We start from the raw sequence: 50,390 nt of genomic DNA on the forward strand, positions 1-50,390 counted from the left end.
GTCCTGACGTGGGAGCCGCACCTCCCACATCAGGACGACCGGTGCCGGAACCGCGGGTCGTCCTCCCACCAGGGACGGTCCGACACCGGTTCGCGGTCGAGACGGGAGCCCACGGCGACAGCCTCCGCGCGGTCGGCCCGCACCCAGGCGGCCACCGTCGCAGCGAGGAGCCGCAGCGGGGTAGCCGGTGGACAGCACCACAGCAGCCAGAACCCGACGGCCGACACGACCCATCCGGTGAGGAGGTCACCCGGTGCGAAGCTGCGCCCCCCGGAGCCTCACTGCCCGGGTTGCGAGGGCGCCGAGGAAGCCGGCGCGCGGTGGTGTCAGCGCAGGGACGCGAGCAGGTCGCCGACCTCGACGCGGCGACCGGTGTGGAACGGCACCTCCTCGCGGACGTGCAGCCGGGCGCGGGAGGCCCGCAGCTCGCGCATGAGGTCGACGATCCGGTGCAGCTCGTCGGCCTCGAAGGCCAGCACCCACTCGTAGTCGTTCAGCGCGAACGAGGCGATGGTGTTGGCCCGCACGTCGGGGAAGTCGCGCGCCATCTGCCCGTGCTCGCGCAGCATGTCGCGGCGCTCCTTGTCATCGAGCAGGTACCACTCGTAGGACCGCACGAACGGGTAGACGCAGATGAAGTCCTTGGGCGTCTCGTCGGCGAGGAACGCCGGGATGTGGCTCTTGTTGAACTCGGCCGGCCGGTGCAGCGCGGCAGCCGACCAGGTCGGCTCCAGCAGGTGCCCGAAGTCGGTGCGCAGGAACGCGCGGTAGGCAGCCTGCACGTCCTCGATCTTCTCGGCGTGCCACCACACCATGAAGTCGGCCTCGGCCCGCATGCCCCCGAGGTCGTAGAGGCCGCGGGTGACCACGCCCTGCTCCTCGAGGTCGCCGAGCAGCGCCTCGACCTCCTTGGCCAACCGCTCACGGTCGTCGCCGAGCGGTGCCGTCACGCTGAAGACGGACCACATGGCATACCTGATCGAGGCGTTGATCTCGCGGATCCGGGACGGGGTGGGCTTGCTGGTCATGCCGTCATTCTCCGCCTTCTCGATCGGCGGCGGACAGGTGGGTCACCACCGCCCTGGCGGCGGTCCGTCCGGTGCCGATGCAGGCCGGGATCCCGACCCCCTCGTACGCAGCGCCGGCCAGGGCCAGCCCGGGCAGCTCGGCCGCGGCGGCGCGGACCCGGGCGACCCGGTCCACGTGCCCGACCGTGTACTGCGGCAGCGCCCCGCCCCAGCGCTGCACGTGCGCGTCGAGCAGGCGCGGCAGCTGGTGGCCCAGCGCCTCGCTCACCTCGGCCACCGCCACCGCCACGAGCTCCTCGTCGGGACGCTGCAGGTCGGACGTCTCACCGAACCGCCCCACCGAGGCCCGTAGGAAGGACAGGTCGTCGGCGACCTCGGAGGTCCACGCCCACTTGGTCGAGGAGAACGTGCTCGCCTTGATGGTCCGGCCGTCCACGGCCGGCACGAGGAACCCCGAGCCCGGCAGCGGCGCGCGCCCGGGACCGCCGTCGACGGCCAGCGTCACGATCGCCATCGAGGCGTACTCCACCTCACGCAGGGCCGCGCTCGCGTCCGGTGCGTGCGGCTCGAGGAGCCGGGCCGTCGCCGCCGCTGGGGTGGCGACGACGACCGCGTCGGCCGCGAAGCGCTGCGGGTCGGGCCGCGGGCCGGCCACCACGGACCACCCGGCACCGTCGCGCACGAGCTCCCGGGCGATCGTGCTGCTGCGGATCACCACGCCCTGCGAGCGCAGCGACTCGGTGAGGACCTCGGCGAGCCGCCCCACTCCCCCGTGCAGCCCGGCGAAGACCGGTGCCGACGACCCTGCCGACGACAGGGCGGAGGCCTCGGCGGCTGTGCGTGCCGCCTCGGTGAGGCTCGTGCCCTGCGCCACCGAGGCGTAGACCTGCGGCAGGCAGGCACGCAGCGAGAGGCGCCGCGCCCGGCCGGCGTAGACGCCGGCGAGCAGGGGTTCGACGAGCCGGTCGACGACAGCGTCACCGAGGCGGCCTGCGACGTAGTCACCGACCGAGACGTCGTCGCCGTCCTCGGGTGACCACGCCTGCTCGTGCTCGGCCCGGGCGACCTCGTCCGGCGTCAGCACCCCGAGCGCCGACGATGCCGGGGACGGGATGCCCATGAGGGTCCTTCGCGGCATCGGGTGCAGCTGGCCGCGCGACCAGATGCTCGCCGACGTGGTCGCCGGGTGCACCACGGCGTCCTCGAGCCCGAGCTCGGCCATGAGGCCCACCGCCTCGGGCCGACGGGCGAGGACCGACTCGGCGCCGACGTCGATGGGAACCCCGGCAACGGGTTCGCGCCGCAGCTTGCCGCCGGGCCGGTCCGCGGCGTCGAGGATCGTGACCTCGGTGCCGGGAGCCGCACGCACCAGCTCCCAAGCGGCAGCAAGCCCACTGATCCCGCCACCGATGATGACGACTCGTGATCCGACCATGGCCACACCCTTTCAAGATCGTGACGGTTTCGACACCACCGGGTGGGAACGTCGGGCCCCCGGGCGCAGTCGCACCGTCATCACTGCTCGCCCACCGACGTTGACCTCGGGAGTCGCCATGTTCCGTGATCGTCCGCCCCACACCGTCGCCGGTCTCGCGGCCGTCCTCCTCGCCTCCGCCGCCCTCGCGGCGTGCAGCAGCGGCTCCGACAGCAGCGCGTCGTCAGTCGCCGGGCGTGCAGCCGTCGCCCCGTCCCCTGCCGACGGCGGCGCCAAGGCCTCGAACGGCGGCTCCGGGAGCGATGCCGCCGGCAGCTCCGCCGGAGCACCCGAGAGCGGGACCGGGAAGCCGGGAGCCGGGTCCGGCACCACCGTGAGCCAGGCCTCGCTGCAGGCGGCGCAGGAGTCGCTGGCGCGTCGGGCGTCGGTGGCGTTGCAGGTCAAGGACATCGGGCAGGCAGTCGCCAGGGTGCGCGCCGTCTCTGCGGCCGCAGACGGGATCGTGCTCTCGGAGAACATCGGCACGGTGGCCGGCGACACGCCGGTCCAGCCCTCGGCCCGGGTCACCGCCACCACGTACGGCGAGATCACCATCTCGGTGCCGTCGACGAAGCTGGATGCAGTGGTCGCCGACCTCGCACAGGTCGGCACGGTGATCCGCTCGACGAGCTCCAGCGAGGACGTCGGCTCGCAGATCGTCGACACCCAGTCGCGGCTCGAGACCATGCGCATCAGCGTCGACCGGGTGCGTGGCTACCTCGCCGATGCGAAGGACCTGACGCAGACGGTCGCCATGGAGGCCGAGCTGACCCGTCGCGAGGCTGACCTCGAGGCGCTGGAGGCGCAGCTGGCCTCGCTCAAGGGCAGTGTGGCGCGGTCGCCGGTCCAGGTCAGCCTCACGACGCAACCTGACGTGATCGTCCCGAAGAAGGCCGACGACACCGGCTTCCTCGCCGGCCTGCGCAGCGGCTGGCACGCGTTCGCCGGCTCGGTCACCGTGGTCCTCACCGTGGTCGGTGCGGTGGTTCCCTTCGCGGTGCTCTTCGCCCTCGTGGGGCTGCCCCTGTGGTGGGTCGTACGGCGTCGCCGCCCGGCTCCCGTCGCCCCGGCGACGCTGCCGCAGTAGGGAGTCCGCTCAGCGGGCGCCGACCTCGTGCACCAGCTCGACGACGCGGGTGAGCACGTCGGGGTCGGTCGAGGGCAGCACGCCGTGGCCGAGGTTGAAGATGTGGCCGGGAGCTGCCCGGCCCTCCTCGACGATGGCGCGCACCTTGGCCTCGAGCGCCTCCCACGGCGCGAACAGCAGGGCGGGGTCGAGGTTGCCCTGCACCGCGTACCGGCCGTCGAGGCGCGCCAGGGCGTCGGTGAGCGAGACGCGGTAGTCGACGCCGACGACGTCGGCCCCGGCCGAGCCCATGGAGGCGAGCAGCTCGCCGGTGCCGACGCCGAAGTGGATCGTCGGCACGTCGCGACCGGAGACCGCCGCGAGCGCGGTGCGCGAGTGCGGGAGGACGTACTGCTCGTAGTCGGCCCGCGGCAGGGCGCCGACCCAGGAGTCGAAGAGCTGGACGGCCGAGGCACCCGCGGCGGCCTGCACGTCGAGGAACGCCCCCGAGACCTGCGCCAGCCGGGAGCACAGGTCGTGCCACAGCTGCGGGTCGCCGTACATCAGGGCCTTGGTGTGCTCGTGGTTCTTGCTCGGGCCGCCCTCGACGAGGTAGCTCGCGAGCGTGAACGGCGCCCCCGCGAACCCGATGAGCGGCGTCGCGCCGAGCTCGGCCACGAGCAGGCGCACCGAGTCGGTGATGTAGGGCACGTGCTCGGGCGTGAGCTCGGGCAGGCGGTCGAGGTCGGCGCGGGTCCGGAACGGCTCGGCGACGACGGGCCCGACCCCGGCGACGATGTCGAGGTCGACCCCGACGGCAGCGAGCGGCACGACGATGTCGGAGAAGAAGATCGCGGCGTCGACGCCGTGCCGGCGGACGGGCTGCAGCGTGATCTCGGTGACCAGGTCGGGGCGACGGCAGGACTCGAGCATGCCGACGCCCTCACGGACCTTCCGGTACTCCGGCAGCGAGCGCCCGGCCTGGCGCATGAACCAGACCGGGGTGTGCGTCACGGGCTGCTTGCGGGCAGCCCGGACGAGGGCGGAGTCACGGGGGGAGGTCACGCGGGCAATCCTAGGCGGCGCCCGCCGTACCCCTCACAGGGCGATGACGGCGGCGCCGGCGAGGGACAGCAGGGCACCCACCTGCTGGATGGGGCGCAGCCGTTCGGCGAGGACGAGCCGGGCCAGCAGGATCGTCATCACGGGGTACAGCGAACCCAGGACGCTGGCGACGCTCACCTCACCCCGTGAGGAGGCGAAGGCGAACAGCCCGTTGGCCACGAGGTCACCACAGCCGATCACCAGCAGGGTGGGCACCTCCCGGGACACGACGCCGCCGACGGAACGCGTGACCAGGGCCACCACCGCGAACACGACGACGGACGTGCACCGCATGCCCCACAACGTCATCAGGGTCGAGGTGCGCGCCCCGCGGTCGAGGCAGAACAGCGCGAGGCCGAAACCGACGGCGGCGACCGCGGCCAGCACCACCGGCCTGGTGGAGACGTCACCGCTCAGCTCGGGCCCGGACGCCAGGGTGACGCCGACGACCGCGACGAGGATGCCGACCCAGGTCCAGGCCGACGGCTCGTCACCGGTGGCGACGCCGAGAAGGACCGGCACCGCGACGCCGAGGGCGGCGATGGGCGCGACGACCCCCATCGTCCCCGTGGACAGGGCCGTGTAGAAGCAGAGCAGCCCCGTGAGCCCGGACAGCCCGGCCGCGACGGACCACAGCGGCCACCCGGTCCAGACGGCGTGGTCGAGCTGGGTGAGCACGACGACGCACAGCACCACGAACGCCAGTCCCTGCGTCCAGCCGACCACCGCGACGGCGGGCCGCCGGCGGGAGAACAGGCCGGCGAAGAAGTCCGAGGTGCCCCAGCAGACGCTGCTGGCGAGCGCGAGGAGGGAGACCACGGCCGCACGCTACCCGGCCCCCGCGACACGGCGCGGACTCAGCCTCCCTGTGATACCGCACCCCGCGACATACGCTCTGACGGTGGGCAGCAGAACGGTCCCTGGCGACCAGTCACCGGAGTTCACGCAGGCGCTGAGCGACCTGCGGGGCGCGCGGTTGCGTCCCGAGATCAGGCTCACCGAGGTGCCGGCGCCGCAGCGCATCGCGCCGTACGCGGTGGCGCTCACCGCCGAGGTCGTCGGAGCCGCCGCCGACGAGGACGAGCTGGCCTCCGGGCGCTTCGTCCTCCTGCACGACCCGTCGGTTCCCGACCCGTGGGACGGCGCCTGGCGCGCGGTCACCTTCGCCCGGGCCGAGCTCGAGCCCGAGCTCGCCAATGACCCGATGCTCGGGGCCGTCGGCTGGTCGTGGCTCACCGACGCGCTCGAGAGCCACCACCTCGGCTACACCGCCGAGGCCGGCACCGTCACGCGCGTGGTCTCCGAGAGCTTCGCCGGACTGTCCGACCGCCCCGCGAGCGTGGAGATGGAGGTGCGCGCGTCGTGGACCCCGACCACCGGCAACGTCGGCGCCCACCTCGTCGCCTGGTCCGACCTGCTGTGCACCATCGCCGGACTGCCGCCCCTGCCCGAGGGAGTCGTCGCGCTGCCTGGTCCGCGGCGCTGACGACCGCTGCCGGTAGGTTGGGGCGGTGACCGACACCGACGCCGAGGCATCCGCCGTGGACCCGGCGGCCCCCGAGGCCTCGCTGCTCCTGCCACCCGACTCCCCTGACGGAACCGTCGTCGACTCCTCCGAGGTCTCGCAGGACGGCGCACCCGCCGACGCACCCGTGGCCCTGGACATGCCGGCCGACGGCGTCCCGCCGGTGGTGCAGACCGAGCGCGGCCTCCTGGAGGCGGCTGCGGCGATCGCCGCGGGTGAGGGCCCGGTCGCCCTCGACGCCGAGCGTGCCAGCGGCTACCGCTACGGCCAGCGCGCCTACCTCGTGCAGCTGCGCCGTGAGGGTTCGGGCACCTGGCTCATCGACCCCATCGCCTGCCCCGACCTCTCCCCCGTCAACGAGGCCATCGGCAACGCCGAGTGGATCCTGCACGCCGCGACCCAGGACCTGGCCTGCCTCGCCGAGGTGGGCCTGCGCCCGCGCCAGCTCTTCGACACCGAGCTGGCGGGCCGCCTGCTCGGCCTGCCCCGGGTGGGCCTCGCCGCGGTCGTCGAGCACTACCTCGGCCTGTCGCTGGCCAAGGAGCACTCGGCGGTCGACTGGTCCACGCGGCCACTGCCCGAGCCGTGGCTGCGCTATGCAGCGCTCGACGTCGAGGTGCTCGTCGAGGTCCGCAACCTCATGGGTGTCGACCTCGCGCGGCAGGCCAAGGACGGCTGGGCCCGTGAGGAGTTCGAGGCGCTGCTGGACTTCACCGGCCCGGCGCCGCGCGTCGACCCGTGGCGCCGGACGTCGGGGATGCACAAGGTCCGCCAACGGCGCACCGCGGCCGTCGTGCGCGAGCTCTGGGAGGCGCGTGACGCCATCGCCCAGGAGCGCGACGTCTCCCCCGGCCGGGTCCTGCCCGACGCCGTCCTCGTCGAGATCGCCATGGCCGCACCGACATCCGTCGACACCGTGCCCTCCGGCCACCGGTCGGTGCGCCGCTACCAGCGCCAGTGGCTGGACGCCGTCAACCGGGCCAACGCCATCCCCGAGGCCGACCTGCCGCCGATGACCCTGCGGTCCGACGGCCCGCCCCCGCAACGCGCCTGGCCCGAGCGTGACCCGGTGGCCGCCGCCCGGCTGGCTGACACCCGGGAGGCGCTCACCGCGTTCGCGACCGAGCGCGCCATACCCGTCGAGAACGTGCTGTCCCCGGAGCCGCTGCGCCGCGTGATCTGGTCGCCGCCGCACGACCGCAGTGCTGCTGGGTTCGCCCAGGCCCTGCAGGGCCTCGGCGCCCGCCGTTGGCAGACCGACATCGTGGCGCCCATGGTCGCCGCGGCGTTCGCCGCCCACCCGGACGAGTAGCCGCGCCCTCCCGCACGGGGCGCTGCGGACGGGTTCGGCCCCGGCGGGGTGACGGCTCTCACTCGAGGGTCGGGTGACCGCCTTGTTACCGGGAAGTAGCATCGGGGCAGGAGCACGGGCGACCGCGCTCCCCCGCCGGCCGCCACGGCCCGCGACCCCACCCGCTACACCGACCAGGAGGCCACCCGTGCCCCGCACCCTTCGTGAGGTCGTCTTCGTCGACGGCGTCCGGACGCCGTTCGGCAAGGCCGGGGAGAAGGGCATCTACGCCCAGACCCGCGCCGACGACCTCGTCATCCGCTGCATCCGCGAGCTCATGCGCCGCCACCCCGAGCTGCCGCCCGAGCGGGTCGAGGAGGTCGCCATCGCCGCGACCACCCAGATCGGCGACCAGGGCCTGACCCTCGGCCGGATGGCCGCGCTGCTGTCCGGGCTGCCGAAGACCACCCCCGGCTACTCCATCGACCGCATGTGCGCAGGCGCCATGACCGCCGTGACCACCACCGCGTCCTCCATCGCGTTCGGCTCGATCGACGTCGCCATCGCCGGCGGCGTCGAGCACATGGGCCACCACCCGATGGGCGAGGGCGTCGACCCCAACCCCCGCATCGTCGCCGAGAAGCTCGTCGACCCCAGCGCCCTGGTCATGGGCTCGACCGCGGAGAACCTCCACGACCGCTTCCCGACGCTGACCAAGGAGCGCAGCGACGCCTACGCCGTGGGCTCGCAGGACAAGCTCGCGAAGGCCTACGCCAACAACCAGGTCCAGCCCGACCTCGTGCCGGTGGCCACCCGCCACCAGGAGCTCGGCTACGGCCTCGCCACCCAGGACGAGCCGCCGCGCCCCGGCACCACGGTCGAGGACCTGGCCGCGCTGAAGACCCCCTTCCGCCCGCACGGCAACGTCACCGCCGGCAACTCCGCCGGCCTCAACGACGGTGCCACCGCGTGCATCCTCGCCTCGCAGGCGGCGGCCGAGGAGCTCGGCCTGCCGATCCGCATGCGCCTCGTGGACTTCGCGTTCGTGGGTGTCGAGCCCGAGGTCATGGGTATCGGGCCCGTGCCGGCTGCCGAGAAGGCGCTCGGCAAGGCGGGCCTCTCGATCGAGGACATCGGCCTCTTCGAGCTCAACGAGGCGTTCGCCGTGCAGGTGCTCGCCTTCCTCGAGCACTTCGGCATCGCCGACGACGACCCGCGCGTCAACCAGTACGGCGGCGCCATCGCCACCGGGCACCCGCTCGCCTCCTCCGGCGTGCGCCTGATGACCCAGCTCGCGCGCCAGTTCGAGGAGCACCCCGAGGTCCGCTACGGCATGACCGCCATGTGCATCGGCATCGGCATGGGTGGAGCGGTCGTCTGGGAGAACCCCCACCACGCTGACTACGGCAAGGAGGTCGCCGCATGAGCGACACCACCACTGCTCCCCGCTCGACCCCCGCGGGCTCCGAGGAGGTCGTGACGCGCACGCCCGTCCGCGACATCACCCTTCCTGGAGGCGCGGGCGTGCTCGCGCTCGTCACCCTCGACAACGGGTTCGACCACACCAAGCCCAACACCTTCGGCCCGCAGACCATCGCCGGACTGCTCGAGGTCGTCCGCCGCCTGAGGGCCCGCGCCGAGGCCGGCGAGATCCAGGCCGTCGCCATCACCGGCAAGCCGTTCATCTTCGCTGTCGGCGCCGACCTCAAGGCCGTCGCCCAGGCGACCAGCCGCGACCAGGCCCTCGAGGTGGCCCGCGCCGGCCACGCGGCCTTCGCGGCGATCATGGACCTGCCGGTGCCGTCCTTCGCGTTCGTCAACGGCGCCGCGATGGGTGGTGGCGTGGAGATCGCGCTGTCGGCCGACTACCGCACCATCTCCGCAGGCGTCCCGGCGATCGCGCTCCCCGAGACGTTCCTCGGGCTCGTGCCCGGCTGGGGTGGCTGCTACCTGCTGCCCAACCTCGTCGGACCGGCGAACGCGCTCAAGGTCATCATCGAGAACCCCATGAACACCAACCGGATGCTCAAGGGTCCGCAGGCGTTCGAGCTCGGCATGGCCGACGCGATGTTCGCCCCTGCCGACTTCCTCGAGGAGTCACTGCTGTGGGCGGCGAAGGTCCTCACCGGCGAGACGAAGGTCGAGCGCCCCGAGGTGTCGCGCGACGAGGCCGAGTGGGCCGGTGCCGTCAAGGCCGCCAAGGGCCTGGTCGACCTCAAGACCGGCGGCAAGTCGCCGGCGCCGTACCGGGCCCTGCAGCTCGTTGCAGAGGCTCGCACCGCGACCCGTGACGAGGCGTTCGCCGCCGAGGACGAGGCGCTCGCCGACCTCGTCATGGGCGACGAGCTGCGCGCCGGGCTCTACTCGTTCGACCTCGTGCAGCGCCGCGCCAAGCGGCCGGCCGGTGCGCCCGACAAGGCCCTGGCGCGCAAGGTCACCAAGGTCGGCATCGTCGGCGCAGGTCTGATGGCCAGCCAGCTCGCCCTGCTGTTCGCGCAGCGCCTCGAGGTGCCGGTCGTCATGACCGACCTGGACGAGGAGCGTGTCGGCAAGGGGGTCGGCTACGTCCACGGCGAGGTCGACAAGCTGCTCGGCAAGCGTCGTGTCAGCCCCGACAAGGCCAACCGCATCAAGGGCCTGGTCACCGGGTCCACGAGCAAGGACGGGTTCGCCGACGCGGACTTCGTCATCGAGGCCGTCTTCGAGGAGATGTCCGTCAAGAAGCAGGTGTGGGCGGAGGTCGAGGCCGTCGTCTCGGCCGAGTGCGTCCTCGCGACCAACACCAGCTCGCTGTCGATCACCGAGATGGCCTCGGAGCTGCAGCACCCGGAGCGGGTCGTGGGCTTCCACTTCTTCAACCCCGTCGCCGTGATGCCGCTGCTCGAGATCATCAAGGGCGAGCAGACCGACGACGCCACCCTCGCCACGGCTTTCGCCACCGGCAAGACGCTGAAGAAGACCACGATCCTGGTCAAGGACTCGCCGTCGTTCATCGTCAACCGGCTCCTCGGCCGCTTCATGGGCGAGGTCGCGAAGGTGGTCGACGAGGGCACCCCGATCGAGGTGGCAGACCGGGCGTTCGCCGGCCTCGCGCCGATGCCGCCGTTCATCCTGCTCGGGCTCGTCGGGCCCGCGATCGCGTTGCACAACAACGAGACCCTGGCCAAGGCGTTCCCTGACCGCTTCTACGTCTCGGATAACCTGCGCAAGGTCGTCGCGGCCAAGAAGCCGGCCATCTACACCTGGCCGGAGGGCAAGCCGGTCGTCGACCCTGAGGTCGAGGCGCTGTTCGACAAGCCCTCCGACCCCGTGGTGCTGACCACCGAGCAGGTGCGCGAGCGCGTCCTGGGCGTCCTGGCCGACGAAGCCAGGCGGATGCTCGACGAGGGCGTCGCCCAGGCCCCGATGGACCTGGACCTGGCGATGATCACCGGTGCCGGCTTCCAGTTCTGGAACGGCGGCCTCACGCCGCTGCTCGACCGCGAAGGTGTCTCGGAGAAGGTCACGGGGAAGCGGTTCCTGCCCGCCGGTGCGGCGAGCGTCCCGACCCGGTAGTCCGCCCGCCGCAGCCGCGCCGTACGGCGGCGTTCAGCGGCGTCCAGCGGCTCGTGGCTCCGCCGTGGCCGGCGCACCGTCGTGGTGTGCCGGCCACCGGCATGTCCGGACTCGCCACACACCTTCAGGCACAACTGTGGTCGGCCACCACATGCTCGGCCCCCGCCCGCCAGACCTAGTCTCGCGGTCATGCCGACGACGCCTGGAACCCTCGACCTGACCGGACGCACCGCCCTGGTGACCGGCGCCGCGAGTGGTATCGGGGCCGCCTGCGTCGAGCGGCTCGCCGGCGCGGGCGCGCGCGTCTGGGCGGTCGACCGCGACGCGGACGGGCTCGGCCGCTTCGCCGGGCTCGATGGCGTCGACCTCCTTCCCACCGACCTCAGCGACCTCGACGCGGTGGACGAGCTGCCCGGCGACGTCGACGTGCTGGTCAACAACGCCGGCATCCAGCACGTCAGCCCGATCCACGAGTTCCCCGTCGAGACGTGGGACCTCATCATCCGGCTCATGCTCACGTCCCCGTTCCGGCTGACCCGCCGGGTGCTGCCCCACATGTACGAGCAGGGGTTCGGGCGCATCGTCAACGTGTCGAGCGTGCACGGGCTGCGCGCGAGCCCGTTCAAGGCGGCCTACGTCTCGGCGAAGCACGGCCTCGAGGGGCTGTCCAAGGTGACCGCGCTCGAGGGCGCCGAGCACGGGGTGACGAGCAACTGCGTCAACCCCGCCTACGTGCGCACCCCGCTGGTCGAGAAGCAGATCGCCGATCAGGCCCGGTCGCACGGCATCAGCGAGGAGGAGGTCGTCAGCAAGGTCATGCTGGAGCCCGTGGCGGTCAAGCGGCTGGTCGAGGCCGGCGAGGTGGCCGAGCTCGTCGCGTTCCTGTGTGGCACCTCCGCCGCGTCGGTGTCCGGTTCGTCCTTTGCGATGGACGGCGGCTGGACCGCCCACTGAGCCCGCCGCCCGCCTAGGATCCGACTCGATGGACGCCCCCGACTCCCCTGACCCGCACGACTCCCAGGAGTCGCACGACTCCCCCGCGATGACGCTGCTGCGGCTCCTCGCCGGGGGAGCGCCCGCGTCCGAGCTCGGGGCCGTCCCCGACCCCGGTGGCGAGGCCCGGGAGCTGGCCCTGCGGGTCCGCGCGGCGTTCGACTCCCGGCGACGGCGTGAGGCCGAGCTCACCGCGCTCGTGGAGACCGCGCGCGACCTGGCCGCCCTGCGCGACCCCAGTGGCATCCTCGAGGCCATCGTCCGCCGCGCCCGGACCCTGCTCGGCACCGACGTCTCCTACCTGACGCTCTACGACCCCGCAGCCGGCGACACGTTCATGCGCGCCACCGACGGGTCGGTCAGCGTCGAGTTCCAGACCGTCCGGCTGTCCCTCGGCGACGGACTCGGCGGCCTGGTCGCCTCGACGCACAAGCCCTACTGGAGCGCCGACTACCTGCACGACCAGAGGTTCCAGCACACCGGCACCATCGACAGCGCCGTCGGCGACGAGGGCCTGGTGTCGATCTGCGGGACGCCGCTGGTGGTCGAGGACGAGTTCGTCGGGGTGCTCTTCGCCGCCAACCGCTCGCCGCGGCCCTTCTCCCCCGACCAGGTCGCGCTGCTCGGGTCGCTGGCCGCGCTGGCCGCCGTCTCGATCGTCCAGACCCGCACCGCCGAGGAGGTGCGCCGCCACACCGCAGGCGTCGAGCGGGCGGCCGCGGCGCACGACCGCTTCGCCGAGCTCGTGCTGGCCGGCGGTGGCGTCGACGACATCACCAAGGCCCTCGGCGACCTCCTCGGAGGCTGGGTGGTGCTCCTTGGCTCCGAGGGCGAGTGCCTGAGCACCCACGGCGACGCACCCGTCGACGACCCCCGCGCCGGTGGCGTGGCCACCTCGCCGGCCGTCTCCATGACGTTGTCCTCCGGCCGCCTCGCCCACGACCCCCGGGGCGACCAGTGGGCCATCGGTGTCAAGGCGCCGCAGACCCCGCTGGGCGCGTTGGTCCTCGGCGGCGTGGGCGTGCTCGACGACGCAGACCGCCGCACCGTCGAACGCGCAGCAGTCGTCACGGCCCTCGTCCTGCTCTTCGAGCGCACGGCGGCAGAGGCCGAGCAGCGCGTGCGCACCGACCTCGTGGCCGATCTCGTCAGCGGCCGCGGCGACCCGCAGAGCCTCGCGGCCCGGGCCCGCACCGAGGGCGTCGACCCCGCCGCCCGGCACGCGGTGCTGGTCGCGGACGCCGACGCTGACGTGCCCCGCCGGACCCTCCTGCTTGCAGCCCACGCGGCAGCCGGCCCGGGGTCCGTCGTCGGCGAGCACGACGGCCGCGTGGTCGCCCTCGTGCCCTCCCTCGACGTCCAGCAGGCCGCCGTCGAGCTCGCGCGCCGCCTCACCCGGCTGGGCCGCGTCAGCGTCGGCGCCGCGGGGCCGGTGGCCCTCACCGGCGACGTGCCTCCCGTGTGGGCCGAGGCCGTGCGCACCGTGCAGGCCCTGGGGTCCCTCGGCCTCGCGGGGCAGGGTGCCAGCGCTGCGCACCTCGGCTTCGCGGGCCTCGTCGTGGGGTCCGCTCCGGACGTCGACGGCTACGTCCATGCCCACCTCGGCCCGCTGCTGGACTACGACGCCCGCCGCGGGTCCGAGCTCGTCAAGACCCTGCAGGCCTACTTCGACGCCGGCGGGAGCCCCCGGCACGCTGCGACCGAGCTGCACGTGCACGTCAATACGGTGAGCCAGCGGCTGGAGCGCATCTCGGCGCTGCTCGGGCCGCGCTGGCAGCACCCGGACACCGCCCTGGAGCTCCAGCTGGCACTGCGCCTCCGGCGGCTCAGTGCAGGTGCGTCGCCAGCGACGTCGCGACCGCGTCCGCAGTGAGCCCGAGCTCGTCCAGGATCTGACCGCGCGAGGCGTGGTCCAGGAACGCCTTCGGTATGCCGTGCAGGTGCACCGGCACCTCGACGCCCGCCTCGCGCAGGGCGACGGTCACTGCCGTCCCCACCCCCGACGTCACGAGGTTGTCCTCGACGACGGCGACCGCCCCGGCCGACCGGGCCAGCTCGACCAGGCCGTCGCTGACGGGCAGCACCCAGCGGGGGTCGACGGCGGTGACGCGCAGTCCCTGCGCCTCGAGCTTGCCGGCGACGTCGACGGACAGCGCGGCGAAGGCACCCACCCCGACGACCAGCAGGTCACAGCCGTCGCGTGACGTCTCGTGGAGCACGTCGAGCGAACCCTGCTGTCGCAGGGCGGGCACCGGCGCGCCGACGTCGCCCTTGGGGAAGCGGATCACCGTCGGCGCGTCGCCGACCTCGACGGCCTCGCGCAGCTGCAGCCGCACCTGCTGGCCGTCGCGCGGGGCCGCGAGCCGCAGGCCGGGCACGATCGACGCGATCGCCATGTCCCACATGCCGTTGTGCGACGGCCCGTCGCTGCCGGTGATGCCGGCTCGGTCGAGCACGAAGGTGATCCCGGCGTGGTGCAGCGCCGCGTCCATGAGGAGCTGGTCGAACGCACGGTTGAGGAACGTCGCGTACACGGCCACCACGGGGTGCAGCCCCGCGAACGCGAGCCCGCTCGCCATGGTCACCGCGTGCTGCTCGGCGATCCCGACGTCGAAGACACGGTCGGGGTAGGCGGCGGCGAACCCGTCGAGGCCCACCGGGATGAGCATGGCGGCGGTCAGCGCCACGAGGTCCGGGCGCTCGGCTCCGAGGGCGACCATCTCGTCGTTGAACTCGTCGGTCCAGATGCGCCCACTGACCTCAAACGGCAGGCCCGTCTCGGGGTTGATCTTGCCGACGCTGTGGAACTGGTCGGCGTCGTCGTTGATGGCCGGCTGGTAGCCGCGGCCCTTCTGCGTGATGACGTGCACGAGGACCGGCCCGCCGAAGGCTCGTGCCCTGCGCAGGGCCGACTCCAGGGCCGCCTCGTCGTGACCGTCCACCGGGCCCAGGTACTTCAGGCCGAGGTCCTCGAACATCCCCTGCGGGGCGACGATGTCCTTGATGCCCTTCTTCATGCCGTGCAACGTCTCGTACATCGCGCCGCCGACGACGGGGGTGCGGTGCAGGGTGTTCTTGCCCCAGTCGAGGAAGCGCTCGTAGCCGCGCGTGGTGCGCAGCGTCGCGAGGTGCTCGGCGAGGCCGCCGATGGTCGGGGCGTAGGAGCGCTCGTTGTCGTTGACGATGATCGTCAGCGGCAGGTCCTTGTCGGCGGCGATGTTGTTGATCGCCTCCCACGCCATCCCGCCGGTCAGCGCGCCGTCACCGATCACGGCGACGGTGTGGCGTCCGCGCTCGCCCTTCAGGCGCCGGGCCTTGGCGATGCCGTCAGCCCAGGACAGGGCGGTGGACGCGTGGGAGTTCTCCACCACGTCGTGCGGCGACTCGGCGCGGCTCGGGTAGCCCGACAGGCCACCCTGCTTCTTGAGCTTGCTGAAGTCGTGGCGCCCGGTGAGCAGCTTGTGGACGTAGGACTGGTGCCCGGTGTCGAAGACGATCGTGTCGCGGGGGCTGTCGAAGACGCGGTGCAGCGCGATGGTGAGCTCGACGACGCCGAGGTTGGGCCCGAGGTGGCCGCCGGTCCGGGAGACCGACTCCACGAGGAACGTGCGGATCTCCTCGGCGAGGGGTGCCATCGAGGTGGCGGGCAGCGCCTTGAGGTCGGCAGGGCTCTTGATGGTCTCGAGCAGTCCCACGCAGGGCCGTCCTTTCACTCTGTCGGTCGCCCGTCCCTGACGTCGGGCAGTACGTCGGGCATGACATCGGGCTCGACATCGGGCAAGCGACTGAGTCTAAGCGCTGGTGCCGCCCAGCCTGACCTCGACGCCCTCCGGGGCCCCGGTCACCTCGGCGTGTCCGTCCCGGTCAACGCTCACGGTCACCGTGGCGTCCCCGAGCCGCAGGCCCTCCACGCGCAGGGCCCCGAACGGCGGGGGCACGACCGGGTCGACCTCCAGGACCCCGGCGGGCAGGTCCGCGCGGAGCCCCAGCGCGACCGTGACGAGGGCGCCGGCGGAGGCCGCCGACCATGCCTGCGGGCGGCACGAGGCGGGGTACGGCGAGGGCCTGCCCATCATGGGCAGCCCGGAGTAGAGCTCGGGCCAGCGGTAGTCGAACGCCTCGGCCGACGCGACGAGTGCCGTCGCGACGGCTGCACTCTCGGCACGGTGCCCCTCGCGGGCCAGGCCCAGCGCCACGATGGCGGTGTCATGGGTCCAGATGGACCCCGTGTGGTAGCCGATGGGGTTGAACCCGCCGTTCCCGGAGCCGAGGGTGCGGACCCCGAACTCGTCGAGCAGCTCGTCGCCGGTGAGCTGGGCTGCGACCGAGTCGGACTCGGCCGGGGTCAGCACACCGGTGCCGAGGACGTGCCCCATGTTGGAGGCGAGCCCGTCGACGGCGGCGCCGCGCCCGTCGAGGGCGATGGCCAGGTGGCGGCCGGCGTCGGTCTGCACCCAGTACCGCTCGGAGAGGCGGGTGCGCAGCCCCTCGGCCTCCTTCTCCGCCTCGTCCGCGCCCTCCTCGCCCAGGGCTCGCAGGAGGCGCGCCGCGCCGTTGAGCGCCTCGACGGCGTACGCCTGCGCCTCCACGAGCGCGATGGGGCCGTCGGCGACGTGCCCGTCGCGCCAGCGGATCGAGTCGCCGGAGTCCTTCCAGCCCTGGTTGGCCAGTCCGGTGCCCGAGGTGTCGAGGTACTTGAGCAGGCCGTCCTCGTCCGGCTGGCCGGTGGTGGTGAGCCACTGCACGGCGGCGCGCAGGTTCGGCAGCAGCGCGCGGACCTCGTCCTGCGGCATACCCCACTGCCACGCCTCGACGAGCAGCGTGACCCAGAGCGCGGTGGCGTCGACCGTGCCGTAGTAGACCGGCGGGAGCGCCAGCCCGCTCTCCGGGTCGAGGTATGCCGTGCGGCGCAGCTCGTGGGGGATCTTGCCGGGCGCCTCGGCGCTGCGCGGGTCGTCCCTGGTGCCCTGGCGACGGGCCAGGACGCGCAGGGTGCCGGCGGCGAGGTCGGTGCCGAAGGGCAGCATCATCCGGGCGGCCCAGATCGAGTCACGGCCGAAGAGCGTGAGGTACCACGGGGTTCCGGCGGCAGCGAAGACGTCGGCCCGGTCGTCGGGGTCGCGCAGGAGCAGGTGGCGCAGGTCGTCCATGGAGTGGTCGACGACGGGGGCGAGCCGGGGGTCGTCCGCGACCACGCGCACTCCGTCCCACGCCACGGCGGCACGACCGGGGTCGGCGTCGAGCACCGAGGCCGAGGTCCTCGTGGTCTCCACGCGCATCGTGGTGGCGGCGCTCTCCCCCGGCTCCACGACCAGGTCGACCTCGACGACGGCGCGGTCACCCCTGACCAGCAGCGCGGCCGGCGCCGGGTCGAAGGTCGTCCGGGTGGCGTGGCGCTCGAAGGTGGTGACCAGGGCGTCGCCGTCGGGCGCCGTGACGACCTGCGGGGCCACCTCGGGGTGCACGACGTGCCCGGCCTTCACCGAGCCGATGGCCGCTCCGTCGCCTGCGAGCTCGAGCACCAGCCGGGCACGGACGGTGTCGGCGGCCCGCGAGGTGAGGACGACCCGCTCGACCATGGCGCCGTCCTCCAGCAGCCGGGTGCGGTGGACCTCGACCGTGGGGTCGGGGCCCGGGTTGCCGAGGTTTCGGGCCGACAGGACGAACTCCGCGCGGGGACCGCTCGCGCCCTCGGCCACGAAGGCAGGCGCCTCGCCCTCGAGGCGCACGGTGGCCTCGCTGAGGACCCGGACGTCGTCGACGTAGAGCCCCTGGGCCGTGCCCGGCTCGATGTCGCCGCCGGTCGAGGAGAGCGCTGTCGCGTTGCCGTTGACGCAGACGTTGAGCTGGTGGAGCCACGGCTGCCTCGGGGGCGGGCCGGCCGTCGCGCTGTCGGTCGTCGTAGCCGTCGTGTCGGCGTCTGCCGCCTCGTGGTCGGACACCTGTGGGCCTTCTCTCCGTGGACGTCTGGGCAGGTCAGCGGGCTGTCGGCGCCCCGGTCACGTGGACGCTGCCGCTCGGTCGGTTCCCGGCGTGCCGTCCCATCATGCCCTTGACGACGCCGGGTGCGTAGAGCATGCTCCCATTTTGTTGGAACGTTCAAACGCGCATCGGTTTGAACGATCACATCGCGAGGGAGCGATCGATGGCGGACCTGACGAGGGCGACGGCGGACACCCCGCCGGGTCGCGCCACCATCGTCGACGTCGCCCGCGCCGCGCAGGTCTCCCGCCAGACGGTCAGCAACGCGCTCAACCGCCCCGACAAGGTCGCCGCCCCCACCCTCGAGCGGGTCCTGCGCGAGATCGACCGCCTCGGCTTCACCCCGCACATCACCGCCCAGCAGCTGCGCCGGCGCAAGGCCGCGGCCTACGGCTTCGAGGTCAACCCCTCCGGCCACGGCCGCCTGGGCCACATCCTCGACGAGTTCCTCGTGCAGCTCACGGTGGCGGCGCCGGCTCACGGCTCCCACCTCATGACGTTCGCCCCCGACCCCGAGGACGTCATCGAGGGCTACCGCCAGACCCTGGCCACCGGCCTCGTCGACGGCTTCGTCCTCGCCGACACCCGGCACGGCGACCCGCGCCCTCAGTGGCTCCTCGACCACCACGTCCCGTTCGTGGCGTTCGGCCGCGTGTGGGACCTGCCCGAGCTGCGCCAGTGGGTGGACGTCGACGGCGGCGCGGGCGTCCGAGAAGCGGTCGCCCACCTCGTGGCCGCCGGGTACGACCGCATCGGGTTCCTCGGTTGGCCGACCGGCTCCCCCGTCGGTGACGACCGCCGCCACGGCTGGCTCGCCGGCCTCGCCGACGCCGGCCGCACCGCGAGCGGGCAGCTCGAGGCCGAGGAGTCGGTGCAGGACCTCGACCAGGCCACCGCTGCCGCCGAGCGGCTGCTGCGGCGCCTCGGCCTCGGCAGCGCCGTCGTCTGCGCCTCGGACATGCTCGCGCTCGGTGCGGTCCGCGCCGTGCGCAACACCGGTCTGGCCCTCGGCGCCGACATCGGGGTGGTCGGCTTCGACGACACCGACGTCGCCGACGCGCTGTCGGTCACGAGCATCCGGCAGCCGATCGCCGAAGCAGCCCGGACCGCCTGGCAGATGCTCACCTCCCCCGAGAGCCCCCGACCCGTGCTGCTCGCCCCCGCGCTCACGGTTCGTTCCAGCACCACCCGCACCCCCACGTCGTCGGCCACCCGGCCCCGCGACACACCCATCACCGAGGAGCAGCCATGAGGCGCACCACCACACTGGGACTGGTCTTCGTGACCACGTCCGCACTCGCTCTCTCCGCCTGCGGCGGAGGCGGATTCGACAAGGGCAGCTCGAGCCCCAAGCAGTCCTCCGGGCCTGCCAAGCTGCAGATCCTCATCGGCACGTCCGGTGACGCCGAGACCGCCGCGGTCAAGGCGGCGGCCGACGCCTGGAGCAAGAAGTCCGGCAACACCGCCGAGGTCGTCGTGGCCTCCGACCTCAACCAGCAGCTCGGGCAGGGCTTCGCCGGCGGGACCCCGCCGGACGTGTTCTACGCCGACGCCGGCCGCATCGGCGACTTCGCCAAGGCGGGGAACCTCTACGCCTACGGCGACCAGGTCAAGGACGCGGGCTTCCTCGACAGCCTGGTCAAGACCTACACCTACGACGGCAAGCTGCAGTGCGCGCCGAAGGACTTCTCCACCCTGGCCCTCGTCATCAACACCGACCTGTGGACCAAGGCCGGCCTGACCGACGCCGACATCCCCAAGGACTGGGCCGGTCTGGAGACCGTCGCCAAGAAGCTCACCTCCGGCAAGGTGACCGGGCTCGTCGTCAGCGGCGAGTGGGCCCGCCTGGGCGTCTTCATGCGCCAGGCCGGTGGCTGGGTCGTCAGCGAGGACGGCAAGTCGGTCACCGCCGACACGAGCCAGAACGCGGCGGGCCTCACCGAGGCGCAGAAGCTCCTCAAGTCCGGCTCGATGAAGTACGCCAAGCAGGTCGACGCAGGGTGGGGCGGCGAGGCGCTCGGCAAGGGTAAGGCCGCCATGACCATCGAGGGCAACTGGATCCGCGGCGCCCTGAAGAACGACTTCCCAGACATCAAGGCCAAGGTCGTCGAGCTCCCCGCGGGCCCGGCCGGCAAGGGCACGCTGCTGTTCAGCAACTGCTGGGGCATCGCGGCCAAGTCCAAGAACCAGGCGGCCGCCGTCGACCTGGTGAAGTCCCTCACGTCGGTCGAGCAGCAGATGGCCTTCGCCAAGGCGTTCGGCGTGATGCCGTCGACCACCGAGGGCGCCAAGCAGTACGCCGCCGCCTTCCCGGACGACGCAGCCTTCGCCGCCGGTGGCGACTACGGCACCGGCCCGGTCAACCTGCCCGGTTTCGACCCGGTCATGGCTGCCTTCAACACCGACCTCGAGCAGCTGGCCTCCAAGGACCCGAAGTCCATCCTCGCCACCCTGCAGAAGAACGGTGACGCGGCCCTCAAGGGCCAGTGACCGTGACCACCACCACCGGGTCCCGCCGCCGCCTGCGTGGCGGCGGCGGGATCCACGGTCGCGAAGGCGTGGCGGGCTGGGTCTTCACCGCGCCGATGATCGTCGTGCTCGGGCTGTTCCTGTTCATCCCCGTGCTCATGGCCCTCTACGTGAGCTTCACCAACTGGAACGGCAACGGCTCGCCGTTCCAGGGAGGCCAGAACGCCCAGTGGGTCGGGGCCAGCAACTACACCTCGCTGTTCACCGAGGACGGCCTCAAGCGGTCCACCTTCATGCAGTCCCTCGCCAACAACTTCTGGTACGTCCTCCTCGTGGTGCCGCTGCAGACCGCCATCTCGTTCTTCCTCGCGCTGATCGTCAGCAACCGGTTCCTCAAGGGCAAGGGCTTCTTCCGGACCGCGTTCTACTTCCCCTCGGTGACCAGCTCGATCGCCATCAGCGTCGTCTTCCTGTTCCTGTTCGCCAACTCGGGCGCCGTCAACGCCGTGCTCGAGACGTTCGGGGTGAAGGGGCCGGCCTGGTTCAGCGACTCGCGCGGCCTGCTGCACCTCCTGCTCCAGGCCTTGGGCGTCGGTGACAGCCCCTCGTGGGCGCAGGGCGAGGTGCTCGGGCGCTCGGTCTGGGACTGGCTGTCCGGTCCGTCGGTCGCCATGTGCGTCATCATCATCCTGGCCATCTGGACCACGACCGGCACGTTCATGCTGATGTTCCTCGCGGCCCTGCAGGACCTGCCCGGCGAGGTCGACGAGGCGGCCATGCTCGACGGGGTCTCACCGTGGCAGAAGCTGCGCTACGTGACGCTGCCCATGCTCAAGCCGACGATCTTCCTGGTCACCACGCTCGGGCTCATCGGCACCTGGCAGGTCTTCGACCAGATCTATGTCATGGGCAAGGGCGCACCGGGCAACACCACGCTGACGCCGGCGTTCCTGTCCTACAAGCAGTCGTTCACCAGCCTCCAGTACGGCAGCGGCGCGGCGATGTCGTTCGTCGTGTTCCTGCTCATCGTCGCCCTGACCGCCTTCCAGCGGTGGGTGATGCGCGACAAGGACGCCCCCCGTCGGCGGCGACGCACCCCCGGCGGCGCGACCGCTGCAGCCGTCGCCAACGACCAGGTCGCCCGCGTGCCGGCCGGGAGGACACGATGACCAGACGCACCACCGGGTGGAAGCTCATCCTCTTCTACGTCGTGCTCGTCCTGTTCTCGGTCATCTACCTCTACCCGTTCCTCATCCAGATCGCGACGTCGTTCAAGACGGACTCGTCAGCGACCGACAGCCCGCTCAGCCTCATCCCCCACCCGTTCGACCCCTCCGCGTGGAAGCGCATCTTCGGCATCGGCGGCGACACCTCGGTGCCGATCATGCGGTGGCTCGGCAACTCGGTGGTCATCACGCTGGTGGTGACGGCGGCCCGGGTCTTCTTCGACAGCCTCGCGGGCTACGCCTTGTCGCGGCTGCGGTTCCGGGGGCGCAGGTTCCTGTTCGGGACGGTGCTGGCGGTGATGAGCGTGCCGGGCGTCGCCCTGCTCATCCCCAAGTTCCTCATGGTGAGCTACCTGGGCATCTACGACACCTACTCGGCCATGGTGCTGCCACTGCTGGTCGACGCGGCCGGCGTCTTCATCATGAAGCAGTTCTTCGACTCGATCCCCGTGTCGGTCGAGGAGGCCGCGCGGATCGACGGCGCTGGGGTCTTCCGCACCTTCTGGTCGGTGGTCCTGCCGATGGCGCGCCCCGCGCTGATCACACTGACGATCCTGTCGTTCCAGGGGTCGTGGAACGAGTTCACACACTTCCTGGTGACCACGCAGAGCCCCGAGCTCAAGACCCTGGTCACCGGGCTCGCGAGCCTCGCCAGCGGCGACCTCGGCGCCGGCTCGCAGTACCCCCTCAAGCTCGGGGCGGCGCTGCTCACGACCATCCCGGTCGCGCTGCTGTTCTTCGCCTTCCAGCGACAGTTCGTCCGCGGGGCGAATGAGGGCGGCGACAAGGGGTAGGAGGTCACTGCTCGCACGTGCGAGCCACAGGCTGCGGGTGGGCCGGCGGGGACGTACCCGGCCCACCCGCGCTCCTGTCCTCGACCGCTCAGAGGCGGGGTACGTAGCGCCGGCCCTGCAGCGCGTCGTACACCAGGCCCGCGCTGCGCCGGGCGGCGAGCAGGCGCACGCCCTCGGCCTCGAGGTCGGCGAGGACCTGGCTGAGGCCCTCGCTGGTGAGGTGGTCGCCGAGCTCGACCCTGACCTCGCGGTAGGCCTGCCGCATGGCCACGAGCTGGGCGTCGATGTGGCGGGTCGTGACCCAGGCCAGGGCCACCGGTTGCCGACGCCACCCGGCGTAGGACCGGTAGTCGGCCGGGCAGTGGTCGAGCAGCCACGACACCGCGGGCACCTGCCACCCCGGGCTCTCCGGCGGCGGGACGAGCGGCGGCCACCCCGGGGGCACCGCGCCGACGACCTCAGCCCGGCGGGCGTGGGTCGGCACAGCAGCCTCCGGATGCCGGCACAGTCCGCCTCGCGACCAGACCGGCGTGTTCGAACATGTGTTCGATTCTAGGCCATGGCGAGGCGCCGCACACCCCGATCAGCCGAGCGACTCCCCCGTCGCCTCGACGACGAAGTCCCAGAACCGCTGCCGCTGGTCCTTGGTCTCCACCCCGACCGGTGCGTAGTGGGTCGGGCGCCGCCTGCGGTCGTGCCAGAACCCGCCAGTGCCAAGCCGGTCGTCGGTGGCAACCAGCCAGGTCACCGTGTCGGCGCCCTCGGCAGGGGAGCGCAGCAGCGGACCCATGACGGTCGCGAACCCCGGCAGCGAGTCGGTGACGCCGGGGGTGTCCGCCCATCCAGGGTGCATCGAGTGGACCGAGACGTCGCGGGAGCGCAGGTGGTCCGCCCACAGCTCGGCGAGCACGATCTGCATGCGCTTGGTCCGGGCGTAGGCGGTGGCGCCGCTGTAGTCCCCCCCGAGGTACTCGGGGTCGTCGACGGCGAGCTTCTGGCTGTAGGCACCGCCGGAGGTCACCACGACGACGCGCCCTCCCCCGAGCGTGTCCGCCAGCAGCCCGGTCATGAGGTGCGGACCCAGCACGTGGGTGGCGAGGGTGAGCTCGTGCCCCTGGGGAGAGGTCCGGCGCTCCGGCGGCAGGACGCCCGCGTTGTGCACCACTGCGTGCAGCTTCGGCACCCGGGCGGCGAAGGACGTCGCGAACTCGCGCACGGCGTCGAGGTCGCTCACGTCGCACACCACGGTCTCCACCCGCGCGGACGGCATCCCCTCCAGCAGCGTCTGTTCCGCCTGCGCGAGGCGGTCGGCGCTGCGACCGAGCAGGTGCACCGTGGCTCCCAGTGGAGCCAGGCCGGCAGCGGTCGCAAGCCCCAGCCCCCCGCTCGCGCCAGTGACCAGCACGTGCCGACCGGCCAGGCAGCCCGGACGCGGGTCCGACGGCCACCACGACCGTCTCAGCCGAGGACCCAGACGGGTGTAGCCCAGCACGAGCGACTTGTCCATCGCCCAGTCCACGGCAGCGGTCAACGAGGTCGCCATGGCGGCCACGCTACGGGGCCCCTGACGGCAGGCTGCCGCCGGGGCGGGGTGGGACGACGTCCACGGCACTGCCGTGGCGAGGTACGGCGCATGGTCGGGCGAGGTGCCGGGACGGAGCGGGCGTCGTGGGGGTGCTGCCAACGCCCGCCCCGCCCCGGCGCGGGTTCACCCCCGGGCGGCGAACTGCCTGGAGACGACCCGCAGCCGCAGTCCTGCCAGGAGCAGGAGCACGGCGATCCCCAGCAGCGGAAGGGGATCGCTCCCCGTCATCGCCAGGGAACCCTGAACGGCCTGTGCTGCCAGGGCCGGCACGGCCGACGCAGCCTGGGAGCCCAGCTCGGCGGCCGGCAGCGAGTCCGCCCCGCCGGACGGCACGGTGCCGGCGTCGCCGGTACCGGGACCGGTTCCGTCACCGGGGTCGGTGCCCGTACCGGGATCGGTCCCGTCGCCCGGGCCGGTGCCGGGGTCGTTCCCGTCACCGGGGTCGGTGGCGGAGGTATCCGCGCCTGTGGTGGTCGAGTCGCCGATGACGAAGACGGCGTTGCCTCCGATACCGACGGGCACCGTGACGGGCAGGGTGACCTGGTTGCCACCGCCAGCCGAGTCCTCACCGGAGGTCGAACCACCAGTCGCAGCACCACTTTCCTGCGTTCCCGAGCCCGTGCCCGTGCTGTCGGCGCCGGTCGAGGTCGAGTCACCGATCACCGACACCGCGTTGCCACCAGCCACGACCGGAGCCGTCACCGGGGCCGTCGCCTGGTTGCCACCAGCGGCCGAGTCCTCACCGGAGGTCGAACCACCAGTCGCAGCACCACTTCCCTGAGTCCCCGTGGTCGAGCTGTCGGCGCCGGTCGAGGTCGAGTCACCGATCACCGACACCGCGTTGCCACCAGCGACAACCGGAGCCGTCACCGGGGCCGTCGCCTGGTTGCCACCAGCGGCCGAGTCCTCACCGGAGGTCGAACCACCAGTCGCGGTGGCGCCACCCGAGGTCGAGCCGCCCGACCCCGAGGCTGTGCTGTCTGCACCGGTGGACGAGGAGTCCCCGATCACCGAGATGCTGTTGCCACTGAGGTCGACGGGGAGCGCGACGGCGAGGTCCCCCTGGTTGCCGCCGGCGACCGAGCTCGACCCGTCCGTGGTGGACGACGACGAGCCCGCTGGGGTGCTCTGCGCGGAGCTGTCGGCCCCTGACGAGCTCGAGTCACCGATGAGGCTGATCGAGTTGCCCGACACCGTCACCGGCACCGAGGCGGCCACGGCCACCTGGTTGCCGCCCAGGGCGCTGTCGGCGCCCGTCGTGTTCTCTTCCGCGGAAGCGTGCCCTGCAAAGAACAGGATCCCGCCCCCGACCATGAGGGCTGTCTGCAGCCCTCGACGCACGTAGGTGTGCATGGTTCTTCCTTCCTGACGTCTGCTGTGGTCGCCCGCGTCGTGCAGGCACTGCTCTCACGCCGCGCTAGGAGGCGCCGGAGCCGCATCAGTCAGGTCGGAGGCCGGGTCGGGTGTTCAGGGCGCCGGGCGCCCGGTCGTCGCTGGAGGGGAGGGCGCCTGCTGCGGCGCCGCTCGTCGATGGCTTGGAGGGCAGGACGGCCGGGACGTCGGCACCCTGCAGCTGGCTGGTGGACCCGGCGCTCGCGGGAGCCGGGGCCGGGGACGCCGGAGTGGGCTGGGACGGCCACGGCTGCGGCTGACGAGGCGCAGTCGCACCGGTCGGACCAGCGCCATCCGCGGCGCCCGGATGAGTGTTGCCGCCGGCCATCGCCTCCGAGATCGGCCCAGCCGGGGCCGCTTCCGCGGTGACATCGACGACCGGTCGCAGACCCGACACCCGCCTTGTCGCCGGCGCCGCTGAGTCGTCCGCACGCACGTCCCCGGACACCGAGACGGTCGAGACGCCGGCGCCCGCAGGCACCACCGGCGACGAGGTGGAGGGTCCTGAGCCTGACGGCACCGCGGGAAGCGGGAGCTCGACCACGGGCGAGGAGCCGATGACGGGCAGCGCGTCGGCCACCTGGCCGACGAGGCCCGTGATCTCCCTCACCGACGGGGCGAGGACCGGCACCGACTCGGTCGTGGCATCCACCGTCGCCACGGTGCTGTCGACGACGGCCCTCACGGAGTGCGCGGTGGTGGCCACGACCGGGTCCAGGGCGCTGGAGGTGGTCGCGACCGGAGCGAGCACGGGCTCGATCACCGACTTCATCACCTTGACCCGCGAGTCACGAAAGTCCTTCTGCGGCAACGCCTTTGACACATCGCGGACGGCGCCGGTCAGCGAAGTCGTCGAACGCACGACGTCCTGGACGGGGTGCTCGCTGGCGCTCGCCTTGCCCGGGCTGAACAGGATCCACGCCACCGCCAGGAGCGCGCCCCACATGACCAGCCTCACCAGGCTGTCAGTGCGCGCGATCCCCCGCATGTCATCTCCTGAGTTCCCCAGCTCCGAGAAGTACTTCACTCAGTGAAACATCAGGAATCGACCCTCGCAACCCCGAACGAAGGCAAACACACGCGAGACCTCCCCCATCCGACGTACGCGCCCTACGGCGAGGGGCCCGCCCACCAGTGGTGGACGGGCCCTCGTGACCGGGCGCCGGCTTCGGCGCGCGGCGGCGTCAGCTGTTGACGAGCGAGCGCAGGACGTACTGCAGGATGCCGCCGTTGCGGTAGTAGTCGGCCTCCCCGGGGGTGTCGATGCGGACGACCGCGTCGAACTCCACCGGGTCCACGCCCTCACGCTCTGCGACGACCTTGACCGTCTTCGGCGTCGAGCCCTCGTTGAGCGCCGTGATGCCGGTGATCGAGAAGGTCTCGGTGCCGTCGAGGCCGAGCGACTCGGCGTTCTGCCCGGCCGGGTACTGGAGCGGAATCACGCCCATGCCAATGAGATTCGAGCGGTGGATGCGCTCGTAGCTCTCGGCGATGACGGCCTTGACCCCGAGCAGGCGGGTGCCCTTCGCAGCCCAGTCGCGCGAGGAGCCCGAGCCGTACTCCTTGCCCGCCAGGATGACGAGCGGGACGCCGGCCTCCTGGTAGGCGGACGAGGCGTCGAAGATCGTCGTCTGCTCGCCACCCGCCAGGAAGTTGCGGGTGAAGCCGCCCTCGACACCGTCGAGGAGCAGGTTCTTGAGCCTGATGTTGGCAAACGTGCCGCGGATCATCACCTCGTGGTTGCCGCGGCGCGAGCCGTAGGAGTTGAAGTCCTTGCGCTCGATACCGCGCTCTGCGAGGTACTTGCCGGCCGGGCTGTCGGCCTTGATCGAGCCGGCCGGGCTGATGTGGTCGGTCGTGACCGAGTCACCGAGCTTGGCCAGGACCCGCGCACCCGAGATGTCCTCGACCGGCGTCGTCTCCATCTGCATGCCGTCGAAGTACGGGGGCTTGCGGACGTAGGTGGAGTCGTCGGCCCAGTCGAAGGTCTTGCCCTCGGGCGTCGGCAGGGACTGCCAGCGCTCGTCACCCGCGAAGACGTCGGCGTAGTCCTTGGTGAACATCTCCTTGTTGATGCTCTCGGCGATGGTCTGCTCGACGTCGGCCGGGCTCGGCCACAGGTCCTTGAGGAACACGTCCTTGCCGTCGGTGTCCTGGCCCAGGGGCTCGGCGTCGAAGTCGAAGTCCATGGTGCCGGCGAGGGCGTAGGCGATGACCAGGGGCGGCGACGCGAGGTAGTTCATCTTCACGTCGGGGTTGATGCGGCCCTCGAAGTTGCGGTTGCCCGACAGCACCGACACGACGGCGAGGTCGTTGTCGTTGATGGCCTTGGAGATCTCGTCCGACAGGGGGCCGGAGTTGCCGATGCAGGTGGTGCAGCCGTAGCCGACGAGGTGGAAGCCGAGCTTCTCGAGGTAGGGCCACATGCCGGCCTTCTCGTAGTAGTCGGAGACCACCTTGGAGCCGGGTGCCATCGACGTCTTCACCCACGGGGCCACGGTGAGCCCGCGGTCCACCGCGTTCTTGGCCAGCATGGCCGCGGCCATCATCACCGACGGGTTGGAGGTGTTGGTGCAGGAGGTGATCGAGGCGATCGACACGATGCCGTGGTCGATCTCGAACGTCGCGCCCTCCGCGGTGGTGACGCTCACCTTGCGGGTCGGGCGGCCGACGCCGTCACCCTCGTCGGCCGGCTTGGAGCCGCCGTTGGTGCCGTCCGTCGCACCCTGCGGCGAGGGGTCACTCGCCGGGAAGCTGGTCGCCATACCGGCGTCGCCCTCGTGGTGCGAGACGTAGGTGGGGAGCACCTTGCGGAAGGCGTCCTTGGCGTCGGTGAGGGCGATGCGGTCCTGGGGGCGCTTGGGGCCGGCGATGGAGGGGACGACCGTGGACAGGTCGAGCTCGAGGTACTCGGAGAAGCGCGACTCGGGCTGGTCCGGGCCGGCCTGCAGCCACATGCCCTGCTCCTTGGCGTAGGCCTCCACGAGGGCGACCGACTCGTCGGAGCGACCGGTGAGGCGCAGGTACTCCAGGGTCACGTCGTCGATCGGGAAGATCGCGCAGGTCGAGCCGAACTCGGGGCTCATGTTGCCGATCGTGGCGCGGTTGGCCAGCGGCACGGCGCCGACGCCCTCGCCGTAGAACTCGACGAACTTGCCGACGACGCCGTGCTTGCGCAGCATCTCGGTGATCGTGAGGACGACGTCGGTGGCGGTGGCGCCCGGCGGGATCGAGCCGGACAGCTTGAAGCCGACCACGCGCGGGATGAGCATCGACACGGGCTGGCCGAGCATGGCCGCCTCGGCCTCGATGCCGCCGACGCCCCAGCCGAGCACGCCGAGGCCGTTGACCATGGTGGTGTGCGAGTCGGTGCCGACGCAGGTGTCGGGGTAGGCCACGCCGTCGCGGACCATGACGGTGCGGGCGAGGTGCTCGATGTTGACCTGGTGGACGATGCCGGTGCCCGGGGGAACGACCTTGAAGTCGTCGAACGCGGTCTGGCCCCAGCGCAGGAACTGGTAGCGCTCACGGTTGCGCTCGTACTCGATCTCGACGTTCTTCTCGAAGGCGTCGGCGCGGCCGAACACGTCGATGATCACGGAGTGGTCGATGACCATCTCGGCGGGGCTGAGCGGGTTGATCTTGGCGGGGTCGCCACCGAGCTCGGCGACGGCCTCGCGCATCGTGGCCAGGTCGACGACGCACGGCACGCCGGTGAAGTCCTGCATGATCACGCGGGCGGGCGTGAACTGGATCTCGGTGTCGGGGTCGGCGTTCTCGTCCCAGGAGCCCAGGGCCCGGATGTGGTCGGCGGTGATGTTGGCGCCGTCCTCGGTGCGCAGGAGGTTCTCCAGCAGCACCTTGAGGCTGTACGGGAGGGACTCGGCACCCTCGACCGCGGACAGCCGGTAGATCTCGTAGGACTGGTCGCCGACCGTGAGTTCACCGTGGGCGTTGAAGCTGTTCGTGCTGGCCACTGCCTGCTCCTTCGATGCTCAGTTGTGCGTCGCTGCACTCTGCTGGTCGATCTCGATTTATCTTGACGTCAAGATATCACGTCGGTCGTGCGTGGTCAGGTCCGGTCTCGATCCTCGTCCAATGCCGTACGGAGCGAAAGTGGCAGCTCACGTTTGGTGCGCTCCCCCAGCCCAGCCGCCACGTAGGTGATGGTGAGCACGGCGCACAGCAGGCCGTCGCTCGCGCGGTGGATCTCGTGGCGCAGCGTGAAGCTCGTGGACCCGACGCGGACCGGCCGCACGACGATGTCGGCGCGGTCCCCGGCCGACAGGCTCGCCAGCCACTCGATGTCGGCGTGCCGGACCAGCGGGAGCGCGTCGGCCGCCTTGGCCTCCTCGAGGCCGTAGCCCCGCGCGGCGAGGCAGGCGAGGCGGGCGTCGTCGCACCACGCGAGGTACCAGGCGTTGAAGACGACTCCCACCTGGTCGACCTCGTAGAAGTGGACCTCGACGTGGTGGGTGAACGGGACCTGCGCGGGGGCTTCGGGCACGACGCAGGAGCCTAGGCAACCTCGTCCGCAGCACCGCCCGCGGCCCGTCCCCGGGCGGGGACGCACAGCGGGAGCGCGGACACGCACACGACGGCGAGCGCGAGAAACCCTGCCCCGAAGCCGGACGCCGTCGCGATCGCGCCCATGGCCACGGCGCCGGCCGCGGTGCCGCCGTCGAAGCCGATGTTCCAGCCGGCGCTCGCGACGGGGATGTGGCCGCGGTCCACCTGGTGGAAGGCCACCACGAGGGTGAGGTTCTGCAGGCCGCCGTACGCGACCCCGGCCAACGCCGCCCCTGCGAGCAGGAGCCGGAGGCCATCCCCGCGCTGCGCCGCCCAGGCACACAGGCACAGACCGGCGGCGCCGACGAGCAGCAGCGGCGCGAGGAACCGCTCGGCGCCGTACCGGTCCGAGAGGTGGCCGGCACCCCAGCGGCACGCGGCGGTGCCCACCCCGAGCACGAGCAGCACCCAGGACGCGGACGCGGAGTCCACGACCTGCGGCGCGAAGGTGAGCAGCCCTCCCCCGGCCATCGTCACGGCGAAGAGGACGGCGGTCGGCCGCGCGACGGCCCACGCCGTGCGCCGGTCCAGGCGCGGCGACGCACCGGTCACGCGGTCGGCCTCCCCAAGTGCCCGCCCCACCGCGAAGGCGAAGGGTGAGGCGACGACCGGCAGCGCGCCCACGGCGAAGACCCAGCCGAAGCCCCAGCGGTCGGCGACCGCCACCGAGGCCGGGAGCAGGACGAGGTTGGGGACGGCCACGGCGAGGCCGTAGGCGCCCACCGCGGCGCCCCGCCTGGCGGCCGGTACGAGGTGGGCGACCACCGCGGAGCCGGTGACCGTGATGATGCCGAACCCGATGCCCCGGACCGCGGACAGGAGCAGGACCGGCCCCAGCGCGTCGGACAGCAGGTAGGCGGGCGAGGCGACGCCCATGAGGAGGACGCCGGCGGCGATGACGGGTCCGTGGCCCAGGCGGCGCAGCAGGGCCGGCACCCCGAGCTGGGTCAGCACCGTGGCCGCCAACAGCACCCCGTTGACGAGTCCGGAGCCGACCGCGTCGGCGCCACCCCGGGCCGCCCACAGCGGCGCGACCGAGAGCAGGGCGGCGTACCCGCTGAACCCGAACACGCACACCAGACCGAGCGCCGGCATACCCGGGTACCGCCACACCGACCCCGACGTCGGGGCCGACGGCGCGGGGTGGGTCACCGGCCGAACACGGCGACGCACTCGACGTGGTGCGTCATCGGGAAGGCGTCGAAGGCCCGCAGCCCGAGCAGCTCGTACCCGGCCTCCGCCAACCACGCGGTGTCCCGGGCCAGGGCCGCGGGGTCGCACGCGACGTAGGCGATGGCTCGTGGCTCCAGCGCGGCGACCTGCGCGACGACGTCCTTGCCCGCCCCCGTCCGCGGCGGGTCGAGGACCACGAGGTCGGCGCGCAGCGGCAGCAGGGGGTGGCGACGCAGCTTGCGGGAGCGCTGCCCGCGCGAACCGGGTCCTGAGCGCTTCGGCCGCGCCACCCCGAATGCGTCGTCGACGCGAGCGCGCAGGGCGAGGACGGAGGGGTACGCGGCGAGGTTGGCCGCGGCGGAGGCCACCGCGTCGGCGTCGGACTCCACCGCGACGACCTTGCCGCCGGGCCCGACCGCCTCGGCGAGGGCCGCGGCGAACAGGCCGACACCGGAGTAGAGGTCGAGCGCCGTCTCCCCCTCGCGAGGCGCGAGAACCTCCAGGACGGTGTCGACGAAGGTGGCTGCGGCGCCGGGGTGCACCTGCCAGAACCCCCGGGCCGAGACCTGGAAGTCGCCGGCGAAGCGCTGCGCCGCGACGTGCTCGACGACGGTCGGGACGTCCTGCTCCCCCGACGGGACCGGCACGACGACGGCCTCGCCCGTGGACGGGGCGACGACGTCGACCGCCTGCTCGCCGTCCCAGTGGCCATGCAGGACACCGGTGGCGAGGACCCCCTCGTCGGCGATGAGGCACGTGTCGACGGGCACCACGTCGTGCGACCGGTGCTGGCGCAGTCCCGCCCGGCCGGCCTCGTCGACGGCGAACTCGACCCGTGTCCGCCAGCCGAGGCCGTCGTGGTCGCCGGGCACCGGCTCCACCGCGACCGCGACCTCGAGGTGGGCGAGGCGCGAGAACTGCTCGCGCACGACGGCGGCCTTGAGCTCGCGCTGGTGCCCCACCTCGACGTGCTGGAAGTCGCACCCGCCGCAGAGCCCCGGCCCGGCATACGGGCAGGGTGCGGTGACCCGGTGCTCGCTCGCCTCGACGACCTCGACCGCATCGGCGCGGACGAAGCGCTGGCCCGGCTTCGCCTCGGTGACACGGGCACGGACCCGCTCCCCCGGCAGGGCGTGGCGCAGGAAGACGACGCGCCCCTCGTACCGGGCGATGCAGAAGCCGCCGTGCGCGACGGGTCCGACCTCGACCTCGACGACGTCACCGACGGACAGCTCACCGACCGAGCGCTCGCCGACACGGTCTCCGGTGCCGTCGGTCCCGCGGTGGGAGCCGGCCCCGGGCGGGGAGCCGGTCACTGGCCGAGGCGGACCGAGCCCGCGGTGGGCCCGTCGAAACGCTCTTCCTGGCCCTCGGAGGAGGCGAGCTGCCACGGGACGCTGGCGACCATGACGCCCGGGGTGAACAGCAGCCGCCCCTTGAGGCGCAGCGCGCTCTGGTTGTGCAGGACCTGCTCGTACCACTTGCCCAGGACGTACTCCGGGATGTAGACGACCACGACGTCGCGCGGGTGGCCGGAGCGCAGCGACTTCACGTAGTCGACCACGGGCCTGGTGATCTCACGGTAGGGCGAGTCGAGGGCTTTGAGGGGCACCGGGATGTCGCGGCGGTCCCATTCGTCCTGCAGCGCCTTGGTCTCGTCGGGCTCGACGTTGACCGTGATCGCCTCGAGCTTGGACGGCCGGGTGGCCCGGGCGTAGGCGAGGGCGCGCAGTGTCGGCTTGTGGATCTTGGAGACCAGGACGATCGCGTGCACCCGGCTCGGCAGCATCTGCGCGTCGAGGTCGTCGTCGAGGACCCTCAGCTCGGCGCGGACGCGCTCGTAGTGCTTGTGGATCCCGAGCATGAGGAAGAACAGCACCACCATGGCCGCGATCGCGTACCCGGCGCCGTGCACGAACTTGGTGAGCAGCACCACCACGAGCACGATCCCGGACATCGTGGCGCCGATGGCGTTGATGACCCGGCTGCGCTGCATACGGGTGCGCTCGGCGCGGTCGCGCTCGAGGCGCAGGTGCCGGTTCCAGTGCCGGATCATGCCGGTCTGGCTCAGCGTGAACGACACGAAGACGCCGACGATGTAGAGCTGGATCAGCTTGGTGACCTCGGCGTCGTAGAGCACGATGAGGAAGGCCGCCGCGCCGGCGAGGATGAGGATGCCGTTGGAGAACGCGAGCCGGTCACCACGGGTGTGCAGCTGACGGGGCAGGTAGCCGTCCTTGGCGAGGATCGAGCCGAGGACCGGGAACCCGTTGAACGCGGTGTTCGCCGCGAGGATGAGGATGAGCCCCGCGACGATCGACACGATGATGACGCCCGGGTGGAAGCCCGAGAACACGGCCTTGGAGACCTGGCCCATGATCGTGTCCTGGACGTACCCGTCCCCGACCGGCTTGCCGTCGCGCAGGAGCTGGGTCGCCGGGTTCTCCGCGTACTTCACGCCGGTCCACCTGGCCAGCGTCAGCATCGACATGAGCATGGTGATGGCGATGACACCCATGAGCAGCAGGGTGGTCGCGGCGTTGCGGCTCTTGGGCTTCTTGAAGGCCGGCACCCCGTTGGAGATGGCCTCGACACCGGTCAGCGCCGCACAGCCGGAGGAGAACGCCCGCAGCAGCAGGAACAGCATCGCGAAGCTGCCCAGGCTCTGGTAGCCCGTCTCCGGCGCCAGGGTCAGCCGGGCGCTCTCCGCGTCGGGGAGGCTGCCGGTCGCCTCACGGATGACACCGACGATGCCCATGCCGATCACGCTCAACATGAACAGGTACACCGGCAACGCGAACGCCTGCCCGGACTCGCGCACGCCGCGCAGGTTCATCGCCGTCAGCAGCACCACGAGCGCCACCGCCACGACGACCTCGTGGCCGCGGATGAACGGCAGCGCAGCGGCGGCGTTCTGCACGCCCGAGGAGATCGACACCGCCACGGTGAGGACGTAGTCGACCAGCAGCGCCGAGGCGACGGTGAGGCCGGCCTTGGGCCCGAGGTTGGTGTTGGCCACCTCGTAGTCACCGCCGCCGGAGGGGTAGGCGTGCACGTTCTGCCGGTAGGACGCGACGACCACGAGCATGACGGCGACGACGCACAGGCCGATCTGCCACGAGTGGGTCAGGGCCAGCACACCACCCGCGAGGCCCAGGGTCAGGAAGATCTCGTCCGGCGCGTAGGCGACCGACGACAGGGCGTCGCTCGCGAAGATCGGGAGCGCGAGCTTCTTGGGGAGCAGGGTCTCGCCGAGCCGGTCGCTGCGCATCGCGCGACCGACGAGCACCCGTTTGAGGACGCGTCCTGAGGTTGCCACGGCGAACACTCTAGGCGTCACCAGGGAGTGGTGCGTGCCCGCGGCACACCGCGGCAGGGTGCGCGGACGTGGTACGCCGCGGTGTAGCGTCGGCGCCGTGCACTTCGTGATCATGGGCTGCGGCCGCGTCGGGTCCTCCCTCGCCCTGAGCCTCGAGAACCAGGGCCACGACGTGGCGGTGATCGACCAGGAGGAGTCCGCGTTCCGGCGCCTCGGGTCCGCGTTCGAGGGGAGCCGGGTCACCGGTGTCGGCTTCGACCGCGACACCCTCATCGAGGCCGGTATCTCCGACGCCTACGCGTTCGCCGCCGTCTCCAGCGGTGACAACTCCAACATCCTCGCCGCCCGGGTGGCCCGCGAGACCTTCGGCGTCGAGCACGTCGTCGCGCGCATCTACGACCCCGGCCGCGCCGAGGTCTACCAGCGCCTCGGCATCCCCACCGTCGCCACGGTGAAGTGGACCTCCGACCAGATGCTGCGTCGCCTGCTCCCCCAGGGCCACGTGCCCGAGCTGGTCGACCCGTCGGGCAAGGTGGTCGTCGCCGAGGTCACGGTCAACCCCGGGTGGGTCGGCCGGCTCGTCAGCGAGCTCGAGTCCGCCACCGGCACGCGTGCCGCCTACCTCACCCGCCTGGGGTCGGGCATCCTGCCCACGGCCGACACCGTGTTCCAGGAGGGCGACCTCATCCACCTCGCCACCCTCGCGGCCGAGCTGCCTGCCGTCGAGCGCACCCTCGACGCCCCTCCCGTCCCGTCCGGGCACTGAGCCACAAAGGAATCCCGAATGCGCGTCGTCATCGCCGGAGCAGGGAGCGTCGGCCGCTCCATCGCCCGCGAGCTGCTGCACAACGGCCACCAGGTCCTGCTCATGGACAAGGAGCGCAAGGACATCCAGTCCAGCCGCGTCCCTGAGGCCAACTGGCTGCTCGCCGACGCGTGCGAGATCACCGCCCTGCACGAGGCCGGCCTGGCCGAGTGCGACGTGGTCGTCGCCTCGACCGGTGACGACAAGGTCAACCTCGTGGTGTCCCTGCTGGCCAAGACCGAGTTCGGGGTGCCCCGCACCGTGGCCCGCGTCAACAACCCCAAGAACGAGTGGATGTTCGACGAGGCCTGGGGCGTCGACGTCGCCGTCTCGACGCCGCGCCTGATGACGGCGCTGGTCGAGGAGGCCGTGAGCGTCGGCGACCTCGTGCGGATCTTCCAGTTCCAGCAGGGCAAGGCGACCATGGTCGAGCTGACCCTGCCCGCCGACAGCCCCTACGCGGGCAAGCGGGTCGGCGACGTCGACTTCCCCGGCGAGACCGTGCTGGTGGGCATCATCCGCGAGGACCACCCCATCGCCCCGAGCCGGGACGACTCCCTCGAGCCGCACGACGAGCTGCTGTTCATCTCGACGCCGGAGTTCGAGGACGAGCTCGAGGCCATGCTGAGCCCGGGACAGCGCAACCCGCGCGGCGAGGCCTGACCGACCCCGCAAAGGCCGTCACCGTGAGGGCGACCTCACGGCTCGAGCGGCTCCCAGGTCGAGCGGGCTCACGGCTCGAGCGGTTCGCCTTCCGGCAGGCCGTGCCGGTGGTGCTCGACGTGGTGTCCGTCGGGAGCCGGCACCTCCTGGGCCGTCTCCCCGCGCACGAGCATCAGGCCCATGACGGCCAGGCCGACCAGCCACAGCGGCCAGCCGAGCGCCACCTTGCAGACGCCGAGCCAGCCCACCTCGCCGGCGAACCAGAGCGGCAGCATGATGGAGACGCGCACGGCGTACATCACCACGAGCACCATGGTGAGCCGCTGGCACACGCGCACGAGCCCGCGGTCGCGGTGCCAGGCGAAGGGGTCCTCGGTGGCCCGCGGGTCACCCGCCCCGACCATGAAGCCCACGAGCGGCCAGCGCGCCACCACGGACACGAGGGCACCCACGCCCCAGGCTGCGCTGGTCAGGATGCCCGGGAGGAACGCGTCCTGGGCGCGGCCGCTGCGCAGGGCGAAGAACGCGGCGATGCCGGTCGCGACGGCTGCAGAGCCGACGAACTGCAGGCTCTGGCGCTGCACGAGGCGCACCAGCGCCAGGACGACGATGCCCACGCCGGCCGCGACGACGGCAGTTCGCACGTCATGGGTCCACGTCCAGATCGCGACGAACAGGACCGTGGGCAGAGCGGTCTCCGCGGAGCCGCGCCAGCCGCCGAGGGCCCGGGACAGGCGCTGTCGGATGACCTCCTCGACGGTGGCCTGCACCTCGTGGTCAGTGTGCACGCAGCGGCACGATCTCGTAGGCGGGGTTGAAGATGGTCGGGATGCCCCGGTAGTAGGTGACGCGGCCGTTGGCCCGCAGGTAGGTGCCGGGCTGGATCCCCGCGATGGAGCGCCGGCCGAGCCAGACCAGGTTGATGGTGCGGCTGCCGTCGTAGAGGTCGATCACCAGGGCCGGGACGTTGACGCGCGGCCGCAGGGTGACGGCCCGGACGGTGCCGGAGACGGTCGCCTCCTGGCGGTCGCGAAGGTCGCACATCGGGGTGCACCCGAGGCGGGCCGCGTCCTCCTGCAGCTCGTCGGCCTCCATCTGGGTGACCGACTTGGTCAGCCGCTCCCCCAGCCGGGCCAGGGCCGACTTGTGGTCCTTCCCGGCGGCGTCGCGAGCGGTGGGGGTGACGGTGGTCTTGCCAGCCATGGCTGCCTACCTGACCTCGGTGATCTCGGGTCCGCGCTCGAACGGCTTGAGGTCGTCGGCCCGGACCCCGGTGCCGCCCTCGTCGTCCGCGTGCTCGTGGTCGTGCTGGTCGTCGTGGTCGGCCGCGGCTCCCGGCTGGGCGGGCAGCGTGAGCGGGAGCATCTCGCGCGGCGCCATGGCGCTGTCGCCGCGGACGACGACGGCGTCGCGCACCACGTCGAGCAGTGGCGCGGCAGCCTCGTCGTCGATCGCGGCGCGGCCGGAGAACACGGCCCGCAGGAACCAGCGTGGCCCGTCGACCCCGGCGAACCGAGCGGGGGCGAAGACCGTGCGGCCGTCGGGGCCGGCGGAAGGCATACGGGTGCGCAGCTCGGTGCCGAGCGGGCCCCTCACCTCGTCGGCGGTGCCGCCCTGGTCGAGGATGGACTCGGCGATCTCGGCGCGGATCTCGTCCCAGATGCCCAGGGTGCGGGGGGCGGCGAAGGCCTGGATCTGCACGGCGGAGTCGCCGAGGACCGCGGTGGCGCCGACGACCTGGTCAGCAGCCTCGTCGACCTCCAGGCGCAGCTCCATGCCGGCGACCCCGCGGATGCGCAGGGCCCCGAGGTCGAGGCGACCGTCGTCGGCGGCGTCGACCTCACTGCTGTCGAACGGGCCGCGGCCGTCGGCGGCGCCCCCGCCTGCAGCCTCGTCGCCAGCCGGGGTCGTCGCCGGTGAGCCCTGCTCGGCGGACTCGAGCACGCCGGCGGCCTCTGCGGCGTCAGCGCCGTCGACACCTTCCGCAGCCGACCCGGTGTCGGCCACCTGTCCCGTCCCGTCGGCCGGTTCGGTCTTCTTGCCTCGTCGGAAAAGCGCCACTGGTCAGTCAGTCCTTCGTCGTCTGGTTGTGGGTGCCGAAGCCGCCACTGGACCCGTGTCCAGTGTCCCCCCGGGAGGTGTCTTCGAGCGAATCCACCTCGATGAACTCGGCGCGGGCCACCTCTTGCACCACGAGCTGGGCGATGCGGTCACCGCGTCGCACGGTGAACGGCTCGCGCGGGTCGAGGTTGACCAGGTTGACCAGCACCTCGCCGCGGTAGCCGGCGTCGACGGTGCCCGGCGCGTTGACGATGGTGACCCCGTGGCGGGCCGCGAGGCCGGAGCGGGGGTGCACCAGGCCGACGTACCCGTCCGGGATGGCCAGCGCCAGTCCCGTGGGGACCAGCGTGCGCTCGCCGGGGGCGATGGTCACGTCGGTGGCGGCGTGCAGGTCGGCGCCGGCGTCACCGTCGTGTGCGTAGGTGGGCACCGGGAGGTCGGGGTCGAGCCGCCGAAGGGGCACCGATACGCGGATAGGGCCAGTCACGTGGACTGACCCTATCCCGCTCTGCCCACGTCAGGCTGCGCACTCCCGGCACACCATCTGCCCGTTGACCTCCTTGGCCAGCTGGCTGCGGTGGTGCACCAGGAAGCACCGCGAGCAGGTGAACTCGTCGTACTGCCGCGGGATGACCCGGACGGAGAGCTCCTCCCCGGACAGGTCGGCGCCGGGGAGCTCGAAGCCCTCGGCCTGCTCGGTCTCGTCGACGTCGACGCTGGAGGCGCTCTTGTCGACCCGGCGGGACTTCAGCTCCTCGATCGAGTCCTCGGACAGCTCGTCATCGGTCTTGCGCGGCGCGTCGTAGTCAGTCGCCATAGTCGCTGTCGCTCTCTCTCTTCTGTCGCATCAGTCGTCCTCCCGGTGATCGGGAAGTCGAGTCGCCGGTGTCAACGCTGACCGTCATGGTTTTGTGCCCACCTGCGGCGGGGATTGTGCCCTATCCGCGAGATGGCGTCATCCCTGGGTCCACGGACCGTCGCCCGGGGGCACGACGGGAGCGCGCCGATCATCTCCCGAGCCCGCCGACGACCTCCTCTCGGCCGTGCTGGCGACGTCTCGGGGCGGTCTCGGTTCACCCAAGATTCACCCAGGGCGGGCAACCCGGACTGGGTCGAAACGCGTCTGTGCGTCTAGAGTCCTGACCTCACGTCAGCGAACTGCCCGCCCGAACCGACTCGTCGAACGACTCAGAGAGGGGTGCACCATGACCGAGTTCCACACCGAGATCACCCGCCGCGCCAGCCGCGCGGTGCAGAACCTGCGAACCGCGCAGGAGACCGGCGACGACTACCTCGCCACCGTCCAGGAGGCCGAGCTGGAGAACCTCGCCCGGCTCGCCCAGGAGCACGGTCTGCGCATCCCCGCGCTCTCCGACTACCACGCCGCCTGAGCACACCGGCCGAGACATCGACCGGCGCGAGCCCCTGGCCGCGCGCCGGTCGTCACCTCTGTCCCGTCCCCGCTCCGGTCGTCGCCGTCCCTACTCGGCGCCGGCGGCCTCGACCGCCCGGCGCACCAGCTCCGAGAGCTCACCGTGCAGCGGCGCCGCGGCCCCCACGACCAGTGAGGGGTCGGGCGCCCCACCCTCGAGACCGGTGAACAGCCCTCCGGCCTCGGTCAGCACCAGCCACGCGGCCGCGAGGTCCCACGGGTTGAGACCCCGCTCGAAGTAGCAGTCGAGCGTGCCGAGGGCCACCGAGCAGATGTCGAGGGCCGCGCTCCCGATGCGCCGGATGTCACGGACGTGCGGGAGCACCTCGGTCAGCACGCGCGCCTGCCACAGGCGACGTCCCGCGTCGTAGCCGAACCCGGTGCCTGCGAGCGCCTGCCCGAGCTCGGGCGGCTCGCCGATCGCCAGCCGTCGTGCCGGGCCGCCGTCGACGATGCGCAGGTGGGCGCCCCCGCCGAGGCGGGCGTGGAAGAGCTGTCCGCTGACGGGGTTGACCACCGCGCCGACCACCGGCCGCCAGGCCCCCGGGGTCGTGGGGTCCCCGACGACGGCGGCGACGGACACGGCGTACGCGGGGATCGCGTAGAGGTAGTTGACCGTCCCGTCGATGGGGTCCACGACCCAGGTGACCCGCGAGCGGCCGGTGGTCCCGGGCGCCTCCTCGCCGAGGAAGCCGTCCTGCGTCCTCGCCTCGTGCAGCCGCGTGCGGATGAGGGCCTGGGCACGCTCGTCCATCACGGTGACGACGTCGGTCGCGGAGGACTTCGTGCTGGCCACGCCGAGGTCGGCCGGACGCTCGTCGACGATGAGGCGACCTGCCTCGAGGGCGACACGGACCGCCAGCTCCTCGAACTCCCGGAGCTCACCCTCGTCAGGCACCTGCAGGTCCCAGGGCTCCGCGCCGTCCCCCGTGCCGGCCACCCCCGAACCTGCCCCCACCCCGGCCACCCTCAGTCCTGGCCGCAGAGGGCCGGCTTGGCCGTGCGCAGGTTGGGGCAGCAGCCCGGGGCGCAGGTCGAGCGCAGCGGCGTGGTCCCGGGCCAGGAGGGCTGGGCCGGCTGCTCGCCCCGGGCCACGGCCGCCCGCTCCTCGACGAGGTCGACCAACCCGGACACGAACTCCGGGTCGATCCCCACGGTGGGTACCCGCACCAGCTGGAGCCCGAGCTTCTCGGCCGTCGCCGCAGCCTCGGTGTCGAGGTCGTAGACGACCTCCATGTGGTCGGACACGAAGCCGATCGGGGCCACGACCACCACGGTCGCCCCCTCGGCCGCCAGCTCCTCGAGCCGGTCGTTGACGTCGGGCTCGAGCCACGGCTGGCTCGGCGGCCCCGAGCGGGAGCAGAACACCAGCTCGCCGCTGAGGTCGGTGTCCAGGGTCGCGTTGACCTCCTCGGTGATCGCCGCCCCGAGCGCCACGTGCTGGCGCGAGTACGCGCTGCCCACCTCGTCGCCGGGGCCCGAGGTCTCGTCCATGGCCGTCGGGATGGAGTGCGTCACGAACAGCAGGCGTATGTCGCCCGCCTCGGTGCCGCCGCGCAGCACCTCGCGGACGGCCTCGGTGACCAGGCGGCTGTTGGTGCGCGAGAAGCCGGGGTGGTTGGCGTAGGTGCGGATCTTGTCGACGGCGACGTCGATGCCCTCGGAGGCCACCTTCTCGGTCGCGGCGGCGAGGTCCTCGCGGTACTGCCGGCACGACGAGTAGCAGGAGTAGGCGCTGGTCATGACGGTGACGAGCCGGTTCAGGCCCTGGTCATGGGCCTCGCGCAGCGCCTCGTCGACGAACGGCGTGAAGTTGCGGTTGCCCCAGATGACCGGCGTCGAGATCTCCCGCCGGTCGAGCTCGGCGCGCAGGGCGGCGATGAGGGCGCGGTTCTGGTCGTTGATCGGGCTGCGGCCACCGAAGCCGTAGTAGTGCTCACCGACCTCCTCGAGCCGCTCGTCGGGGATGTTCTTGCCCGCTGTGACGGTGCGCAGGAACGGCAGGACGTCCTCGGGCTTCTCCGGACCGCCGAAGGACAGCAGGAGGATCCCGTCGTAGGGGTCGAGCGGGTTGGGGTCAGGGCTCACGTGAGTTCTCCGGTTCGCAGGGGCTTGGGCGCGTGGACGTCGAGCACGACCGCCACCATCCGCACGGCGAAGACCAGGGCGACACAGCCCCAGATCACCAGCGGGTTGACGAGGTCGAAGTGGTGGGCGGTCACGATCAGGGCCGACCCCAGCAGGGCCGGCAGGGCGTACATCTCTCGGCGCAGGACCTCGGGGACCTGCCCGGCCAGGACGTCACGGACGATGCCGCCGCCGACGGCGGTGATCCCGCCCACGATCACGGCGGTCAGCGGGTCCATTCCCGCCCCCAGCGCCTTGAGAGACCCGCCGATGGCGAAGACCGCCAGGCCCGCGGCGTCCAGGACCCGGACGAAGCGCGAGATGCGCTCGACCCCCGGGTGGTAGAGGAAGGTCACCAGCCCCGCGACCAGGGCGCTGGTCAGCAGCCGCCAGTCGGAGATGCCCACCGGCGGCAGGTCGCCGATGAGCAGGTCGCGCAGCACCCCGCCGCCGAGCGCCGCCGCGCCCGCGAGGACGAGCACCCCGAAGAGGTCCAGCCGCTTCTTCACCGCCACCAGACCGCCCGACAGGGCGAACGCGAACACCCCGACGAGGTCGAGGGCCAGCTGGAGGTGGGTGTCGAGGGTGAGCATCGCGAGTCAAAAGTACCCTCGCGGCGTGGGCGCTTCCTCGGCGAGGTCGGGGGTGGCAGAGTCCACCCTGATGTGGCGATACGGGAGAAGGCAATGCGCGACCTGCGGCTGATCGGTGTCCATGAGGACGGCCAGCGGCTGCTGCTGTCCGACGCGGAGGGCGAGCAGTACGGCGTTCCCCTCGACGAACCCCTGCGGGCGGCCGTGCGCCGTGACCGGCCACGGCTCGGTCAGCTGCAGATCGAGATCGACGGCGGCCTGCGCCCGCGTGACGTCCAGGCGATGATCCGGGCCGGCCTCAGCGCCGAGGAGGTCGCCGACCGCTCGGGCTGGGCGGTGGAGAAGGTGCGCCGCTACGAGGGGCCCATCCTCGCCGAGCGCGAGTACGTCGCCGGGCTGGCCCGCGCGGTCCGGCTCCGTGGACGCGCAGGCGCCGGGTCCACGACCCCGACCCTGGCTGCCCGGGTCAGCACCCGCCTGTCCGGCCGCGGCGTCGACCCGGCCCTGGCCGAGTGGGACTCCGCCCGCAGCGAGAGCGGCGAGTGGACCGTCGTCGTCACCTTCCCGGCCGGCGGACGCGAGCGCCAGGCCCGCTGGCAGTTCGACGTCCAGGCCCGCACCGTGACCGCGTCCGACGACGAGGCGCGCTGGCTCAGCGAGGAGGACACCGCCGGCGGTGCCTCTCCCCTGCCCACGCCGCACCTGGTCTCCACCCCCGTCCGGGCCACGACCGTGTACGACGTCGAGGCCGAGGGCGGTGTGCAGGCCACCACCCCGCGCCGGCCCGCGCCGCTGCGCGGCGAGGAGCCGCTCGACCTCATGAGCGCCATGCGCGAGCGCGCCTCGCACCGCGGTCGCCCGCGGCGTCGCAAGGGACCGGCGTCTCAGACGCCCGTCGACGAGGCGCCCCGCGAGGACGCCCTCCCCCTGGAGGACCTCGCCTACGACCCCGAGACCATGCCGCCGCCCCCGGCGGCCCGTGGTCCGCACCCCTTGGATCCCACGCCCGGCACCGGCTCGGTGGGCGACGACGTCCTGCCCGCCGCCCCAACCCCCGCGGCCGACCAGCCCTCGGCCCCCACTGCGGACGCCGAGCAGCCCGAGCGCACCGAGGAGGCGGCCGCTCTCGTCGTCGACGACCTCGCCGATGACCTCCGGGACGACCTCACCGACGACGTCGTGGTCCTCGACGTCGAGGACCACGACGTCGAGGAGCACTCGGCGGCCGACGCCGACCTCGACGACGCGGCCCGGGCGGACGTGGTCCCCGAGGACGTCGCGGACGCGGGTTCGCAGGAGCCGGAGGACCTCGACGACGTGGCGGTGGAGGACGTCGAGCCGGAGCCCGAGCCGGCCACGGAACCCGAACCGGTCGACGAGGCACCTGCCGCGCCGGCACGGCCCCGCCCGGCGAAGAAGTCCGGTCGGCGCAGTGTGCCGAGCTGGGACGACGTGATGTTCGGGGCCAAGCCCCGCGACTGACGCCCCGGGCTGGGGCCCCGCAGCTCACGCCGTACGGGTGCCTCTCAGCAGGGCGGCACGGGGCAGAGGTCGAGGTCGAACGGCAGCACGTCCGGCGAGGACGCGGCCGCCCGGGCCGCGGCCGAGTTCATCCGCCGCATGAAGTGGCGCCGGCACAGCACCTCGTACTCCACGAGAGTCTCGGTGCCTGTCTTGGTGTCGCCGACGACGACCTGCTCTCCCTCGACGACCATGGCACCGTCGACGACGCGCGCGTTGTGGGTGGCCCGGCGCCCGCACCAGCACAGCGCCTCGACCTGGAGCACCTGCACCTTGTCGGCCAGCTCGATCATCCGCCGCGAACCGGGGAAGAGCTGGGTGCGGAAGTCGGCGGTGATCCCGAACGCGAAGACGTCGATGCCCATCTCGTCGACGAGCCGCGCGAGCTGCTCGACCTGCGCGGGTGTGTAGAACTGCACCTCGTCGCAGATGAGGTAGTCGATGCGCAGGCCCTGCGTCGCGTGCTCGACGACCGCGTCCCAGAAGTCGAGCTCGTCGCCGACCTCGTGGGCGGGGGTCGACAGCCCCAGCCGCGAGGACAGCACGTCGGTGCCGGCCCGGTCGAGCTTGGTGTAGATGATCCCGGACCGGCCACGGGCTCGGTGGTTGTGGTCCATCTGGAGCGCAAGGGTCGACTTGCCGCAGTCCATGGTCCCGGAGAAGAAGACGAGCTCAGCCACGAGCGACCACCCTAGGCGGTGTCCTTGGCCGGGACGTGGAAGAGGGGTATCGCGGACTCCTCGGGTGTCAGCGACCCGTGCAGCCCGACGAGTGCGAGCAGCTGCGGGCGGGCACGCCGGGAATCCACGATCGCGAAGTTGTCGCGCATCGCGACCACCACGTCGCCGATGCGGGGCAGGTTGCCCTCGCTGACAGGCCCGAACCAGCCCTGCGCCACGGCGTCCTCACGGGTGCGGATCCAGGCGCGCTCGGCCACCCGCTCGGTCCACGTGTGGAAGACGTCGTCGGCGGCGCCGGGCTCGCAGTAGAGCTGCAGCGCCCGGGCCTCTCCCCCGACGTGGCGGACGCCAGCGGCGAGCCCGGGGTCGTGGGCGAGGTCGATGCGCAGGGCGTGGGGTGCGTCGACCATGCCGTGGTCGGCGGTGACGTAGACGGCCGTGTCGGACGGCACCGACCGGCACAGCCGCGCGAGCTCTGCGTCGATCGCCTCGAGCTCGTCGCCCCACTCCCACGACTGGCAGCCGTGCACGTGGCCGACCTTGTCGAGGTCGCCCCAGTAGAGGTAGACGAGGGACCGCTTGGACGCCCGGACCGCCGCCAGGGACGCGTCGACACGGGCAGCGAGGCTGTCGGCAGCGCGGAACCGGCCACCACGCACTGCGGCCCGGGTCAGCCCGGAGCCGTCGAAGAAGGCAGGTCCCACCCGGGTCACGTCGACCCCGTCGCGCTCCGCGTGCTCGAAGACGGTCGCCTGGGGCTGCCAGCGCAACGGGTCCGGACCGTCCTCCCAGGAGAGCTCGTTGACCAGCCGGTCCTCGCCGGGGACGAGCACCTCGTAGCCGAGCAGGCCGTGGCTGCCCGGTGGCAGGCCCGTGCCGAAGGTGCCCATCGAGGTCGCCGTCGTCGACGGGAACCCCGAGCCGATGCGGTGGGCGGCCGGCAGCAGCGAGCGCAGGAACGGCGCGTGACCGCCCCTGCGTCGGATCAGCTCGTAGCCGAGCCCGTCGACGAGGACCACGACAGCGCGCCGCGCGGGGCCGAACTCCAGGGCCGCGGCGACCGGTGCGGCCTCGGCGTCACCGGTGTTCACGACGGCGGGTCCACCCGCGTGGCCGTCGACCCCGACGGCCGCGAGGGACCCCGCGTAGCGCTGGACGCCGAGGCTCGCGGCCACGGCCGGGAGGACACCGGCGAGGCCGGCGGCGTCGTACCGAGGGGGGAACAGACCTTCGTGTGGCATGGGTTAGGGCATCGCCTTCGGCGTGCGCACGGGCCTAGCTGCCGATGCTGGTCGAGAGGGCCTGGGCGAAGTCGAGGGCCTGCTGCAGGGCTGTCTCACCCTCGGCGTCGGCGCTGATCCGCAGGGAGATGTCGTCGGAGGCGACGCTGCCCTCGTAGCCGTGGTCGGCGTCGCAGTCTGGGTCGGCGCAGGAGGCCGGCACGAGGTCGATCCGGCTCACGGCCCCCCAGCCGAGCGTGAGGGTGATCTCGCGGCCGAGCGAGCCCGGCTGGTACTCCTGCGGACGCGCGACCACGTGGGTGACCATCACGCCGCGGACGGCGCTGAGAGGCACGCTCTCGGTCGTCGCGGTGGCGACGTCCTCGTGGCCGGGACGCTCGTCGGTGTGGTCGTCGGCGTGGGCGATGACCAGCCGCGAGCCGGTGAGGGCGAGGACGGTGATGTGCCGGCGGACCGCGTCGTGGTCGAACGTCGTCTCCTGGTGCACGAGGTGGGAGACCACCTCGTCGCCCCCGAGGGCCGCCTGGACGACGTCACCGACCAGGCTCGGGTAGTAGCCCGCCTGCTCGATCGCCCTGGTCAGGTCGTCCGGCAGGGCCAGCGGTCCGGCGGCACGGCGCGAGGAGGTTGAGCCCATACCGGCCATCTTGCCCTACCCGGGCCGACGCCGCCGGGGGCGGAGGCCTCGTCGGGGCGCGTGCGGCGCACCGGGGCCGCCCTACGTCAGGCTGCGGCGACCGGGGTCCTTGCGGCGGGTGGTCGGGGCGACGACCACCTCGGCGCCGAGGACGTCGACCCCGGCGGGCTGGGCGTTGACCGGGTTGAGGACGAGGCTGGACACCTCCGGCAGGTTGTCGGCGAGCACCGAGACACGCGCGATGAGGTCGGCGAGCGCCGCCCGGTGCACGGGCGCGGCCCCCCGGTGGCCGTGCAGCATCGGCGAGGCCTTGACCGAGGAGATCAGGTCGGAGACGTCGACGTCGGTCAGCGGGGGGATGCGGTGGCCGATGTCGCCGAGCAGGTCGGTGGGCGGTCCGGCGATGCTGAAGGAGACGACCGGGCCGAACAACGGGTCCTCGTCGCTGCGCACCACGCAGGACACACCCAGGCTCGCCATGCGCTGGACGACGAAGGTGTTGGCCGACAGCGGTGCCAGCCGCTCGGTCAGGGCGCCGAACGCCTCCCGCACCTGGGCCTCCGAGCGCAGGTCGACCCGGATGCCGCTGAGGCCCGGCTGGTGGCGCATGAGCGGCGCCACCGACTTGATCACCACGGGGTAGCCGACGGAGCCCGCTGCGGCCACGGCCTCCTCGACCGTGCGCACCGGGACGCTCCCCCAGAGCTCGATGCCGTATGCCGAGAGCAGCTCGGTCACCTCCTGGTGGGTGAGCCGGCGACCCTCCGGCGCCTCGGCCAGCACGCGCTCGACCACCGCGCTGGCCGCCTCGCGGTCGATGCCGACCGGCCCCACGGGCACGCCGTGGTCGCGCGCCCGCCACTCGGCGTACCGCGTCGCCGCCGCGAGCGCGCGGACGGCGTCCTCCGGCATGGCGTAGGCGGGGACCACCTCCAGCCGGCCGCCCTCGCGCTGGTCGGAGAGTCGCTCGAGGACACCCCGCATACCGAGGAACGTTGCGAGGCAGGGCTTGTCGGACGCGATGGCCGCATTGCGCACCGCCGTCGCGACCTCCTCGTCCTGGGTGACCAGGGGCGGGATGAAGCAGGTCAGCACGCTGTCGACGTCGGCGTCGGCGAACGCGTCCGCGAGCGCCTCGGCGAACCGCTCCCCCGTCGCATCGCTGGGCAGCGAGACCGGCCCGTGGGCCACCTCGAGGCCCCAGCTGACGCAGGCCTCGGCCGTGAGCGCGCCGAGGGCGTCGGAGTTGCCGACGATGGCCACCCGGTTGCCCTGGGGCAGCGGCTGGTGCACGACGAGCTGGGCAACGTCGAACATCTGGTGGACGTTCTCGACCCTGATGACACCGGCCTGGCGCAGCATCGAGTCGAACGCCTCGGGGCGCACCCTCGTGGTGCGGGCCCGGTGACCCGGCGGCACGCCGTACGACGAGACCCCCGACTTCACCACGATCACGGGCTTGGTCGTCGCCAGCCTCCGGGCGATGCGTGAGAACTTGCGCGGGTTGCCCATGGACTCGAGGTAGAGGCCGACCGCGTCGGTGTCCTCGTCGTCGATCCAGTACTGCATGAAGTCGTTGCCGGAGACGTCGACGCGGTTGCCGGCCGACGCGAAGACCGAGATGCCGAGGCCTCGCCGGGCCGCCGACGCCAGCACCGCGATGCCGAGGGCGCCGCTCTGCGCGAAGAGCCCGAGGCGTCCCGGTGGGGGCAGGTCGGGGGCGAGCGAGGCGTTGAGTCGGACGCTCGGGTGGTTGTTGATGACGCCGAAGGAGTTGGGGCCCAGGACCCGCATGCCGGCGCTGCGCGCGGTGGCGAGCAGCTCACGCTGCAGGTCCTCCCCGTCCGGCCCGGCCTCGGCGAACCCCGCCGACACGACCAGCAGCGTCTTGACCCCGGCCTCGGCGCAGTCGGCGACCACGTCGAGCACCTCGTCGGCGGGCACGGCGACCACCGCCAGGTCGACCTCGCCGGGGATCTCCGACACCCGAGCGTGGGCGGGCAGGCCGAGGACCTCCATGGCCTCGCGGTTGACCGCGTGCACCGCGCCGTTGAACCCGGCGGCCTGGATGTTGGCCAGGATGTGGTGCCCGATGGAGTCGGTGCGACGGCTGGCGCCCACGACGGCGATCGAGTCGGGGAACAGCACCGAGTGCATGCTGACGGACTCGGCACGGTGCTCCCGGGACAGGCGCACCGCCTCCGAGCGCTCGGTGGGCTGGATCCGGAAGCTGAGGGAGACCACACCGTCCTCGAAGCGGCGCGCCACCTCGTACCCCGCGTCGGCGAAGACCGAGATCATCTTGCGGTTCTGGGGCAGCACCTCGGCGGTGAACTCCTGCACCCCCGCCTCCCAGGCGATGACCGCGAGGTGCTCGAGCAGCACCGACCCGATGCCGCGGCCCTGGTAGGAGTCGGAGATGTTGAAGGCGACCTCGGCGCTGGTCGGGGTGATGCGGTCGTAGCGGCCGATGCCGATGATGTCGCCCCGCACCGTCGCCACCAGCGCCACCCGGTCGTGGTAGTCGACGTTGGTGAAGCGCGTGACGTCACGGTCGCTGAGCTTGCGCAGGGGCGCGAAGAACCGCATGTAGATCGACTCGTCGGACTGCCCGGCGTGGAACCGGTGCACCGCGTCGACGTCGCTGGGCGTGATCGGGCGGAGGTGCGCCACGGACCCGTCCCGGAGCACGACGTCGGCCTCCCACTCGGTCGGGTAGCCGGCAGGGCGTGCCTGGGTCGCCGTCATCGGGCCCTGCTCGCCACCAGCGTCGCGGCCTGCGTCATGGTGGAAAGCATGTCACGCCCGACCCACCCCGGGAGGGTGCGGTCAGTGCCGCAGCGGGACCGTCTCGAAGGTCGAGCCGGAGTCGCTGCTGACCCAGTAGGAGGCTCCGCCGCCGGTGGCGTAGACGAGTCCACCGCCGGCCGCTCCTGCCCACGTGGTGGATGTAGAGCCGCCCGGCGCCACGTCCTTCCAGGCGGCGCCGCCGGTGCTCGTCGAGAGCATCCGGGTGGGTGACGTCGCCTCGCCGGTGCTGGCCGGCAGGGCCTGCCGGACCGCGACGACGTGCTCGGCGTCGGTGGCGGTGAGCCACACCCCCGCCGGGGTGGGGTTGCCGAGGCCCGGGGCGGGGCGCTGGCGCCAGGTGGCGCCCCGGTCGGTCGAGGTGACCAGGTCGTAACGCACGTCGGCGGCGCCGGAGGCCGGGCAGAGGCCGACCAGCGTGCCGCGGCTGTTGGCGGCGGCCGCGACGGTGAACCCCTGGGCCGGGTCGCAGCCCTGGGGCACCGGGAGCGACTGGGGCGTCCCGGAGACCCGCTGGGGGCGCAGCGGCTGCTGGGTCCCCGTCGACGTGCCGTTGAGGTAGGCATCGGACCCGTCGAGGACGAGCCAGGCGTTCTCCACCACCGGTGCCGTCCCGGGGACGTCCACGGCCTCCGTGCGGTCACTGGTGACCGGGGCGGTGCGGACCTGCAGGTCGGAGCAGCCCCGCTGCACCGACGCGGTCCCGACGTGGGCACAGGTGCGCGCGGTGACCATCCAGACCCGGGTGCCGTCGGTCTCCAGGGACAGCACGCGGCGTCCGGCCACGTCGACGGGGCTCCAGGAGCGTCCACCGTCGGTGGTTCGCCGCACCTCACCGCCGAACACGTAGCCGACCTGGGGCGTCGCGAACCGCACGCCGACGAGCTGGTTGGCGTCCGCAGGGGTGACCAGGGGTCCGCGGGTGGTCAGGTCGGTGAACGAGGCCCGGGTCGACCAGGTGCGCCCGTCGTCGTCGGAGGCGACGACCGCGCTGCAGCTGCCGGAGGCGCAGGCGGCGGAGCCGAGCCCGACCAGGTGGCCGGTCCCGGCATTGGTGAGCGACGCGAGCTCGAACGTGCGGGGGACGGGCAGCACCTCCGGCCCCGGCGCGGTGGTGACGGACGCGGGTCCCTTCGCGGGCGCGGAGCCTGTCGGGCCGGCCGTCACCGTCCGGGTCACCGTGACGGTGGGGCGTGGCGCGGTCGAGGAGGACGTCGTGGTGGGGGTGTTCGCCGCCTGCTGCAGGGCCGGCCCGTGACCCGTGCCCACGACGAGGC

General features: G+C 72.5%; 43 protein-coding genes. 15 read left to right on the forward strand and 28 right to left on the reverse strand.

Going from position 1 to position 50,390, the window contains the following annotated elements:
- Window positions 1–326 precede the first annotated feature (326 nt).
- On the reverse strand, window positions 327–1,028 hold the full coding sequence (hemQ, locus tag AB4Z02_RS14035) for a hydrogen peroxide-dependent heme synthase (protein WP_441971653.1): 702 nt from the start codon (window positions 1,026–1,028) through the stop codon (window positions 327–329).
- Between the two features lie 4 nt (window positions 1,029–1,032).
- Complete coding sequence (hemG, locus tag AB4Z02_RS14040) at window positions 1,033–2,463, reverse strand: protoporphyrinogen oxidase (RefSeq protein ID WP_441971655.1); 1,431 nt, start codon at window positions 2,461–2,463, stop codon at window positions 1,033–1,035.
- Between the two features lie 118 nt (window positions 2,464–2,581).
- Between hemG and AB4Z02_RS14045 the strand changes: the two genes are divergently transcribed.
- Window positions 2,582–3,589: a DUF4349 domain-containing protein gene (locus AB4Z02_RS14045; RefSeq protein WP_441971657.1), complete on the forward strand. Its 1,008-nt coding sequence runs from the start codon at window positions 2,582–2,584 to the stop codon at window positions 3,587–3,589.
- A gap of 9 nt (window positions 3,590–3,598) precedes the next feature.
- Here the strand turns inward: AB4Z02_RS14045 and hemE are convergent, their stop codons facing one another.
- Together hemE and AB4Z02_RS14055 are read right to left on the reverse strand one after the other, a co-directional pair.
- Window positions 3,599–4,633, reverse strand: coding sequence for a uroporphyrinogen decarboxylase (gene hemE, locus AB4Z02_RS14050; protein ID WP_441971658.1), 1,035 nt, complete (start codon window positions 4,631–4,633; stop codon window positions 3,599–3,601).
- A 33-nt stretch (window positions 4,634–4,666) separates the two neighbouring features.
- On the reverse strand, window positions 4,667–5,491 hold the full coding sequence (locus AB4Z02_RS14055; RefSeq protein WP_441971659.1) for an EamA family transporter: 825 nt from the start codon (window positions 5,489–5,491) through the stop codon (window positions 4,667–4,669).
- A gap of 82 nt (window positions 5,492–5,573) precedes the next feature.
- On the opposite strand from AB4Z02_RS14055, the gene AB4Z02_RS14060 reads away from it, so the two are divergent.
- The 6 genes from AB4Z02_RS14060 (at window position 5,574) to AB4Z02_RS14085 (ending at window position 13,909) form a co-directional block, all read left to right on the forward strand.
- Entirely contained in the window at window positions 5,574–6,158 is a 585-nt protein-coding gene (locus AB4Z02_RS14060; protein WP_056884010.1) for a DUF3000 domain-containing protein, read from the forward strand.
- 25 nt (window positions 6,159–6,183) lie between these two features.
- Window positions 6,184–7,509, forward strand: coding sequence for an HRDC domain-containing protein (locus AB4Z02_RS14065; protein ID WP_441971660.1), 1,326 nt, complete (start codon window positions 6,184–6,186; stop codon window positions 7,507–7,509).
- 187 nt (window positions 7,510–7,696) lie between these two features.
- On the forward strand, window positions 7,697–8,914 hold the full coding sequence (locus AB4Z02_RS14070; RefSeq protein ID WP_441971661.1) for a thiolase family protein: 1,218 nt from the start codon (window positions 7,697–7,699) through the stop codon (window positions 8,912–8,914).
- Window positions 8,911–11,043: a 3-hydroxyacyl-CoA dehydrogenase NAD-binding domain-containing protein gene (locus AB4Z02_RS14075; protein ID WP_441971662.1), complete on the forward strand. Its 2,133-nt coding sequence runs from the start codon at window positions 8,911–8,913 to the stop codon at window positions 11,041–11,043. Before AB4Z02_RS14070 ends, AB4Z02_RS14075 begins: the two co-directional genes overlap by 4 nt.
- A 189-nt stretch (window positions 11,044–11,232) precedes the next feature.
- Window positions 11,233–11,997, forward strand: a complete 765-nt coding sequence (locus AB4Z02_RS14080) for a 3-hydroxybutyrate dehydrogenase (protein WP_056884008.1) — start codon at window positions 11,233–11,235, stop codon at window positions 11,995–11,997.
- 28 nt (window positions 11,998–12,025) lie between these two features.
- Window positions 12,026–13,909, forward strand: coding sequence for a helix-turn-helix domain-containing protein (locus AB4Z02_RS14085; RefSeq protein ID WP_441971664.1), 1,884 nt, complete (start codon window positions 12,026–12,028; stop codon window positions 13,907–13,909).
- Here the strand turns inward: AB4Z02_RS14085 and dxs are convergent.
- Together dxs and AB4Z02_RS14095 are read right to left on the reverse strand one after the other, a co-directional pair.
- Window positions 13,863–15,731, reverse strand: a complete 1,869-nt coding sequence (dxs, locus tag AB4Z02_RS14090; protein WP_441971666.1) for a 1-deoxy-D-xylulose-5-phosphate synthase — start codon at window positions 15,729–15,731, stop codon at window positions 13,863–13,865. The two genes, AB4Z02_RS14085 and dxs, sit on opposite strands and share 47 nt — an antisense overlap.
- 96 nt (window positions 15,732–15,827) lie before the next feature.
- The gene (locus AB4Z02_RS14095) at window positions 15,828–17,978 is read right to left on the reverse strand and encodes a glycogen debranching N-terminal domain-containing protein (RefSeq protein ID WP_441971667.1); all 2,151 of its coding nucleotides are present in this window, start codon (window positions 17,976–17,978) and stop codon (window positions 15,828–15,830) included.
- A gap of 203 nt (window positions 17,979–18,181) precedes the next feature.
- Here AB4Z02_RS14095 and AB4Z02_RS14100 point away from each other — a divergent pair, with 203 nt between their 5' ends.
- From AB4Z02_RS14100 to AB4Z02_RS14115, 4 genes are read left to right on the forward strand one after another with little or no spacing between them, the layout of a single operon-like run.
- The gene (locus tag AB4Z02_RS14100; protein ID WP_441971669.1) at window positions 18,182–19,270 is read left to right on the forward strand and encodes a LacI family DNA-binding transcriptional regulator; all 1,089 of its coding nucleotides are present in this window, start codon (window positions 18,182–18,184) and stop codon (window positions 19,268–19,270) included.
- On the forward strand, window positions 19,267–20,508 hold the full coding sequence (locus AB4Z02_RS14105; protein WP_441971670.1) for a sugar ABC transporter substrate-binding protein: 1,242 nt from the start codon (window positions 19,267–19,269) through the stop codon (window positions 20,506–20,508). Before AB4Z02_RS14100 ends, AB4Z02_RS14105 begins: the two co-directional genes overlap by 4 nt.
- 2 nt (window positions 20,509–20,510) lie before the next feature.
- Complete coding sequence (locus tag AB4Z02_RS14110; RefSeq protein WP_441971672.1) at window positions 20,511–21,656, forward strand: carbohydrate ABC transporter permease; 1,146 nt, start codon at window positions 20,511–20,513, stop codon at window positions 21,654–21,656.
- Window positions 21,653–22,507 (forward strand): carbohydrate ABC transporter permease, encoded by an 855-nt coding sequence (locus tag AB4Z02_RS14115; protein WP_441971674.1) that lies wholly within the window; start codon window positions 21,653–21,655, stop codon window positions 22,505–22,507. The genes AB4Z02_RS14110 and AB4Z02_RS14115 overlap by 4 nt, the downstream gene beginning before the upstream one ends.
- Before the next feature lie 88 nt (window positions 22,508–22,595).
- Here the strand turns inward: AB4Z02_RS14115 and AB4Z02_RS14120 are convergent, their stop codons facing one another.
- From AB4Z02_RS14120 to AB4Z02_RS14160, 9 genes are all read right to left on the reverse strand, one after another.
- Window positions 22,596–22,991 carry a hypothetical protein gene (locus AB4Z02_RS14120; RefSeq protein WP_235531464.1) on the reverse strand — a complete coding sequence of 132 codons (396 nt, stop codon included), beginning with the start codon at window positions 22,989–22,991 and terminating at the stop codon, window positions 22,596–22,598.
- Window positions 22,992–23,090: 99 nt separating this feature from the next.
- The gene (locus AB4Z02_RS14125; protein ID WP_441971676.1) at window positions 23,091–24,050 is read right to left on the reverse strand and encodes an SDR family NAD(P)-dependent oxidoreductase; all 960 of its coding nucleotides are present in this window, start codon (window positions 24,048–24,050) and stop codon (window positions 23,091–23,093) included.
- 165 nt (window positions 24,051–24,215) lie between these two features.
- Window positions 24,216–25,445 (reverse strand): chaplin family protein, encoded by a 1,230-nt coding sequence (locus AB4Z02_RS14130; RefSeq protein WP_441971677.1) that lies wholly within the window; start codon window positions 25,443–25,445, stop codon window positions 24,216–24,218.
- An 85-nt stretch (window positions 25,446–25,530) separates the two neighbouring features.
- A complete protein-coding gene (locus AB4Z02_RS14135) occupies window positions 25,531–26,472 on the reverse strand; it encodes a hypothetical protein (protein ID WP_441971679.1) in 942 nt (313 codons plus the stop codon).
- 196 nt (window positions 26,473–26,668) lie between these two features.
- A complete protein-coding gene (gene acnA / locus AB4Z02_RS14140; protein ID WP_441971681.1) occupies window positions 26,669–29,461 on the reverse strand; it encodes an aconitate hydratase AcnA in 2,793 nt (930 codons plus the stop codon).
- Between the two features lie 95 nt (window positions 29,462–29,556).
- On the reverse strand, window positions 29,557–29,991 hold the full coding sequence (locus tag AB4Z02_RS14145; RefSeq protein WP_441971682.1) for an acyl-CoA thioesterase: 435 nt from the start codon (window positions 29,989–29,991) through the stop codon (window positions 29,557–29,559).
- An 11-nt stretch (window positions 29,992–30,002) separates the two neighbouring features.
- A complete protein-coding gene (locus AB4Z02_RS14150; protein ID WP_441971683.1) occupies window positions 30,003–31,205 on the reverse strand; it encodes an MFS transporter in 1,203 nt (400 codons plus the stop codon).
- A complete protein-coding gene (locus AB4Z02_RS14155; RefSeq protein WP_441971685.1) occupies window positions 31,202–32,542 on the reverse strand; it encodes a class I SAM-dependent RNA methyltransferase in 1,341 nt (446 codons plus the stop codon). The genes AB4Z02_RS14150 and AB4Z02_RS14155 overlap by 4 nt, the downstream gene beginning before the upstream one ends.
- Window positions 32,539–34,497 carry an APC family permease gene (locus AB4Z02_RS14160; protein WP_200949274.1) on the reverse strand — a complete coding sequence of 653 codons (1,959 nt, stop codon included), beginning with the start codon at window positions 34,495–34,497 and terminating at the stop codon, window positions 32,539–32,541. The genes AB4Z02_RS14155 and AB4Z02_RS14160 overlap by 4 nt, the downstream gene beginning before the upstream one ends.
- A 145-nt stretch (window positions 34,498–34,642) precedes the next feature.
- Here AB4Z02_RS14160 and AB4Z02_RS14165 point away from each other — a divergent pair, with 145 nt between their 5' ends.
- Complete coding sequence (locus AB4Z02_RS14165) at window positions 34,643–35,311, forward strand: potassium channel family protein (protein WP_056883997.1); 669 nt, start codon at window positions 34,643–34,645, stop codon at window positions 35,309–35,311.
- An 18-nt stretch (window positions 35,312–35,329) separates the two neighbouring features.
- On the forward strand, window positions 35,330–36,013 hold the full coding sequence (locus tag AB4Z02_RS14170; RefSeq protein WP_056883996.1) for a potassium channel family protein: 684 nt from the start codon (window positions 35,330–35,332) through the stop codon (window positions 36,011–36,013).
- Window positions 36,014–36,081: 68 nt separating this feature from the next.
- Here the strand turns inward: AB4Z02_RS14170 and AB4Z02_RS14175 are convergent, their stop codons facing one another.
- The 5 genes from AB4Z02_RS14175 to AB4Z02_RS14195 are packed head-to-tail and all read right to left on the reverse strand — an operon-like array spanning window position 36,082 to window position 38,891.
- Window positions 36,082–36,801 carry a DUF3159 domain-containing protein gene (locus AB4Z02_RS14175; RefSeq protein WP_082590581.1) on the reverse strand — a complete coding sequence of 240 codons (720 nt, stop codon included), beginning with the start codon at window positions 36,799–36,801 and terminating at the stop codon, window positions 36,082–36,084.
- Window positions 36,791–37,216, reverse strand: coding sequence for an OB-fold nucleic acid binding domain-containing protein (locus tag AB4Z02_RS14180; RefSeq protein WP_441971688.1), 426 nt, complete (start codon window positions 37,214–37,216; stop codon window positions 36,791–36,793). Before AB4Z02_RS14180 ends, AB4Z02_RS14175 begins: the two co-directional genes overlap by 11 nt.
- 6 nt (window positions 37,217–37,222) lie before the next feature.
- The gene (locus AB4Z02_RS14185) at window positions 37,223–38,074 is read right to left on the reverse strand and encodes a DUF3710 domain-containing protein (protein ID WP_441971690.1); all 852 of its coding nucleotides are present in this window, start codon (window positions 38,072–38,074) and stop codon (window positions 37,223–37,225) included.
- Window positions 38,075–38,081: 7 nt separating this feature from the next.
- A complete protein-coding gene (gene dut / locus AB4Z02_RS14190; RefSeq protein WP_441971692.1) occupies window positions 38,082–38,537 on the reverse strand; it encodes a dUTP diphosphatase in 456 nt (151 codons plus the stop codon).
- Window positions 38,538–38,591: 54 nt separating this feature from the next.
- Window positions 38,592–38,891: a DUF4193 domain-containing protein gene (locus AB4Z02_RS14195; protein ID WP_056883993.1), complete on the reverse strand. Its 300-nt coding sequence runs from the start codon at window positions 38,889–38,891 to the stop codon at window positions 38,592–38,594.
- 388 nt (window positions 38,892–39,279) lie between these two features.
- On the opposite strand from AB4Z02_RS14195, the gene AB4Z02_RS14200 reads away from it, so the two are divergent.
- A complete protein-coding gene (locus AB4Z02_RS14200) occupies window positions 39,280–39,465 on the forward strand; it encodes a hypothetical protein (protein WP_056883992.1) in 186 nt (61 codons plus the stop codon).
- 90 nt (window positions 39,466–39,555) lie between these two features.
- Here the strand turns inward: AB4Z02_RS14200 and AB4Z02_RS14205 are convergent, their stop codons facing one another.
- The 3 genes from AB4Z02_RS14205 to AB4Z02_RS14215 are packed head-to-tail and all read right to left on the reverse strand — an operon-like array spanning window position 39,556 to window position 42,226.
- Window positions 39,556–40,446: an inositol monophosphatase family protein gene (locus AB4Z02_RS14205; protein WP_441971694.1), complete on the reverse strand. Its 891-nt coding sequence runs from the start codon at window positions 40,444–40,446 to the stop codon at window positions 39,556–39,558.
- A gap of 29 nt (window positions 40,447–40,475) precedes the next feature.
- Entirely contained in the window at window positions 40,476–41,594 is a 1,119-nt protein-coding gene (locus tag AB4Z02_RS14210) for a ferrochelatase (RefSeq protein WP_441971695.1), read from the reverse strand.
- Entirely contained in the window at window positions 41,591–42,226 is a 636-nt protein-coding gene (locus tag AB4Z02_RS14215; RefSeq protein ID WP_441971697.1) for a trimeric intracellular cation channel family protein, read from the reverse strand. The genes AB4Z02_RS14210 and AB4Z02_RS14215 overlap by 4 nt, the downstream gene beginning before the upstream one ends.
- A 93-nt stretch (window positions 42,227–42,319) precedes the next feature.
- On the opposite strand from AB4Z02_RS14215, the gene sepH reads away from it, so the two are divergent.
- Window positions 42,320–43,708 carry a septation protein SepH gene (sepH, locus tag AB4Z02_RS14220; RefSeq protein ID WP_441971699.1) on the forward strand — a complete coding sequence of 463 codons (1,389 nt, stop codon included), beginning with the start codon at window positions 42,320–42,322 and terminating at the stop codon, window positions 43,706–43,708.
- A 44-nt stretch (window positions 43,709–43,752) separates the two neighbouring features.
- Here sepH and AB4Z02_RS14225 read toward each other — a convergent pair whose 3' ends face one another.
- The 5 genes from AB4Z02_RS14225 to AB4Z02_RS14245 form a co-directional block, all read right to left on the reverse strand.
- Window positions 43,753–44,427: a thymidine kinase gene (locus AB4Z02_RS14225; RefSeq protein ID WP_441971701.1), complete on the reverse strand. Its 675-nt coding sequence runs from the start codon at window positions 44,425–44,427 to the stop codon at window positions 43,753–43,755.
- A gap of 11 nt (window positions 44,428–44,438) precedes the next feature.
- Entirely contained in the window at window positions 44,439–45,668 is a 1,230-nt protein-coding gene (locus tag AB4Z02_RS14230) for an alkaline phosphatase family protein (protein ID WP_441971703.1), read from the reverse strand.
- Between the two features lie 34 nt (window positions 45,669–45,702).
- A complete protein-coding gene (locus AB4Z02_RS14235; protein ID WP_056883986.1) occupies window positions 45,703–46,305 on the reverse strand; it encodes a DUF5998 family protein in 603 nt (200 codons plus the stop codon).
- Between the two features lie 81 nt (window positions 46,306–46,386).
- Window positions 46,387–49,053 carry a bifunctional acetate--CoA ligase family protein/GNAT family N-acetyltransferase gene (locus AB4Z02_RS14240; protein WP_056883985.1) on the reverse strand — a complete coding sequence of 889 codons (2,667 nt, stop codon included), beginning with the start codon at window positions 49,051–49,053 and terminating at the stop codon, window positions 46,387–46,389.
- Window positions 49,054–49,134: 81 nt separating this feature from the next.
- Window positions 49,135–50,390 (reverse strand): hypothetical protein (locus tag AB4Z02_RS14245; RefSeq protein ID WP_441971706.1); only part of this gene is annotated, 1,256 nt, incomplete at its 5' end.

Source organism: Pedococcus sp. 2YAF34, assembly GCF_052114585.1.
Taxonomy (GTDB): domain Bacteria; phylum Actinomycetota; class Actinomycetes; order Actinomycetales; family Dermatophilaceae; genus Pedococcus.

Bases quoted from the DNA above. Each gene is read 5' to 3' on its own strand.
- hemQ (WP_441971653.1), bottom strand. From the start codon at position 1,028: ATGACCAGCAAGCCCACCCCGTCCCGGATCCGCGAGATCAACGCCTCG.
- hemG (WP_441971655.1), bottom strand. From the start codon at position 2,463: ATGGTCGGATCACGAGTCGTCATCATCGGTGGCGGGATCAGTGGGCTT.
- AB4Z02_RS14045 (WP_441971657.1), top strand. From the start codon at position 2,582: ATGTTCCGTGATCGTCCGCCCCACACCGTCGCCGGTCTCGCGGCCGTC.
- AB4Z02_RS14075 (WP_441971662.1), top strand. From the start codon at position 8,911: ATGAGCGACACCACCACTGCTCCCCGCTCGACCCCCGCGGGCTCCGAG.
- AB4Z02_RS14080 (WP_056884008.1), top strand. From the start codon at position 11,233: ATGCCGACGACGCCTGGAACCCTCGACCTGACCGGACGCACCGCCCTG.
- AB4Z02_RS14085 (WP_441971664.1), top strand. From the start codon at position 12,026: ATGGACGCCCCCGACTCCCCTGACCCGCACGACTCCCAGGAGTCGCAC.
- AB4Z02_RS14100 (WP_441971669.1), top strand. From the start codon at position 18,182: ATGGCGGACCTGACGAGGGCGACGGCGGACACCCCGCCGGGTCGCGCC.
- AB4Z02_RS14105 (WP_441971670.1), top strand. From the start codon at position 19,267: ATGAGGCGCACCACCACACTGGGACTGGTCTTCGTGACCACGTCCGCA.
- AB4Z02_RS14115 (WP_441971674.1), top strand. From the start codon at position 21,653: ATGACCAGACGCACCACCGGGTGGAAGCTCATCCTCTTCTACGTCGTG.
- AB4Z02_RS14125 (WP_441971676.1), bottom strand. From the start codon at position 24,050: ATGGCGACCTCGTTGACCGCTGCCGTGGACTGGGCGATGGACAAGTCG.
- AB4Z02_RS14130 (WP_441971677.1), bottom strand. From the start codon at position 25,445: ATGCACACCTACGTGCGTCGAGGGCTGCAGACAGCCCTCATGGTCGGG.
- AB4Z02_RS14135 (WP_441971679.1), bottom strand. From the start codon at position 26,472: ATGCGGGGGATCGCGCGCACTGACAGCCTGGTGAGGCTGGTCATGTGG.
- AB4Z02_RS14160 (WP_200949274.1), bottom strand. From the start codon at position 34,497: ATGCGCAGCGACCGGCTCGGCGAGACCCTGCTCCCCAAGAAGCTCGCG.
- AB4Z02_RS14170 (WP_056883996.1), top strand. From the start codon at position 35,330: ATGCGCGTCGTCATCGCCGGAGCAGGGAGCGTCGGCCGCTCCATCGCC.
- AB4Z02_RS14180 (WP_441971688.1), bottom strand. From the start codon at position 37,216: ATGGCTGGCAAGACCACCGTCACCCCCACCGCTCGCGACGCCGCCGGG.
- AB4Z02_RS14195 (WP_056883993.1), bottom strand. From the start codon at position 38,891: ATGGCGACTGACTACGACGCGCCGCGCAAGACCGATGACGAGCTGTCC.
- AB4Z02_RS14200 (WP_056883992.1), top strand. From the start codon at position 39,280: ATGACCGAGTTCCACACCGAGATCACCCGCCGCGCCAGCCGCGCGGTG.
- AB4Z02_RS14215 (WP_441971697.1), bottom strand. From the start codon at position 42,226: ATGCTCACCCTCGACACCCACCTCCAGCTGGCCCTCGACCTCGTCGGG.
- sepH (WP_441971699.1), top strand. From the start codon at position 42,320: ATGCGCGACCTGCGGCTGATCGGTGTCCATGAGGACGGCCAGCGGCTG.
- AB4Z02_RS14230 (WP_441971703.1), bottom strand. From the start codon at position 45,668: ATGCCACACGAAGGTCTGTTCCCCCCTCGGTACGACGCCGCCGGCCTC.
- AB4Z02_RS14235 (WP_056883986.1), bottom strand. From the start codon at position 46,305: ATGGGCTCAACCTCCTCGCGCCGTGCCGCCGGACCGCTGGCCCTGCCG.
- AB4Z02_RS14240 (WP_056883985.1), bottom strand. From the start codon at position 49,053: ATGACGGCGACCCAGGCACGCCCTGCCGGCTACCCGACCGAGTGGGAG.